The sequence below is a fragment of the Christiangramia marina genome, from assembly GCF_048285865.1.
In the GTDB taxonomy this organism is placed as follows: domain Bacteria; phylum Bacteroidota; class Bacteroidia; order Flavobacteriales; family Flavobacteriaceae; genus Christiangramia; species Christiangramia marina.
In genome coordinates this window covers 11,948-69,618 of record NZ_JBLVTK010000004.1, presented here as the reverse complement: position 1 = coordinate 69,618, position 57,671 = coordinate 11,948, and the positions used below count along the sequence as shown (strand labels likewise).

General features: G+C 38.8%; 52 protein-coding genes and 1 tRNA gene (1 of these 53 cut by a window edge). 23 read left to right on the top strand and 30 right to left on the bottom strand.

Going from position 1 to position 57,671, the window contains the following annotated elements; genetic code table 11:
• Together ACNKXS_RS13505 and ACNKXS_RS13500 are read right to left on the bottom strand one after the other, a co-directional pair.
• A protein-coding gene (locus tag ACNKXS_RS13505; RefSeq protein WP_417921310.1) for a DUF6443 domain-containing protein crosses the window boundary here: on the bottom strand, window positions 1–779 show its start. It extends 3,598 nt beyond the left edge of the window; 779 of the gene's 4,377 nt are visible here — the first part of the coding sequence; it begins with the start codon at window positions 777–779; the stop codon falls past the left edge of the window.
• A gap of 10 nt (window positions 780–789) precedes the next feature.
• Window positions 790–3,873 carry a hypothetical protein gene (locus tag ACNKXS_RS13500; protein ID WP_417921309.1) on the bottom strand — a complete coding sequence of 1,028 codons (3,084 nt, stop codon included), beginning with the start codon at window positions 3,871–3,873 and terminating at the stop codon, window positions 790–792.
• A gap of 822 nt (window positions 3,874–4,695) precedes the next feature.
• Here ACNKXS_RS13500 and ACNKXS_RS13495 point away from each other — a divergent pair.
• Window positions 4,696–5,445 (top strand): M57 family metalloprotease, encoded by a 750-nt coding sequence (locus ACNKXS_RS13495; RefSeq protein WP_417921308.1) that lies wholly within the window; start codon window positions 4,696–4,698, stop codon window positions 5,443–5,445.
• Window positions 5,446–5,883: 438 nt separating this feature from the next.
• Here ACNKXS_RS13495 and ACNKXS_RS13490 read toward each other — a convergent pair whose 3' ends face one another.
• Both ACNKXS_RS13490 and ACNKXS_RS13485 read right to left on the bottom strand, forming a co-directional pair.
• Window positions 5,884–7,101, bottom strand: coding sequence for a site-specific integrase (locus tag ACNKXS_RS13490; RefSeq protein WP_417921307.1), 1,218 nt, complete (start codon window positions 7,099–7,101; stop codon window positions 5,884–5,886).
• A gap of 237 nt (window positions 7,102–7,338) precedes the next feature.
• Window positions 7,339–7,423 (bottom strand) — tRNA-Ser (locus ACNKXS_RS13485).
• 218 nt (window positions 7,424–7,641) lie between these two features.
• Between ACNKXS_RS13485 and ACNKXS_RS13480 the strand changes: the two genes are divergently transcribed.
• On the top strand, window positions 7,642–8,268 hold the full coding sequence (locus tag ACNKXS_RS13480; RefSeq protein ID WP_417921306.1) for an SGNH/GDSL hydrolase family protein: 627 nt from the start codon (window positions 7,642–7,644) through the stop codon (window positions 8,266–8,268).
• A 195-nt stretch (window positions 8,269–8,463) separates the two neighbouring features.
• Window positions 8,464–9,486, top strand: coding sequence for a M28 family metallopeptidase (locus ACNKXS_RS13475; RefSeq protein ID WP_417921305.1), 1,023 nt, complete (start codon window positions 8,464–8,466; stop codon window positions 9,484–9,486).
• 79 nt (window positions 9,487–9,565) lie between these two features.
• Here ACNKXS_RS13475 and ACNKXS_RS13470 read toward each other — a convergent pair whose 3' ends face one another.
• On the bottom strand, window positions 9,566–10,207 hold the full coding sequence (locus tag ACNKXS_RS13470; RefSeq protein WP_295182500.1) for a protein-L-isoaspartate(D-aspartate) O-methyltransferase: 642 nt from the start codon (window positions 10,205–10,207) through the stop codon (window positions 9,566–9,568).
• A 136-nt stretch (window positions 10,208–10,343) separates the two neighbouring features.
• Here ACNKXS_RS13470 and ACNKXS_RS13465 point away from each other — a divergent pair, with 136 nt between their 5' ends.
• The 8 genes from ACNKXS_RS13465 to miaA all read left to right on the top strand — a co-directional run bounded on the left by ACNKXS_RS13465 (window position 10,344) and on the right by miaA (window position 19,413).
• Window positions 10,344–11,309, top strand: coding sequence for a Gfo/Idh/MocA family protein (locus ACNKXS_RS13465; protein ID WP_417921512.1), 966 nt, complete (start codon window positions 10,344–10,346; stop codon window positions 11,307–11,309).
• Between the two features lie 65 nt (window positions 11,310–11,374).
• Window positions 11,375–12,265 (top strand): 3-hydroxyacyl-CoA dehydrogenase family protein, encoded by an 891-nt coding sequence (locus ACNKXS_RS13460; protein ID WP_417921304.1) that lies wholly within the window; start codon window positions 11,375–11,377, stop codon window positions 12,263–12,265.
• A 75-nt stretch (window positions 12,266–12,340) separates the two neighbouring features.
• A complete protein-coding gene (locus ACNKXS_RS13455) occupies window positions 12,341–13,576 on the top strand; it encodes a DUF1015 domain-containing protein (RefSeq protein ID WP_417921303.1) in 1,236 nt (411 codons plus the stop codon).
• Between the two features lie 63 nt (window positions 13,577–13,639).
• Entirely contained in the window at window positions 13,640–14,299 is a 660-nt protein-coding gene (locus tag ACNKXS_RS13450; protein WP_417921302.1) for a YggS family pyridoxal phosphate-dependent enzyme, read from the top strand.
• A gap of 18 nt (window positions 14,300–14,317) precedes the next feature.
• The gene (locus ACNKXS_RS13445) at window positions 14,318–15,691 is read left to right on the top strand and encodes an exonuclease domain-containing protein (protein ID WP_417921301.1); all 1,374 of its coding nucleotides are present in this window, start codon (window positions 14,318–14,320) and stop codon (window positions 15,689–15,691) included.
• Window positions 15,684–17,663 (top strand): DUF3857 domain-containing protein, encoded by a 1,980-nt coding sequence (locus ACNKXS_RS13440; RefSeq protein ID WP_417921300.1) that lies wholly within the window; start codon window positions 15,684–15,686, stop codon window positions 17,661–17,663. The genes ACNKXS_RS13445 and ACNKXS_RS13440 overlap by 8 nt, the downstream gene beginning before the upstream one ends.
• A 24-nt stretch (window positions 17,664–17,687) precedes the next feature.
• A complete protein-coding gene (locus ACNKXS_RS13435; protein WP_417921299.1) occupies window positions 17,688–18,512 on the top strand; it encodes an ion transporter in 825 nt (274 codons plus the stop codon).
• On the top strand, window positions 18,505–19,413 hold the full coding sequence (gene miaA, locus ACNKXS_RS13430) for a tRNA (adenosine(37)-N6)-dimethylallyltransferase MiaA (protein WP_417921298.1): 909 nt from the start codon (window positions 18,505–18,507) through the stop codon (window positions 19,411–19,413). The genes ACNKXS_RS13435 and miaA overlap by 8 nt, the downstream gene beginning before the upstream one ends.
• Here miaA and ACNKXS_RS13425 read toward each other — a convergent pair.
• The 14 genes from ACNKXS_RS13425 to ACNKXS_RS13360 all read right to left on the bottom strand — a co-directional run bounded on the left by ACNKXS_RS13425 (window position 19,403) and on the right by ACNKXS_RS13360 (window position 36,932).
• Complete coding sequence (locus tag ACNKXS_RS13425; protein ID WP_417921297.1) at window positions 19,403–24,352, bottom strand: HYR domain-containing protein; 4,950 nt, start codon at window positions 24,350–24,352, stop codon at window positions 19,403–19,405. The genes miaA and ACNKXS_RS13425 overlap by 11 nt on opposite strands.
• Before the next feature lie 199 nt (window positions 24,353–24,551).
• Window positions 24,552–25,274 (bottom strand): response regulator transcription factor, encoded by a 723-nt coding sequence (locus ACNKXS_RS13420; RefSeq protein WP_026914972.1) that lies wholly within the window; start codon window positions 25,272–25,274, stop codon window positions 24,552–24,554.
• Window positions 25,275–25,277: 3 nt separating this feature from the next.
• Entirely contained in the window at window positions 25,278–26,855 is a 1,578-nt protein-coding gene (locus tag ACNKXS_RS13415) for a sensor histidine kinase (RefSeq protein ID WP_417921296.1), read from the bottom strand.
• A gap of 67 nt (window positions 26,856–26,922) precedes the next feature.
• Window positions 26,923–27,513 (bottom strand): dephospho-CoA kinase, encoded by a 591-nt coding sequence (gene coaE / locus ACNKXS_RS13410; RefSeq protein ID WP_417921295.1) that lies wholly within the window; start codon window positions 27,511–27,513, stop codon window positions 26,923–26,925.
• A complete protein-coding gene (locus tag ACNKXS_RS13405) occupies window positions 27,510–28,460 on the bottom strand; it encodes a YbbR-like domain-containing protein (RefSeq protein WP_417921294.1) in 951 nt (316 codons plus the stop codon). The genes coaE and ACNKXS_RS13405 overlap by 4 nt, the downstream gene beginning before the upstream one ends.
• Complete coding sequence (locus ACNKXS_RS13400; RefSeq protein WP_417921293.1) at window positions 28,444–29,463, bottom strand: glycosyltransferase family 2 protein; 1,020 nt, start codon at window positions 29,461–29,463, stop codon at window positions 28,444–28,446. The genes ACNKXS_RS13405 and ACNKXS_RS13400 overlap by 17 nt, the downstream gene beginning before the upstream one ends.
• A 75-nt stretch (window positions 29,464–29,538) precedes the next feature.
• Complete coding sequence (locus ACNKXS_RS13395) at window positions 29,539–30,360, bottom strand: enoyl-ACP reductase FabI (RefSeq protein ID WP_295181476.1); 822 nt, start codon at window positions 30,358–30,360, stop codon at window positions 29,539–29,541.
• 87 nt (window positions 30,361–30,447) lie between these two features.
• A complete protein-coding gene (recN, locus tag ACNKXS_RS13390) occupies window positions 30,448–32,100 on the bottom strand; it encodes a DNA repair protein RecN (RefSeq protein ID WP_417921292.1) in 1,653 nt (550 codons plus the stop codon).
• A gap of 58 nt (window positions 32,101–32,158) precedes the next feature.
• Window positions 32,159–33,049, bottom strand: a complete 891-nt coding sequence (porD, locus tag ACNKXS_RS13385; RefSeq protein WP_417921291.1) for a type IX secretion system protein PorD — start codon at window positions 33,047–33,049, stop codon at window positions 32,159–32,161.
• Window positions 33,042–34,250 carry a bifunctional phosphopantothenoylcysteine decarboxylase/phosphopantothenate--cysteine ligase CoaBC gene (coaBC, locus tag ACNKXS_RS13380; RefSeq protein ID WP_417921290.1) on the bottom strand — a complete coding sequence of 403 codons (1,209 nt, stop codon included), beginning with the start codon at window positions 34,248–34,250 and terminating at the stop codon, window positions 33,042–33,044. Before coaBC ends, porD begins: the two co-directional genes overlap by 8 nt.
• A 15-nt stretch (window positions 34,251–34,265) precedes the next feature.
• Window positions 34,266–34,592: a DNA-directed RNA polymerase subunit omega gene (locus tag ACNKXS_RS13375; protein ID WP_295181498.1), complete on the bottom strand. Its 327-nt coding sequence runs from the start codon at window positions 34,590–34,592 to the stop codon at window positions 34,266–34,268.
• Window positions 34,593–34,602: 10 nt separating this feature from the next.
• The gene (locus ACNKXS_RS13370; protein ID WP_417921289.1) at window positions 34,603–35,412 is read right to left on the bottom strand and encodes an outer membrane protein assembly factor BamD; all 810 of its coding nucleotides are present in this window, start codon (window positions 35,410–35,412) and stop codon (window positions 34,603–34,605) included.
• Window positions 35,413–35,550: 138 nt separating this feature from the next.
• Complete coding sequence (gene dapA / locus ACNKXS_RS13365; protein WP_417921288.1) at window positions 35,551–36,426, bottom strand: 4-hydroxy-tetrahydrodipicolinate synthase; 876 nt, start codon at window positions 36,424–36,426, stop codon at window positions 35,551–35,553.
• Window positions 36,426–36,932: a DUF6913 domain-containing protein gene (locus ACNKXS_RS13360; RefSeq protein ID WP_417921287.1), complete on the bottom strand. Its 507-nt coding sequence runs from the start codon at window positions 36,930–36,932 to the stop codon at window positions 36,426–36,428. Before ACNKXS_RS13360 ends, dapA begins: the two co-directional genes overlap by 1 nt.
• A gap of 352 nt (window positions 36,933–37,284) precedes the next feature.
• On the opposite strand from ACNKXS_RS13360, the gene ACNKXS_RS13355 reads away from it, so the two are divergent.
• Together ACNKXS_RS13355 and ACNKXS_RS13350 are read left to right on the top strand one after the other, a co-directional pair.
• The gene (locus ACNKXS_RS13355) at window positions 37,285–38,040 is read left to right on the top strand and encodes a 5'-nucleotidase C-terminal domain-containing protein (protein WP_417921286.1); all 756 of its coding nucleotides are present in this window, start codon (window positions 37,285–37,287) and stop codon (window positions 38,038–38,040) included.
• A gap of 1 nt (window position 38,041) precedes the next feature.
• Window positions 38,042–38,947 (top strand): metallophosphoesterase, encoded by a 906-nt coding sequence (locus ACNKXS_RS13350; RefSeq protein ID WP_417921285.1) that lies wholly within the window; start codon window positions 38,042–38,044, stop codon window positions 38,945–38,947.
• Here the strand turns inward: ACNKXS_RS13350 and ACNKXS_RS13345 are convergent, their stop codons facing one another.
• Genes ACNKXS_RS13345 through ACNKXS_RS13320 form a run of 6 tightly spaced genes read right to left on the bottom strand, consistent with a single transcriptional unit; the run spans window position 38,948 to window position 44,254 of the window.
• Entirely contained in the window at window positions 38,948–39,619 is a 672-nt protein-coding gene (locus ACNKXS_RS13345) for a M15 family metallopeptidase (protein WP_417921284.1), read from the bottom strand.
• 6 nt (window positions 39,620–39,625) lie between these two features.
• Complete coding sequence (gene ligA, locus ACNKXS_RS13340) at window positions 39,626–41,623, bottom strand: NAD-dependent DNA ligase LigA (RefSeq protein ID WP_417921283.1); 1,998 nt, start codon at window positions 41,621–41,623, stop codon at window positions 39,626–39,628.
• 12 nt (window positions 41,624–41,635) lie between these two features.
• Entirely contained in the window at window positions 41,636–42,304 is a 669-nt protein-coding gene (locus tag ACNKXS_RS13335; RefSeq protein WP_417921282.1) for a VOC family protein, read from the bottom strand.
• A 1-nt stretch (window position 42,305) separates the two neighbouring features.
• Window positions 42,306–42,908 (bottom strand): LOG family protein, encoded by a 603-nt coding sequence (locus ACNKXS_RS13330; protein WP_417921281.1) that lies wholly within the window; start codon window positions 42,906–42,908, stop codon window positions 42,306–42,308.
• Complete coding sequence (gene prmC, locus ACNKXS_RS13325; protein ID WP_417921511.1) at window positions 42,892–43,755, bottom strand: peptide chain release factor N(5)-glutamine methyltransferase; 864 nt, start codon at window positions 43,753–43,755, stop codon at window positions 42,892–42,894. Before prmC ends, ACNKXS_RS13330 begins: the two co-directional genes overlap by 17 nt.
• Before the next feature lie 13 nt (window positions 43,756–43,768).
• Window positions 43,769–44,254: a GNAT family N-acetyltransferase gene (locus ACNKXS_RS13320; protein ID WP_417921280.1), complete on the bottom strand. Its 486-nt coding sequence runs from the start codon at window positions 44,252–44,254 to the stop codon at window positions 43,769–43,771.
• A 28-nt stretch (window positions 44,255–44,282) separates the two neighbouring features.
• On the opposite strand from ACNKXS_RS13320, the gene ribD reads away from it, so the two are divergent.
• The 4 genes from ribD to ACNKXS_RS13300 are packed head-to-tail and all read left to right on the top strand — an operon-like array spanning window position 44,283 to window position 47,416.
• Window positions 44,283–45,332 carry a bifunctional diaminohydroxyphosphoribosylaminopyrimidine deaminase/5-amino-6-(5-phosphoribosylamino)uracil reductase RibD gene (gene ribD / locus ACNKXS_RS13315; protein ID WP_417921279.1) on the top strand — a complete coding sequence of 350 codons (1,050 nt, stop codon included), beginning with the start codon at window positions 44,283–44,285 and terminating at the stop codon, window positions 45,330–45,332.
• Entirely contained in the window at window positions 45,325–45,933 is a 609-nt protein-coding gene (locus ACNKXS_RS13310) for an HAD-IA family hydrolase (protein ID WP_417921278.1), read from the top strand. Before ribD ends, ACNKXS_RS13310 begins: the two co-directional genes overlap by 8 nt.
• Window positions 45,930–46,802 carry an EamA family transporter gene (locus ACNKXS_RS13305; RefSeq protein ID WP_417921277.1) on the top strand — a complete coding sequence of 291 codons (873 nt, stop codon included), beginning with the start codon at window positions 45,930–45,932 and terminating at the stop codon, window positions 46,800–46,802. Before ACNKXS_RS13310 ends, ACNKXS_RS13305 begins: the two co-directional genes overlap by 4 nt.
• On the top strand, window positions 46,799–47,416 hold the full coding sequence (locus ACNKXS_RS13300) for an IMPACT family protein (RefSeq protein WP_298528789.1): 618 nt from the start codon (window positions 46,799–46,801) through the stop codon (window positions 47,414–47,416). Before ACNKXS_RS13305 ends, ACNKXS_RS13300 begins: the two co-directional genes overlap by 4 nt.
• Here the strand turns inward: ACNKXS_RS13300 and ACNKXS_RS13295 are convergent.
• Window positions 47,410–47,808, bottom strand: coding sequence for an acyl-CoA thioesterase (locus tag ACNKXS_RS13295; protein ID WP_417921276.1), 399 nt, complete (start codon window positions 47,806–47,808; stop codon window positions 47,410–47,412). The genes ACNKXS_RS13300 and ACNKXS_RS13295 overlap by 7 nt on opposite strands.
• Before the next feature lie 205 nt (window positions 47,809–48,013).
• Here ACNKXS_RS13295 and dnaA point away from each other — a divergent pair, with 205 nt between their 5' ends.
• From dnaA to ACNKXS_RS13280, 3 genes are read left to right on the top strand one after another with little or no spacing between them, the layout of a single operon-like run.
• The gene (gene dnaA, locus ACNKXS_RS13290; protein ID WP_295180827.1) at window positions 48,014–49,441 is read left to right on the top strand and encodes a chromosomal replication initiator protein DnaA; all 1,428 of its coding nucleotides are present in this window, start codon (window positions 48,014–48,016) and stop codon (window positions 49,439–49,441) included.
• Between the two features lie 11 nt (window positions 49,442–49,452).
• Window positions 49,453–49,920 carry a low molecular weight protein-tyrosine-phosphatase gene (locus ACNKXS_RS13285; RefSeq protein ID WP_417921275.1) on the top strand — a complete coding sequence of 156 codons (468 nt, stop codon included), beginning with the start codon at window positions 49,453–49,455 and terminating at the stop codon, window positions 49,918–49,920.
• The gene (locus ACNKXS_RS13280; RefSeq protein WP_417921274.1) at window positions 49,917–50,645 is read left to right on the top strand and encodes an SAM-dependent methyltransferase; all 729 of its coding nucleotides are present in this window, start codon (window positions 49,917–49,919) and stop codon (window positions 50,643–50,645) included. Before ACNKXS_RS13285 ends, ACNKXS_RS13280 begins: the two co-directional genes overlap by 4 nt.
• Window positions 50,646–50,648: 3 nt before the next feature.
• On the opposite strand, the gene ACNKXS_RS13275 is transcribed toward ACNKXS_RS13280, so the two are convergent.
• The 4 genes from ACNKXS_RS13275 to dapF form a co-directional block, all read right to left on the bottom strand.
• Window positions 50,649–51,320, bottom strand: coding sequence for a peptidoglycan-binding protein LysM (locus tag ACNKXS_RS13275; RefSeq protein WP_298528783.1), 672 nt, complete (start codon window positions 51,318–51,320; stop codon window positions 50,649–50,651).
• A 196-nt stretch (window positions 51,321–51,516) separates the two neighbouring features.
• On the bottom strand, window positions 51,517–52,560 hold the full coding sequence (gene mltG / locus ACNKXS_RS13270) for an endolytic transglycosylase MltG (protein WP_417921273.1): 1,044 nt from the start codon (window positions 52,558–52,560) through the stop codon (window positions 51,517–51,519).
• Window positions 52,550–53,080: a GNAT family N-acetyltransferase gene (locus ACNKXS_RS13265; RefSeq protein ID WP_417921272.1), complete on the bottom strand. Its 531-nt coding sequence runs from the start codon at window positions 53,078–53,080 to the stop codon at window positions 52,550–52,552. Before ACNKXS_RS13265 ends, mltG begins: the two co-directional genes overlap by 11 nt.
• Window positions 53,074–53,862, bottom strand: a complete 789-nt coding sequence (dapF, locus tag ACNKXS_RS13260) for a diaminopimelate epimerase (protein ID WP_417921271.1) — start codon at window positions 53,860–53,862, stop codon at window positions 53,074–53,076. Before dapF ends, ACNKXS_RS13265 begins: the two co-directional genes overlap by 7 nt.
• 132 nt (window positions 53,863–53,994) lie before the next feature.
• Between dapF and ACNKXS_RS13255 the strand changes: the two genes are divergently transcribed.
• From ACNKXS_RS13255 to ACNKXS_RS13245, 3 genes are all read left to right on the top strand, one after another.
• A complete protein-coding gene (locus ACNKXS_RS13255; protein ID WP_417921270.1) occupies window positions 53,995–55,395 on the top strand; it encodes a trypsin-like peptidase domain-containing protein in 1,401 nt (466 codons plus the stop codon).
• 120 nt (window positions 55,396–55,515) lie between these two features.
• The gene (locus tag ACNKXS_RS13250; RefSeq protein WP_417921510.1) at window positions 55,516–56,964 is read left to right on the top strand and encodes a glyceraldehyde-3-phosphate dehydrogenase; all 1,449 of its coding nucleotides are present in this window, start codon (window positions 55,516–55,518) and stop codon (window positions 56,962–56,964) included.
• A gap of 204 nt (window positions 56,965–57,168) precedes the next feature.
• The coding region (locus ACNKXS_RS13245; protein WP_417921269.1) for a hypothetical protein at window positions 57,169–57,671 on the top strand (503 nt) is incomplete at its 3' end.

The window sequence follows — 57,671 nt, the reverse complement described above, 5'->3', positions numbered from 1 at the left end:
ATACTAGCTAATTTCCAGCTCGTACCTTGGTCGTCAAATTGGGTCCAAACTGTAGACCAACTTAACCCATCATCAGAACTTAACTCCAAATATAAGTCCCCCATACCCTGTCCAAACATTGAATAATGAAACGAAAACTGTGATGTATTTTTAGTAATAGCTAAAGGTTCCGATTCTAGGATAGCATTATACAAATAATCATTTGCTTCTGCATAAATATAATAATTCCCAGAATGAGCACTACTAGGACCTGTATAGGAGGTTGGAGTTCCTCCTGCATCCCGCCTCCAGGCTCCTACGTTTGAAGAACTATTCTTCCATTGCCCTAAATTCGATTCAAAACTTTCGTTTTCCGGTATATTAATCGTCTGTAGTGAAGATCCGGATGGTGCATTTGGATCGCAAACCTGTGAGGATGGTCCCTGATCTCCAGTCTGATTAACAGAAAATATAGGATATCCTTGACTTGGAGATAAAACGTCTAGTACAATATAATAACCTGAGTCTTGTCCAGCATCAAAGTAATAAACATGTCCTTCTTGAAGGATATCATACGTTTCTATATTGACAGTATATTCAACATTTGCAAATGAACCATCTTGACAATAATAGTCATCTAAGGAAAAACCAATGTAATTCAGCTTATAAAGTTGAAACTCCGTGATACTCGGTATAGTATAGTCATGATCGTTTAAAATTATAGATGAATAAGAGAAATTACTTAATAATAAAGCGAGGATAGCTATTAATTTTTTTTTCAATTTTATGGATGGATGCATGTTGAAGATTTTAATTTTTCAAGTTGTACTGAAAATATTGTAGAAGGTTTGAATCGGTATTTTTGACTGATCGTAATCTGTCAAACTGATCATAATCGTAATAAGAGGTGTTTCCTCTATCATCAGTAACTGAGGTGATCCCTATCATAGGATCATAAGTAAAAGTCTTTATAGTTGTACTGCCTGCAGATCTTGACTCTATCGAATTGCGGAGATTGTTCAACCATGATCTTAGTGCAGCTTCGGATGAAGTATTAGTATCTGCGTCAGAAAGCTGGCTCAAATATGAAATGGATTTATTGTAATCACTATTAAGCCATGAGTTAATAGAACTGTAGTTTTCACCATTGACCATGGCGATAATTTGGCTTTGTTGATATCCGTATATAATTGAAAGTATTTTGCCATTTTTTTGTAGAATTTCTGTTGGCATCCCATAATCATTTCTACTTAAAACTTCTGCTGTTTTTAGCGTTTCATTATCTCGAAGAATTGTTTGTACTTTCTTCATGGATACTACTCCCGATTGAAATTGATCATATTCAAAAAGTTGTTTGGAATAAGAACGACCGGTTATTTCTATCTCCATAGGAGTTGAAACCCGATTTTGATTAAAAAGATCCTGAGCGTGGGGATAACTATTTAAAGAAGGACTAGTTAAATCATTTCCTGTAACTGGATAAGTGATATCCTTACGAGACTGCCAGAGGGCATTTTTGGGATCTGCTGTAGTTCCTAACTGACTATCGCTCTCATAATTACTAATGAATTCTGTGGTTACTATTGGATATTCTTTGTCATAAAAAAACTTTTTCTCTACAAAAACCCCTTGAGTTAAATCTTGGATTATTGGATCTTCACCTTCAAGTCCATAGTCAGTATTACTAGAAGTTTTTAGAACAAAACGTGAAGGGACTAAATCAATGATTTCTTTGTATCCCCCACAATTTTGAAAATACTCAGAAGATGTTTGATAAGAACCTATATTTCTGGAACAGCTATTATTTACTACATTATAAAAAGTTAGACCTATTTGATTATTTTTCTGAGTTTCCTGCAGCTCATAGGTATTCCAAACTCTTGATACTACCTCACCTCCTTCATCGTACATAATTTTAGAAAGAAGAAGACCACGCATAAAATCATTATCTAAAAACAACATTCCATCGTTTAAAGTTCTCCAGTCGTCGCTGATTGTATTCAAACTAAAATTTGTAGGATTTGTCTTTGACGAAGGAGTATTATCTTCTTGATTGTACGAATACGTCGTATATGCTGAAGAATTCCTGCGATTGACGGTTACTTTGGAATAAGCAACAAAAGATCCATTATTGAACTCAATTTGGGTTTGAGGACTTGAAAAAGTTTCAATTCCCAATTGACTAGTAAGACTAGACAACGAAGATGGATTACTATAGTTTGAAGTCTTTAAATAAATTGCTGCATAACTTGGCATAAGACCAATTTTTCCAGCACTATATTCATAATCTATAGTCTGATCTTCTCCATCGCTGGCTTTTAGATACTGTGTTTTCACTCTCAGACCACCACCATAGATAGTCTGCCCTTTATACGAAAATTGATTTAATTCATATTCAAACTCTTTGCTCCCTCCAGTAGGAAGCTCTATTTTTCGAAGACTATAGGTCTTGGCATACGAAGAATTAGACAACATACTGTAGTTCCCAGGTAATGCAATCGAACCGCTACGATTTATCGGTGTAATCTTTCCCTGATAGAAATACATTTTTGGTTCAGGGTTAGATATACTTGCCGAATATGAGCCGTTGTTATAACCTAGGAAATCATATGCGTAACTATCCCGAGGAGGCATAGTATATCCAGTATTATAGTAAAATTGGTGTCCTGATTTTGGTATGCCATAGGCATCCACCTCATAAACTTCATTCAATTTTAATCTTTTTGATTCAGGCGTTCCAGATTCTAAACTAGATTGAAAATAAGAATGAGAAAGTTTAAAATGCTTAGTGATTTTCTCGTTCGCGTCTTTAATTCTAATTTCAGTAAGAACCTTTTCACCTGGGTAATCCTGTCGATCCATCCCGTAAATAAATTCGACTTTTCCGGTTCCAAACGTGATTGATTTTAATCTTTGACCTAATGGATAATAGGTATATTGATCTTTATCGGCGAAACCGTTATAAGTTCCACCTCCATAAGTGGTCACATATAATTCAGTATCATCATGGTAGTAATTACTAAATGATTCATACTCAAAGCTTATTGTTTGTCCAGTGTTAAGGTTGGTCATAGAGTCTAACCAATTCGTTGGGACATCGAAACCACCTCCCGCAATATTCGAAAATTCTGGAGTCTCAAAAATGTATCTTATACCTGCCATTGATGTTACAAGAAGACTTTTTAATGCAAAAACATTTGAAGTTACCGTAGAGCCATTAGAGTTTTTATGACTCCTATTAATAATGTCAAAACTAGGATCTATTATATTACCGGATCTCCGAAGATCTATTGCTTCACCATTACTTCTTGTTATGAATTCTGTTCCTAAACCAGCCGCATTAATGACATATTTATCAGGTAATGGATCGTTATGTGGATTTTCAGTTCCAGATTGCGTATTAGGATTCAAGGGAGCTAGCCAACCTGCAGGACTAAGCATATTCGCATCGTAACCTAAAAACTTGGGATAGGTGAAATCATCCATTCCTTGAATCACCCTTGAAACAACGCCACCAGCATTAAGACTCCAGTTCAAACCTACTCTAGAAGCCATGTCAGCTACTTTTACACCTGATGTATTATATGAAAGTGAAACAGGAACCTGCATTCCACCATACTCAATGGTGTATATTGGAACAGAGACTTCAGCCCTTCCGGTATAGTTATTTGTTGGTATAAAATTAGCTTTCTGAAATGCTGCAACATCCGGAGATTGAACAGTAGGCTTAATAATTTCATCGGCCAAGTCGAGTTTGTTGGAGCTTAGAAAATCTCCATAAGTAGTCTGAGCTTTTGATACACTTACACAGAATAATAGGGCCAAAATTAATACCTCAACTTTGTTTGAGGTTTTTGTAATAATTCTAGCTTGGTGAAGTTCGAAATTTTTCATGGAATAATATTATTCCAGCAAACCTATCTTATTAACATAATTTATTAAAAAAAGTAACCATACTCTGTTTACGGTTTGAATATTTTAAATAAATATTGACACTCGATATTCTTGAATGTGGTGTTAGGGATTTTTTTGAAAATTTTTCGTTTAGAAGTAGTATGATTATTCTTAGTGTGCAATACTTCATCGATTGACTATTAATATGGTTAATAAAGTGTAACTCTAAATCCAATTTTAATGTTTAGTTTATCTCGACAGATATATTCAGCGCGCTATCATAAAATGCTAGAAAAGCTTTATTCCATAACAAGACTATAGCAATTTTAAGCTCTTGAGTCATTCTAATAACCAAATCCTGAAAAAGATTTTAATTGAAAATCTAACTGAAATCAAGTACTTGGCTTGATTAAGATTGAGACTGTGAAATTATTAGACATGATTTATGATATGCATCGATAAAAATATAGTATAAAATAGTTCGAAAATGTTTTGGAATTCATTATGGACATTTATGTTATACTAGATTAAGGAACTTTTGATTAAGATTATCACATTATACCCCAATAATCTCTGAACTAGCCTTGTAGTATTTGCGATTTGACTAAAAAGATTTTGTAAGCAGGCATTCAAACCATAAATATTGTAAGGTTAAACATCTAATATCTAAATATTTAGTAATTAGTTTTAGAAAATTAATAACCCTAAACTATCAAAATTATGATTAGAAGATTTTTATTTTTATCCACGATTTTAGCTTCCATCAGTTTGACATCATGTCAGAAAGATGAAACTGAAAACCCAATGGAAGTTGCATCTGATATGGCTAATTATAGCCAAAAATTAGAAATAACGGATGCTGTTAGAAAAAAAGTGAAGGCATTAAATTTAAATTCTAAATTTATTGAAGTTGTTACCCAACAAAATTTGGAAGGTGATACTGAGTCTCTTTTCAAAATAGAAGGCGATATCTTAATGAGTCCTGAAGCACTATTTGACATGGAGCCGGGTAATATTACAGATAAGCAGTATCGTACCTACAACCTTGTTAGTAGTCCAAGCACGATAAACGTAATTGGTTATACTGGAGGATCGAATGCATTAACATCGAAGCAACGATCTGCTCTCCAACGTGCTATTAATAACTATAATGACCTAAATATAGGTCTAAGTTTTACCTTAACGTTCGGGACTAGCAACTATCAGTCTTATGATATAGTTGTATACCAGAACAAGAACGGCCAAGCGGGTGGTGTGGCTGGATTCCCAAGTAATGGTAATCCTTACCAATACATTCAGATATTCAGTGGTATGGAGAACTATAGCACCGCAACTAATGAGCATGTTATGACTCACGAAATAGGACACACTTTAGGTTTGAGACATACCGACTGGTTTAGCCGTCAAAGTTGTGGACAGAGCGGTGAAAGTGCTAATCCTGATGGAGCTGTACATATTCCTGGAACTCCTACAGGTTATGATTCCAATTCAGTGATGTTATCGTGCTTTAGTGCATCTGAAACTGGCAATTTTGGATTTTATGATGAAGTGGCCTTAGAATACTTATATTAGTATAAATCAACAAGGGATTTTTTAAAAAACCAAACAAAGGAAAAAGGATGCTATATTTAGTATCCTTTTTTTTAATATCTCAATATAAATATTTTGCAACTAGTAGTGATCATCTTATGCTCACTTGCGAAACCAGCCGAGCCCTACCTAGCTGGTTTTATTTAATTTTTATTTATGAAATTAGTAGGTATTGGAATACTAACAGGCATTTTAGCGACTTTATTAATATGGATTGTGGTGAAGTCTAAACTTAAAATTTTTCCTAAGTGCAGCTTGAGTATTTTACTCGCAGTTAGCATATTTCTTACTGTGTATCTTTTTATAGTTTGATAATTACATATAATCTTCGAGCTATACTATGTATATATTTCGTTCGTCTTAATTTATTGGTTCCTAAAATTTAGGAGCGATCATTGATTTTAGATTATTCAACAAATTCTAATTATTCACTAATCTGGATCGAAGTGCTTGCATATCTTCGCTTACCTTCTGATCTAAGATTTTAGCATAATGCTGTGTTGTTTTTAAATTTTTGTGTCCAAGCATTTTACTTACTGATTCTATAGGAACTCCATTTAAAAGTGTCACCGTGGTCGCAAAGGTGTGCCTGGCCAGGTGGAATGTTAGATTCTTATCAATTTCGCACAGATCTGCGATTTCTTTTAAGTAAGCATTCATCTTTTGATTCGTTAAGATGGGTAGTAAATGCTCCCTGCTCGACGCCACCAAATCAAAAGAATATTTTTTGATTATCTCTATTGCAGTTGGCAGCAACGGAATGTTACTCAATGAATCAGTTTTAGAGCGATTAATTTTAATCCATTTGTGACCATCAATACCAATAACAATATTTTGAACTGTAAGCTTCTTAACATCTGCGTACGCCAAACCAGTAAAACATGAAAAAATAAATATATCTCTTACGAGTTCTAGCCTATCTGTATGAAAGTCTTTCTCTATAAGTTTCTGAATTTCGCCTTCTGTGAGGAATTCACGGTCTACAATTTTCAGTTTAGCCTTCCAGTGAAGAAATGGATCATTCTGGATCCAATTATTCGCATAAGCAATTCTGATAATTTTTTTAAAATTGGTGATGTATTTCACGGCCGTATTGTGACCGCAATTTCTTTCAGTCTTCAAGTAGTATTCGAAACCTGTGATGAATTGATGATCTACGTCTTGTACCGGTATATCCTTTACTCTATATTCTTTCGTTATATACTCAGAGATGTGTTTTTTAGCGGTTCGATAGCGTTCTGCCGTTCCCGCAGCAAAATCTTTTCCTACTAGACGATCTACCTGATCATTATGATTTTGAAAAATTTCGAGTAACATTTTCTTTTTCTGATCTTTCCCAGAATAAATATTTCGAATTGTTTGTGCTGTAAAATGAATATCTTCCTTTGTTAATTGCTCAAATATCTTATCTACTCTGCTCCTAATATCATTCAGATATCTATTAAAATTTCCAGACTCTACACTTTTACCACGGAGCGAACCTGTGTCTGTATTCCAATTTTCAGGTCTTATCTTCCTCCTTATACTTATCTCGCTACGTTTACCGTTTACTGTAATCCTCAAGTAAATAGGGACTTTTCCTGATTTATCCTTATTGCTGTTCTTAGGATAAAATAATGTAGAGTAGGTTTCAAACATCGGTGCTGCTTTTTATTCTTCCTAAAGATAAATAAAAAAAATAGTTACAACCCCTACAACACACTAATTTTAAAGCCATTACGGAAGATTCGGTGCTGCTTTTTCATTACAAAAAACAGCACCGAATTAAGCTCTATTTCATTGATATAAGATGATATTATTTGAAATTAAAGAAAATCAAAAAAGCCCGTAAACATAGTGTTTACAGGCTTTTAGCAGAATTTAGTAAATTCTCAGCGGAGAAAGAGGGATTCGAACCCCCGGAGGTGTGACCCTCAACAGTTTTCAAGACTGCCGCATTCGACCGCTCTGCCATTTCTCCGGAGCGCCTCATCAGCTATTTGCTGAATGCGGGTGCAAATATAACAAGCTTTTTCAATTTATAACAACTAATTTCTAAACTTTTTCTACTTTTTTCGTAGCCACTTCTAAATCAGACAATTTCATATCAGGAATTTACTTTAAAAAATTCAGTAGAAGTATTGGCGTCTATTTTTATTTCCTTTTCTTTCAGTCATCATTAGATATTCTAAGAGAAAAATGGAGCAGGACTGGGCAACTTTAAATAAGTATCGCGTAGAGAACAAAATAATTTTACAAAGTTCAATATGGCCAGAAGTAGTTTTTATGGGCGATTCAATTACAGAAGCATGGGCGAATCTTCATCCAAATTTTTTTGACACCAACAATTATCTTGGTAGAGGTATTGGCGGCCAAACCACTCCACAAATGCTTATAAGATTCACTGCAGATGTACTGGATTTGAATCCAAAGGCAGTGGTAATTTTAGCAGGAACTAATGATATCGCCGAGAACACAGGTATTTATTCCCTCAAAATGATTACCGATAATATCCAAGCCATGGCCTACCTGGCAGAAAAGAAAAACATCAAAGTCATACTAAGTTCGGTGCTTCCTGTCCACGATTATCCATGGCGACCCGGCTTGAAACCTGTTTCCAAAATAGAAGAACTGAATGTCTGGCTTCAGGATTTTACGCAAAAAAATGGATATGTCTTTCTTAATTATTTTGACTCTTTGCGTGATGAAAACAAGGGAATGTCAAAAAGATTTTCCGAAGATGGTGTGCATCCCAATTCCATCGCATATGAAATCATGGAACCTTTAGCTATAGAAGCTATCAAAAAGGCGTTAAGCAACCAGTAGAAAACTTCGAAAATTCTTATCTAAAACAGTCTGCATTAGTATAGAAATTCTTCAGAATCTTGTCAATTATTTCAGCAAGTACGCAATTCAATTTAAACCTTTTCAAATCATCTTAGTCTATTCACTAAGGGACATTCATATCCTTTGCAAGGAAACCGCTATATTGGCGGCATTAACGAAAAACTAATTTACAATATGAAAAAAATTTGGTTTCTGGCCTTACCTGCACTTTTGGCCGCATGTAGCGCTCATAACAAAAAGATCGAAAATGCAGATCCTATGGAATATGCGAATACGATCACTTCTGAAGAGCTTAAAGAACATCTTTACACTTTTGCGAGTGATGAATTCGAAGGTCGTGAGACTGGAGAGCCTGGGCAGAAAATGGCTGCAGAATATCTTAAGAACGAATATAAAAGGCTTAACCTGCCTTCTCCCATTGGCGGTGATGACTATTACCAGGAAGTACCAGTAAGCTATTTTAGAAGAGGAAATGTAAAACCTACAGAAAATGTAGTAGCGTTTTTAAAAGGTTCTGAAAAGCCTGATGAAATTCTAGTCATTTCTTCTCACTATGATCATGTTGGGATGGACGATGAAGGAAATGTTTATAATGGTGCAGATGATGATGGTTCTGGAACCGTTGGCGTTCTTGAAATTGCTGAAGCTTTTGTTGAAGCCAGTAAAGATGGATACACTCCAAAACGTTCTATTCTGTTCCTGAATGTAACTGGTGAAGAAAAAGGACTGGTTGGTTCTAAGTTTTATACAGATGAACCAATTTTCCCGCTAGCGAATACCGTAGCAAACCTTAATATCGATATGATTGGTAGAATCGATCCTGATCATGAAGGGAAAGACGACTACGTTTATCTAATTGGAAGTGATAAGTTAAGCACAGATCTTCATGAATTGAGTGAGAACGTAAACACTAAATTTGTGAATATGGATCTTGACTATAAGTATAACGACGAGAATGATCCAAACAGATTTTATTACCGAAGTGACCACTATAACTTCGCGAAGAACAACATTCCGATCATTTTCTACTTTAACGGGACTCATGCCGATTATCATAAAATGACCGATACTCCAGATAAGATCGAATACGACCTCTTAGCTAAACGCGCTCAACTGGTATTCCTTACTGCCTGGGAGATCGCTAATCGTGATGAAAGACTTGTGGTGGATAAACCGATCGAAAAAGATTCAGAATAATTTCTGAATTACATAAAACTAAAAAGCTCCTTCGCAGGAGCTTTTTTTTATGCTTTGATCTCAACTTTCGAGATGTTATCTAATTTTTATTCTGAAGCAATGGAACAAATCTGAAGTTCCCATATTCGGTTTTATCAAATTCTTTTGGGGATTTCCGAATAAACAATGTCATGATCTGCACGTCTGTTCCTACCGGGATGACCAGGCGTCCCCCAACCTTTAACTGGCTCAGCAAATCCATTGGAACTTCTGGCGCACCGGCAGTAACAATGATCTTGTCATAAGGTGCATATTCAGGAATTCCTTTATAACCATCCCCAAAACTCAAATATTTGGGTCTGTAACCGATTTTCGACAAAAAGGTTTTAGTCTTTTTATATAATTCCCTTTGTCTTTCAATACTATAGACTTTGGCGCCAAGCAAGCAAAGTACTGCCGTTTGATAACCACTTCCAGTTCCAACTTCCAGCACCTTTTCTCCGGGTTTTAACTCCAGAAGTTCAGATTGAAATGCTACCGTATAAGGTTGTGAAATAGTTTGATCTGCCGCAATGGGGAATGCCTTGTCCTGGTATGCATGATCTTCAAAACTGCTATCCATGAACAGGTGTCGTGGGATCTTTCCAATGGCAGCCAGCACTTTCTTATCGGTGATTCCTTTTTTCTCTACCGTTCTTACTAATTGCTGTCTTTTTCCCTGATGTCTGTAAGTATCTTTCAAGTCCGGTTTGCTTTGTTGCGGGTATAAAATTAGGCAAAGAAGCCGACTATTCCCAAGTAATTTGCACTCCCAATTTGGGCAGTAATTGTAAAGTATTTAATATCAAAATGCTATTTTTGTGAAAAATGCAAAATATATGCTGAAAGCAGGAGTTCTGGGTGCAGGTCATCTCGGGAAAATTCATCTTAAATTATTACAGCAGTCAGATAAATATGATCTCATCGGGTTTTATGATGCGAATGCTGAAAATGCAAAAAAGATTTCAGAAGAATTTGGCTACAAAATGTATGAGAATCTGGATGAACTTATTGCAGATGCAGATGTAATCGATGTGGTCACTCCTACCCTCGCGCATTTTGATGTTGCAAAAAAAGTGATTACTGCCGGTAAACATTTGTTTATCGAAAAACCCATTACCAATACCTACGAGGAAGCAGAAGAACTAATCAAACTTGCTGAAGAGCATGGAGTAAAAGGGCAGGTTGGTCACGTAGAAAGATTCAACCCTGCATTTCAGGCGGTTTCAGATCGCATTGAAAACCCAATGTTCATTGAAGCACATCGTTTAGCTGAATTTAATCCGCGTGGGACAGATGTACCGGTAGTGCTAGACCTTATGATTCACGATATCGATGCGGTGATGAGCGTAGTAAAATCTGAAGTGGTAAAGATCAATGCCAGCGGAGTTTCAGTGATCAGCGACACTCCAGATATCGCGAATGCGCGTATAGAATTTGCAAATGGTTGTGTGGCAAATCTTACCGCGAGCAGGATCTCCATGAAGAATATGAGAAAATCGAGATTCTTCCAGCGTGATGCATATATTTCAGTAGATTTTCTGGAGAAAAAATGCGAGGTTGTAAAAATGAAGGATGCTCCTCAGGATCCAGATGATTTTGCGATGATCCTTCAGAATGCTGAAGGAGTGAAAAAGCAGATCTATTTTGATAATCCAGATGTTTCAGCCAACAACGCTATTCTTGAAGAACTGGAAAGTTTCGCTGAAGCAATCCAAAATGATACCGAACCGGTGGTGACCATGCAGCAGGCGGCAAATGCCCTTAAAGTTGCCAACCAGGTGATCGCCAATTTTAATATTTAAACTAAAATACCGTTCAGGATGTTTCCGAAGAGAAGCAAACCGGAACACTTAAAATCTATATTTCTATGAAAAATATCGCCGTAATAGGAGCCGGAACAATGGGAAATGGGATCGCTCATACCTTTGCCCAAAGCGGATATAAAGTACATTTGATCGATATTTCTGAAGATAGCCTGAAACGAGGAATGGATACTATTTCCAAGAACCTCGATCGCATGGTGTCCAAAGAAAAGATCACCGAAGATGACAAAAACAATACCTTATCAAACGTAAGCACTTTTACCAGCATTGCTGAAGGAGTTAACGGTGTAGACCTTGTTGTCGAAGCTGCTACAGAAAATACAGATCTTAAACTTAAGATCTTTAAAGATCTTGACAAAAATACTGAAGCCAGTACTATCCTGGCAACAAACACCAGTTCTATCTCGATCACCCAGATCGCTGCTGCGGTTTCTAATCCTGAAAGAGTGATTGGAATGCATTTTATGAATCCTGTACCTATCATGAAGCTGGTAGAGATCATTCGCGGTTACAATACCAGTGATGAAATTACCAATACGATCATGGAGCTTTCTAAGAAACTGAATAAAGTGCCGGTAGAAGTAAATGATTATCCAGGATTTGTGGCAAATAGAATCCTAATGCCGATGATCAACGAGGCGATTGAAACTCTTTACAATGGAGTCGCCGGAGTTTACGAGATCGATACTGTTATGAAACTTGGAATGGCACATCCTATGGGACCACTGCAACTGGCAGATTTTATTGGTCTTGATGTTTGTCAATCCATTCTGGAAGTAATGTATGATGGTTTTAAAAATCCTAAATACGCACCTTGCCCGCTACTTACTAACATGGTTCGTGCTGGAAAGATTGGAGTAAAATCTGGTGAAGGTTTCTATGATTATTCTGAAAGCAGAAAGGCAGAAAAAGTTTCAGAACAATTTAGCAGCTAGAACTGCTGAACTAGTATTTGGGCTTAATTTCAGCTTATACTGAAATATTTACAGCCTGGAAATAGCATTTAAAATTTGACAAAGATATTACCTTTTAAAGCGGTTCGCCCGGCAAGAGAATTTGCCGGGCTGGTCGCATCCCGTTCTTATGAGGACTATAATGAAGAGGAATTGAAGGCTCAGCTGGAATTCAATCCTTATTCATTTCTACACATCATAAATCCCGGATATAAATTTCAGCATGAGATTGGCGGTGAAAAGCGATTTGGAATGGTCAAGAACCGTTACCTCGAGTTTCGCGAAGACTGTACTTTTATACAGGATGAACTTCCCTCCTATTATATCTATAAGATACATACCCGCGATGGCGATTGCTGCGGAATCATTGCAGCGGCAAGTGTTGAAGATTACGAAAACAATGTCATCAAACGGCATGAAGATACCATCGCGCACCGGGAAGAATTATTTAAGGAATACCTGAAGGTCATTGGCTTTAATACAGAACCGGTACTGCTTACCTATCCAGATGATCCCGTGATCAATGAGTTGCTGGAAGAAAGAATGAGATCAAGACCGGAATATGAATTTGCCACGGCCAATAAAGAAATACATTCGCTATGGCTTATCGATGAACCTGAAAACATTGAAAGGATTAAGCAACAATTTGCTGCGATCGAACAATTATATATCGCAGATGGTCATCATCGTAGCGCATCCTCTTGGTTACTGGCGAAGGAAAGCAGGGATCAAAACCCCGATCATACAGGAAAGGAAGCCTATAATTTCTTTATGAGCTATCTTATCTCTGAAAGCAACCTTCGAATTTTTGAATTCAGCCGACTCATAAAAGACCTGAACGGACATTCAAAAGAAGAATTCCTGATCCTGCTGGATGAATGGTTCAGAATAGAAAATCGCGGGATCGATATTTACAAACCTTCCAAAAAACATCATTTTAATATGTATCTGGATGGCGAGTTCTATTCTTTATACCTTCGGAAGCATAACGCGAAGTTCACCGATGCGCTAAGTGAGCTGGATTCCTACATATTGTACGAGAAGATTCTGAAGCCTATTTTGGGAATCGAGGATCTTCGTTACGACAAACGTATCGCGTATATTCACGGTCGTAATGATCTAATAGAATTAAAAACAAGGGTAGATAGCGGGGAATTTGAAGTCGGATTTGGAATGTTACCTGCCGGTATCGAAGAAATCAAGCAAATTGCCGATGAAAATTTGACCATGCCGCCAAAAAGTACTTATATTGAGCCGAAATTGCGAAGTGGTCTTACCATTTATGAATTTTGACTTCAGCGCAATAACCAACCTGCCCTACCAGGGATTTTATATCTTTAATTAAAGTTATAAAGGATGAGTATTTCAGAAAATATAAAAAAATACAGAAGTGAACTTCCTGAGGATGTGAAGCTGGTCGCTATTTCAAAGACCAAGCCTAACGAGGATCTTATGGAAGCTTACGAAGCTGGTCAACGAATTTTTGGAGAGAACAAGATCCAGGAGATGACCGATAAGTGGGAAGAACTTCCCAAGGATATTGAATGGCATATGGTTGGTCACGTACAGCGCAATAAAGTGAAGTACATGGCACCCTATGTGAACCTGATTCACGCGGTGGATAGCCTGAAATTATTGAAGGAAATCAACAAACGCGCGAAACAGAATGAACGTTCCATCGATTGTTTATTACAGATAAAGATCGCTGAAGAGGATTCAAAATTCGGGATAAGCAGGCAGGAAGCTCGTGAGATCCTGGAATCTGAAGCTTATGCTGAAATGAAACATGTTAATATTGTTGGATTGATGGGAATGGCAACATTTACTGAAGATAAGAAACAGGTTCGCGAAGAATTTGATCGTTTAAAGTCGGCTTTTGATGATTTCAGCCAGGATTTCCCTGAACTCAAAGAGATCTCTATGGGCATGAGTGGCGATTACAAAATTGCCGTGGAATGTGGTTCTACTATAGTGAGAATTGGCAGCAGCATCTTTGGTGAACGCAACTATAATTAAAACTAGAGGAGAGAGTATTTGTACGCTATACTAGACATAGAAACCACCGGTGGGAAATACAACGAGGAAGGCATCACCGAAATAGCAATTTATAAGTTCGATGGCTTTAAGGTCGTGGATCAATTCATTAGCCTGGTAAATCCAGAACAGCCTATTCAGCCGTTCGTGGTTAATCTAACCGGGATCAATAATGATATGCTTCGGAATGCTCCTAAGTTTTATGAAGTAGCTAAACGAATCGTAGAAATTACCAAAGACTGTATCCTGGTCGCGCATAATGCCAAATTTGACTACCGAATTTTAAGAACTGAATTTAGAAGACTCGGTTTCGAATACGAACGCAAAAGTCTTTGTACCGTGGAGCTTTCTCAAAAATTAATTCCCGGTCAGCCTTCTTATAGCCTAGGTAAGCTGGTAAGATCGCTGGGGATTCCTTTGAGTGATCGTCACAGAGCTTCAGGCGATGCACAGGCGACTATCAAATTGTTTAAGATGCTACTTGCGAAAGATGTTGAAAAAAACATTATGAAGGAGCATGTTCGAAAAGAACCTAAAAAGAACCTCGATACAAAGCTGGTTTTTATCCTGGAAGAACTTCCTTCAGAAACCGGTGTTTATTATTTCCATAATGAGAATGGAGATATCATTTACGTTGGGAAGTCGAGAAATATCAGAAAAAGAGTAAATCAACATTTTACCAATGACAATCCAAAGTCGCGGGAAATGCAGAAAAAGGTAGCTTCAGTATCCTTTGAACTTACCGGCAATGAGCTCATTGCGCTATTAAAAGAGAACCAGGAAATAAAACAGATCAAACCTAAATATAACCGGGCTCTAAAAAGAGATATTTTCAGCCATGCTTTATATCATTCAGTAGACGAAAAGGGTTATATTAATTTAAAGATTGGCAAGGCAGTAAGTTCCAGGGATCGCATCACCACCTTCAGTTCTTTGCGTTCTGCGAAGAACTCTTTAACCAAATGGGTTGAGGAATATGAATTGTGTGAAAGATTATCTGGATTACACGGGGGCAAAGGAAATTGCTTTGCCTATACTATCAAGAGTTGCCACGGTGCCTGCGTGGAAGAAGAACAACCGGAAACCTATAATGAACGAGTGCGTGAACTTATTGATCGCTATTCTTATAAAAATAAGGATATGCTCTTGGTTGGTCGTGGAAGAGAAGTAGATGAAAAGAGCGCTTTATTGATCGAGGATGGCGAATTTAAAGGCGTAGGTTATTTCAATTTAAATCACCAGATCAACAATCTGGACATCATCAGGTCCATTATTACACCCATGAATAATAACCGTGATGCTGAACATATTATCCAAAGCTTTTTAAGAAAAAAGCATCAATTTAAAATCATCCAATTATCCATTCATGAGTAAATTTTTTACGCTGGTATTTTTATTATGTATCAGCTTTGTTCCTGCACAGAATTCTAACTATTCTACTGAAGAATTTGAAGTATCAAGAGAAGACCTATTAGCAACTAATTACACGCTGGATACCACTGCCCATGCTGTTTATATCTACGAGTCAGGTTTTACTGAATTTGATCCAGACGAAGATTACGAGGTGGTGACAGATTATAAGGCGAAGATCAAGATCCTGGATAAGCAGGGAATTGATTATGCTACTATTAAAGTGCCATTAGGTAAGAACAGAGATAGCGACAAGGTTATGGAATTAAAAGATTTCAAAGCCCATACCTTCAAATTAGTTGACGGTCGTATCGTTAAGAGAAAAGTAGAAACATCGGCTACTTTCGAAAGCGAGCACAAGTTCTACAACGAATTTTCCTTTGCGTTTCCAGATGTAGAACCGGGAGATGTCATTCAGTTTTCATATAAGATCGTTTCTCCTTTTACTTTTGATTTCAGAACATGGGAATTTCAGGAGGATATTCCGAAGATGCATTCACAGTTCACGTCGAAGATCCCGGGAAATTACGAATATCACACCACGCTTACCGGAGGAAGGAAGCTTCATAAACATGAAGATAAAGTGATCGAACATTGTATAAGTTTCGGTATTACTTCTTCCATGGCAGGTTGCGTAGAGACTTTGTATGTGATGAAAGATATTCCTGCGTTTATCCAGGAAGACTACATGACCAGCGAAGACAATTATATTGCCAAGATTGAGTACGAATTGAAGCAGGTTACCAGAACCGATGGTTTTGAACGCAAATACACGCTAACCTGGGATGATGCAGATAAAGAGATTAGAACTTCCAGCAATTGGGGAAAACAATGGAAAAAAGACAATGCCGTAGAAGACGTTCTTCCTGATGCAATTAGCAGTCTTCCAAATACCTTGGAAAAGGCAAAAAAGATCTACTATTTTATTCAGGAAAATTATAAATGGAATGGCGAATATGATATCCATGGTGATATGAACATCAAGGATATCGTAGACAGTAAATCTGGAAGCGTTCTTGCGATCAATAGCCTGTTGCATAATGTCTATGCTTCCGAAGAATTTAATGTGTCTCCTGTCCTGGCTTCTACCCGAAGAAACGGTTTCGCTCCAAGAGTTCATCCTGCGATTTCAGAATATAATTATTTCTTCATTCAGCTAAATCTGGATGGAACGGAATACAATCTTGATGTAACTGATGAGCAGCTGGATTTTGGCCGACTTCCATTTCGCGCTCTGAATACTTATGCGCGCAAAGTAAACCTGGATGGTTCCAGTGACTGGATGGCGATCGAACCAAACGACTTCAGCAATTACGCATTTAGAGATTCTTTAAAAGTGCATAAGGATGGGACGGCTTCAGGAACATCTAATCAGCATTTAAGCGGATACCATGCAGTGAATTTCAGAAATAAGATCAAGGAAAACGGTAAAGAGAAGATATTCCAGGACCTTTCTAAAGCACAGCAATTCACAAGATCTACAGATATCGAGGTAGAAAACCTTGATGACGTTGAAAACGGACTCCAGATCGAATACACGCTTGAAAATGTGAGTCAGAAGATCAATGATCTTATCTATCTGAACCCCTTCAGCTTTCAGTTTTTCGAAAAGAATCCTTTCAACCTGGATGAACGCAGCTATCCTATCGACTTCGGATATAAAAATGCTTTTAGCTATTCCGCAGAAATTCATATTCCCGAAGGCTATTCAGTAAAAGAACTTCCGGAGCAAAAGGCCATCAGGTTACCGGGGAACGGAGGAGCTTTGATCTTTAATGCCGTTAGTTTTTCAGAAAATGTAGTGATGGTTCAATGCCGTATGACGCTTTCTCAAACGCTCTATACGCCGGAATACTACGACGGACTCAAAAAATTCTTTAATGAATTATTGACAGTTCAAAGTCAGTCGCTCATTGTACTCGAGGAAAATAGTTAAATTAGAACCTATGAATCTTAGATTTTGAGTAATAAAGAGACACTTCCAGATTGGAAACGCAAACTGCATGAGGTAATTTACGAAGCCGATACTCCGGCTGGTAAAACCTTCGATGTGGCTATTTTGCTGGTTATTCTTATTAGCGTCGCGTTAGTAATGATGGAAAGCGTCTCATGGATGCTGGCTAAATATGCAACCGAATTCTATATTGCGGAATGGGTGATCACAGTGATTTTTACTATCGAGTATATTTTAAGAATCATTACGATCAATAAACCGAAGCGATATATTTTTAGTTTCTTCGGAATTGTAGATCTGCTCTCTACTTTACCCAGTTATATCGGGTTCCTGTTTGGAGGCGCCAATCTATTGTTTGCCATTAGAGCATTACGATTGCTAAGGGTTTTCAGGGTGCTAAAAATTACCCGTTATGTTGGAGAGTCTCAGAAACTTATCTCTGCGCTGAATAATTCCAAGGCTAAAATTCTTGTTTTTTTATTCGCGGTCTTAATCATATGCATCATCGCTGGAACTTTGATGCACCTCGTTGAAGGAGAGAACGGCGGATTTAACAATATTCCTCTTTCCATCTACTGGTGTATCGTAACTCTAACTACGGTTGGATTTGGTGATATAGCGCCGGTCACTCCGGTGGGCAGATTGATCGCTTCACTAATCATGATCACGGGTTACGGAATTATTGCCGTTCCTACAGGTATCGTAAGTGCAGAATATAGCAAGGCAACTGATGCTCCAAAAAATACACAGGCTTGCCGAAATTGCAATGAAACAAAGCATCTGGACAATGCTGAATACTGCCATCGTTGTGGATACGAATTGAATGACTAAGAAACTTATCAATATTGTTGGTCCAACTGCCATAGGAAAAACTGCGCTCTCAATTCAAGTTGCGAATCTTTACAAAACTGAAATTCTATCGGCAGATTCTCGGCAATTTTATAAAGAAATGGCGATTGGAACGGCAGTACCCGAACCGGAAGAGCTCGAGGCAGCTAATCACCATTTTATTCAGCACAAATCAATTACAGAAGATTACAATGTTGGAGATTTCGAGAAAGAAGCCCTGGCAAAACTGGATGAACTTTTCGAAGAACATGATGTCGTGGTAATGGTAGGCGGTAGCGGACTCTACACCAAAGCTGTGGTGGAAGGTCTCGATCATTTTCCCGAAATAGATGGCAATATTCGCATGGAACTGAATGAAGAACTGTCACAACACGGTCTGCAATCACTTCAGCAAAAATTACAGCAGATGGATCCGGAATATTATGCGGTAGCCGATGTTCAAAATCCACATCGCCTTATTCGTGCTCTGGAAATATGTATAGGCACCGGAAAAGCCTTTTCATCCTTTCTGAAAAAGAAAAAAAATGCCAGGAATTTCGAAACAGTCTCTATAGGTCTTACTGCGGAAAGGGAAGAAATATATGACCGCATCAACCGAAGGGTAGATCTAATGATCGAAAACGGACTATTAGAAGAAGCCCGCCAATTATATTCTTTCAGGAAATACAATGCGTTGAATACGGTTGGCTACAAAGAGCTGTTTGCCTACTTTGATGAGCAATGGGATATGGAAACTGCTATTGCTGAGATCAAGAAAAATACGCGAAGGTTTGCCAAAAGACAATCAACCTGGTTTAGAAAAGATGAAACTATTACCTGGTTTGATCGCACTACAAATTTTGAATTGATTGCCGCACACCTGCAGGAAAAGATCAATTCTTAATAATAAATCGCTTAGTTTTTTCACCCTCGTTGGTAATCATTTTGACCACGTACACCGCTTCCTGCAATGGCCCAGTGCTAATTGCGTATTCCCCAACGTTTGAAGCAAAATCTTTCCCGGTGATAAATCTTCCACGGTGATCGAAAACTTCGATCCTGGAAATAGTCACATCGGCTGGGGTTGCTACTTTGAAACTACCTTGGTTTGGATTGGGATAAATAAAGATATATTCTGAACCTTCAACAGTACCATTGCAAATTCCGCTTTCAGCAAAAACCTGTACTTCTACAGAAGTTGTAGTGGAGTTTCCGCTGGTATCGGTTGCAATCACGTTGATCTCGTTCCACCCTAGATCCTTGCAGCTAAAAGTACTTCGGCTTAGTTCATAGCTAAGATCGTTGTCACAGTTATCACTAAAACTCACGATCACATCCTGCGGAGCAATAGTTGCATTCCCTGAAAGATCAAGATCGACTCCAATGTTCTGAACTTCAATTTTGGGTCTAATTCGGTCAACCACTTCGATACTTATCTCACAGGAACCATTTTCCACTCCTGTATAGCTTAAAGTAACTTGATTAGCTCCAAGGTCATCACAGTCGAAAAACTCCTGATCAAGGCTGAAAGTGACTTCTGAAGCGTCACCAGTGTACAAATCAGTAATCTGGAGCTGTGCTGTACCATTTTCATCCAGTTCGAGAACATAAGCCTCTACACACTGAAATCCTCCAGTGTCAACTGGCACTACACTAATGGTAACCGTCGTTTCAACTTCAGTAAAACCATCAAAAACATAGTACTTAAAAAAGTCATCACCAATGAATCCGTCATTTGGAGTATAGACAAAAGACCCATCAGATTCGAACTCAAGAGTTCCATTGGTAACATTTTCAACAAGCGTGGCGGTTAGTTCATCACCATCTGCATCCATATCATTGGCCAGAACTCCTTCTTCCACAGAAATATTCAAGGTTGTATTAACGGGTGTGGAATAGAAATCTTCATTCGCAATAGGAATATCGTTTCCTTCTGTATCGACAGCTAAGGTCAGCATGAAACTACATTCTGAAGCATTGTTAGTGTTAGAGGTATCGAAGGCTATAAAACTCACCTCGGTATCTTCTGAAATTAGCGTACCAGGTGCCGGATCCTGAATGATCTCTGCCAGTCCGCAATTGTCACTTACCTCCAATTCCCCTCGAAAGTCCTGGATTTCAACACTTTCACCCTCTGCAACTACTATCATTCGATCATCAGGACAACTAAGCACGGGTGATGTATTGTCTTTTAAAACGAGTTCGAAAGTACAGGAGTCTGATTCTCCATCAAAACTTGCGGTAATTACAATATTAGTTGATTGTTCTATTCTCGTTCCTGCTGGTATAGATTGGGAGAAATTCGCATTAGCAGGTGAGAAAATGATAGTATTTGAAAAATCAGGTACTATATATTCACAGTTATCATCAGCTCTAAGAACACTTTCATTCTGCGGACAATTGAGCGCAAATTCTTCGGACTCTTCATCCAGGGTCAATCTGTAAGTTACCTGGCACTCTTCAGTATTTCCAGCAGAATCGGTAGCCGTAATTATCACTATATAATCCCCTGCTTCTGAATATGCAGTACCCGCCTGTGGATTCTGAATGATTTCCAGATCTTCAAAAGCGTCACAATTATCGGTAACAGTAAAGCGATCGGTTACCTGAGGTAACACGAAATCACCTCCTGCAGGTATTTGCCGTTGCTGAATATCTGCCGGACAAATAATAAGTGGTGCGCCAACATCCTTGACGGTTACTTCTACAGTACATGAAAAATTTTCTCCCGTCTCCCTATCTGTAGCTCGAATAGGCAGGTCAAAAGTTCCAATATCCTCGCAGGTGAACTGCTGAACATTTAGTTCAAAATCAAGATTTGAGCTATCTGAAAGAATAAATTCTGAGGTTGGTATTTCTGTGACCGAAGAATTCTGAGCGTCTTCTCCAAGATTTACGGTAATAGATTCGATGCATTGAAAGGTTGCTGTCTGGCGGACTAGATTAACTGAAAAGGAGCACTGATCTACCACCGTATTATTCACCCGCAACTCAAATCGGACTTCAGTTTCACCAAGCCCAAAAAACTCTCCAGATGCAGGACCTGCAGTTTGAAATAATTCTGCTTCTGAACAGTTATCCGCAAATTGCGGAAGATCAAATGGGACGATCTTCCCGGATTCTGATGCGTCCAGCAATTCTGTTATATCACCTGGACAGGTAGTGAAATTAGGTTGTTCTGTATTTTCAACAGTTATAGTGAAGTTACAGGAGACAGGATCATTAATTCCGTCGGAAACCTCATAAGAAAGCGTGGTGATTCCTACCGGAAATATATCGCCAGAGTTTAGATCTAAATCATCGGTCCGGATAATTGTAAGATCATCGCCTTCAGGATCGTTCACAGTTGGATCAGCAAATTCTACCATGGCGCCGCAAATTCCGCTGTCATTGGTAACAGAAATGTTTTGAGGGCAGGTTATGGAAGGTGCAAAATTGGGAGGAAGAATATTGACATTTAAAGTACAGAATCCAACATTACCGTTGGAATCGGTTGCCTCAAAAACTACATCAGTAGAACCAATAGGGAAATTGCTTCCAGATATCAAGCTTCCCTCAGAAACCCTGGATTGTAGAACCCCATCACATAAATCTCGAGCTGTAGGCAGCGAGAAATTTATTGATTTTGAATCATTTCCTGGTGATGCCTGAGCAGTTATGTCCGGTACGCAAGTTAATATTGGAGCTTCAGTATCCTGAACTACGATATCAAAACTGCATGTAACCGGATCGTTTGTTCCATCATTTGCCTGGAAAGTGATTGTTGTCCTTCCAACGGGAAATAAATCTCCGGAATTCAATCCAGAATTATCGATCCTTATTACGGTCAAAGATCCACTTTCATCAGTTGCCGTTGGATTATCAAATGTTACTATGGCTCCACATTTCCCGGGATCGTTTTCTTCAGTAATATTTGGTGAGCAATTATCGAAAACTGGTGGTAATTTGGGAGCCAAAACTGTAATCTGAAGTGTACAATATCCAGTATTATTTGCTTGATCGGTAGCTTCAAACACAATATTGGTAGTTCCTATTGGGAACCTGGACCCTGATGCCATACTTCCCTCAGAAATACGAGTCGGTAATATTCCATCACAACCATCGCGTGCGGGTGGTAATACAAAATTGACCACTGCTGAAGTTTCGCCTGGTTCCGCCTCCACTATTCTGGTTTCCTCACAGGTTAACACTGGATATTCAGTATCCTGAACAATAACTTCAAAGCTACATTGAACCGGCTCGTTTGTTTCATCATCTGCCTGAAAAATAATCGTTGTAGTTCCAACGGGGAATAAACTTCCTGAAATCAGATCAGTATTTGCGTCTATTCTAGTGACCTGAACACTTCCATTTTCATTAGTAGCCGCTGGGGTATTAAATGTTACTACGGCTCCGCATTCTCCGGGATCGCTGTCTTTGATTATAGTTGTCGTCGAGCAATCATCAAATTCTGGTGGTGTGTCTACTTCTTCATTTGAAGCTTTTACGGTTATTATAAAAGTACAGGTAGATGTATTACCAGATTCGTCGGTCGCGGTAAATTCTATTTGGTGAATACCTATGGAAAACTCACTTCCTGAATCCTGACCTTCCGTTTTCTCTATTTCTACATCATTATCACAATTATCTACTGCGGTAGCATCATCATAACTAACAAACGCAAAATCGTCACCTGTTTTAGCAATTACTACAATATCTTCAGGGCAATCAATTTCAGGCTTTTCCTGATCATACGATGGAGTGCGTTGATAAATTTCTAAATTGGATTCCAGGCGTGGTGAAAAAAATGAACCGGAAATGGTAGCATCATTTAAAAATAATTTTCCACAGGTCTCATCCAAGGTTACATCTAAAGGAAATTGAATATGATCATCCTTCGAATTGGCGGGAAAGTCACTTATTGTAGAACTATAGGTTAAATCCGAATTATAAACTTGAATTTTAAAATCGCCAGAAGCTATTCCATTATTAATTTGAGATCGCAGGGTTAGACCTACAAAAACATCTCCACTTAATAATCTAAAAACGTCATTAAAATCAACCCTATCTGCATAATCCACAGCATATATATACCCAGATTTATCTACAAACAAGCTACCTGGCGATCCAACATTATTCAGTGTACGGTTAAAATTCAAATCCTTATCAAAGACTAAAACCTCTCCATTATTTTCAGCATTACTTATTAAAATATAATCATCCGTAGCAGCAACTCGATAAGGATTATTTAGGGGGTGATCATTTGTACCTGTAAAACTTCTAAAATCACCGTTAGCATAATAAATTTTCAGAAAATATTTTTCCTCAACCTCATCATTATTCCCTCGGTAAGAATCAACAATATATAAGTTATTTTCATTGTCAAATTCCAAACCTGTAGGCTCTAAGAATTCATTTTCTCCTGTCCCAAAAAATCCTCCAATTTGCTCTAGTTCATCTCCATCCGTTGTAAACCTTTTTATAGATTTTGAACCACTATCGGCAATATGTATAATATCATTATTATCTATTGCAAGATCTAAAGGACCATTTAAATCCTCGCTTTCTGCAAGTTGATCTGGAATAATTAAATCGTATTCTTCAGTATAAGGATCATATTTGTAAACACCAATCCCAAAAGTCAACACATACACATTCCCTTCTGAATCTGTGTCAATTGAAATTACAATACCACCTTCGTTCCCTGGACCACCAGATCCCAAGGAATAGTCGTCGAGCCAATTAAAAGATGGTTCTGCTTGCCCAAAACTATTAGCACTAAAAAATAAAATTAAGAATAAGCTAATGCAGACTTTTCTTAGAAAAGAACTCCTGTAGGTAGGTATATCTGCTGCATTTATCAATCTAGGGCATTTTATGGAATGCCGTAAAGATACATATTGTAAGAAAACCGCTCTTATTTTCGTGTTAAGAATGCGGCAGCAGGTAAAATTTGATGGTAGGTACAGCTAAATTATAGCCATGAATTATGGATCACGAGAAATGATACCGCATCATAACGAGTGTTATGATGCAGCACCTCCCGGAAACTGAATGATTTTGTTATGCTTCGGTCTCTTCCTTGTTTTTAATAACAAGTCTAAAACCTTCACCGTGGATATTCAGAATTTCCACATTTTCGTCTTTCTTAAGATACTTTCTTAATTTGGCGATATACACATCCATACTTCTTGAAGTAAAGTAGTTATCGTCTCTCCATATCTTAGTTAAGGCTAGCTCTCTAGGCATCAAATCATTTTCATGCAAAGCAAGTAGTCTTAATAATTCGTTTTCTTTTGGAGAAAGCTTCTGAGGCTCTTCATCTCTAAAAGTTAAAAATCTAAGTTTGGAATTCAGGTGGAAACCACCAATTTCGAATTCAAATTGCTTAGAATCTGCAACGCTATCTGTAGCTTTACGCTGCATGATCGCTTTAATCTTCATTAAAAGTACTTCAGAATCAAAAGGTTTGTTCAGGTAATCATCTGCTCCAACCTTGTAACCTTTCAATACATCTTCCTTCATGGCTTTAGCCGTTAAAAAGATGATTGGCACTTCTTCATTTTTCTCACGAATCTCCTTAGCAAGAGTAAAACCATCTTTATAAGGCATCATCACATCCAGGATACAAAGATCGAAATCATCTTTTTTGAATTTTTCGAATCCTTCCATACCATTTTTGGCGTGAGTCACCTCGTAATCGTTCATCGCAAGGTAATCTTTAAGGACAGTTCCAAAATTTGGATCATCCTCTACTAATAGAATTTTTTTGTTTTCAGTTTCCATATTTTAAGATATTAGTGGTAATTTAATGATGAAGGTACTACCCTTCCCTTTTTCGCTGGTTACGGTGATCTGTCCATGATGATCATCCACGATCTGTCTGGCATAAGCCAATCCAAGTCCGTGACCTTTTACATTATGGATATCCCCGGTATGTTCACGATAAAATTTTTCAAATATTTTCTTTTGAACCAGTTTCGTCATCCCGACTCCCTGATCTCTTATTTCACAATAGATATAATTCTTAACGTTCGTTGTATAGATATCGATCTTCGGCGCTTCTTCTGAATATTTGATCGCATTATCAAGAATATTTACAATAACATTCGTAAAGTGATCTTGGTTTGCAAGAACCGACGAACGTAAAGCTCCAAAATGAGTCTGTACATAACCTCCACGGTCTTCTATAATCAATTCCACGTGTGTAATAGCATCAAGAATAATATCATGCAACTGGTGTCTTTCCTTTTTAAGGTCCAGCTCGTTTTTCTCCAGTTTTGAGATCCTTAGAACGTTTTCAACCTGGGCGTGCATTCTCTTATTCTCATCCCTGATCATCTGCAAGTATCTATTTACCTTGGAACGATCTTCAATTACTTTAGGATTCTTGATCGCGTCAAGGGCCAGGTTTATCGTCGCAATAGGAGTCTTGAACTCATGCGTCATATTGTTGATAAAGTCCGTCTTGATCTGCGAAATCTGTCTCTGTTTTATCAACTGTGATAATGCACTTGAATAGGCGATCACAATAATCAGTGTAAAAATAATCGACAAACAAGCCATCAATATAACCGAAGAAAGAACTGCTTCTTTTCTGTTCGTAAGGTTTACCAGTAACTGATAGCCGCTTCTTCCTGCAGAGTCTACAAAAAGTGGAACTGCATAAGTTGCAGGGTGATCCAGACTGAAATTCTCTGAATGTACCGTAGTAGCTATGGAATTATTAAAGATCCCAAATTCAAATGCGGTCTTTAAATTTCTCTCTGCAAGCTGCTCTTCCAGTAATTCCCTGATCTTCTCTTCTGAAACCCTGTTATGAATAGGAATTCTAACTACCAGTTCTGAAATCGCAGATCGAAGAATATCCTTCTCCACCTCTTCCATCCTGGAAAGCCTCTCGATATGTTCAATTCTCTGCCTTGCACTCAAATTCCCACCTTCAAGATTATTCTCCTGAACAATATCTGTCACCTTTTTATTGATCATTTTGGTGAACTTGATACTATCTTCAGCAAACTGTAAAAAACCTGAGGAAACCTTATAATCTTCTTCTAAAATGGTTTCAGAATTAAAATAAGTCTCGTTCCTGTTTTCGTCCTTGTTCGTGTAGAAATATTCAGTGAGCGTTCGATCACTTAAGGTGCTATTGATACTATCCGGATTCTTGAACTGAAAGTAATAACGCTCAAATTCGGAATTCTGAATTTCTTCGGAAACCTTTATTAGTGCCTGTTTCGCGTTGTAGGAGAATTGCTCTTCCCTGTCATCGATCGTACTTTTTATCCAATATCCCTGAACGAATATGATGCCTGTTAAAGACAAGCTCATTAGCGCTACGAGAAGGACAAAAAGCTTCTTATTCATGCGGTCAAAAGTAATATTTTAACATTTAGAGGTTAAGCTGTTTAACCAAATGTTAACAGAACTTCCTTCAATTTTCGCGTGCTTTTAAGATTTGGATATGGATATCTCTAACCTGTAGTTTGGTTTGCTGCAAATCCTTGTTTTCAATAAGAAAATCGGCAAGTTCAGCTTTCTTTTCATCAGGCCACTGGTGACCCATTCTGGCTTCGATTTCTTCTACTGTACTATCATCTCTTTTCTGAAGTCTTCCAATTTTTAACTTATGTGGAGCTGTCACCAGAATGCTGAGATCGCATTTCTTATAACCCCCGGCTTCAAAAAGAATAGCTGCCTCGTAAATAATATATTCTGAAGTTTGCTTCGAGAACCAATCCTGAAAGTCGCTAGCAACGGCTGGATGTATAATTGCGTTCAGTTTTGCAAGCTGGTCCTTATCATTAAAAACCTTATTTGCAATATACTTTCTATCAGGTACTTGACCATTGTATGCAGCTGCACCTAACAATTTGCTAACTTTTTCTCTGATATCTGGACTTTCTGCCAGCAATCTTTTCCCTGCATCATCTGCGATATAGACCGGGATGCCCAGATCTTTAAAGAAGCCCGCCACCGTGGTTTTCCCACTTCCAATACCTCCGGTAAGTCCTACTATTTTCATCGTTTGATCACAAATTGAATTCTACGTTCATTCAACCGAATGTTGTTTACGAATTTCGGCTTGGTTTTGATCTGTGCGATCATATAATCATCACCTTCCTTCACACTTTTATAATCGCAAACTATGGAAAAGTCGGAAGCTCCAACTTTTTCAAATTCTTCAAGATTTACCTGGTAATACACTACAACCGACTTCGGAAAATATGCCAGGTTGAGATTATCTGGAACATTAATAACTTCTACCGGGATTTCAGCTTTTCCTTCAGTGAATTTTTCAACTTCCTGCGTATACCGTATGCTATTTTCGTAAAAACTTAACTCACCATAGCCCGTAGTGTCCAGTTGAACACTCCCGTCAAGATCTGAATTTACATTTTCCAGTTTTTTCTTTAAAGTCGGTATCGAACTCAATTTGGCGATCACTTCCTCGGGACCACTAACTTTTACGGAATCGGGAACCAGTTGAAGGGGCTCGTCTGCCGAATAACCTACGGCATAACTCACCTCCACATTTGAGATGATCTTTAGCATTTTTTCTTTCTTAAATTGAAACGGGATCACGATCTCATCCTGGATGATCCTTGAGTCTTCCAGGGTCACCTTCAGTTGCTGTTCAATCACCGTGATATGATTTTCAATAGAATAGATCAGGTTCTTATCACTTTCAGTAGCTTCGGAAAGATCTATATCAAGCTTCGGATTGAAGATTTTATAGTAATAAATACTGAAACCATTATCCTGAAGCTGAAGATCCACATGATCCGGACGTTCTTCAGAAATACTTTTATCCAGGGGAACATTGAGATAGTTTACCGGAACTTCGATCACCTGAGTATAGGTTTTAGAAAACTGTACCAGTACCCACACGATCGCAGAAAAGATCAGGAAAAAACCGAATGTCTTTATGCTTGATTTCTTGAACCTTCTTCTTCTATTCCTGGTTGCCATGCTTTTTGAAAAATAATTGTGGAAATGCCACTTCCGGTTGTTTCTTCTGAATATTTATATGATAATTGGACACTATAAAACCATAGCCATATCCTGAAAACTGCATGATCACCGCTTTTACAGCCAACAATCCAATATATAGAGTTTTATTTCGTATCGCTGCATCCACAGCAATAATTAGGAAATAAATAAGATAACAGCTTATAAAAAAACTAAATCCTGCAAATAAAAGAATTATGGAAAGTATGAGTCCGGTCATGAATAAAGAAGGAAACCAATAAGTGATCTTCGCAGATCCAGGATGCCATTTGTTCAAAACTGGCCGTACCATCCCGAACTTCTTAACCTGTACAAAGAACTTTTTCCAGTCTATACGTCGTTTATGAAAAACCCGAGCCTTCGGAATCAAACAACTTTTAATCCCCAATTTCTTTAATCTCAAACTCAAATCTGGATCTTCCCCGGGATGTATCCTGCCAAACCCTTTACTAAGTTCAAATGCTTTTTTGCTTAAGCCCATATTAAAACTACGGGGCTGGAATTCATCAACTGCTTTCTTACCTCCACGTATTCCACCAGTGGTAAAAAAAGAGGTCATACTGTAATCTATGGCCTTCTGTGTATTCGAAAAGGATTCATGGGCAGCGTCTGGCCCTCCAAAACAATCGTAAAAATTGCCAGACAAATACTGATGAACCTCTTCGAGGTAATCTTCAGGCATTAGGACATCTGAATCCAGAATTAAGAAATACGGAGCCTGGGCTTTTCTCATTCCGTAGTTCCTGCTATCGCCTGGTCCAGAATTTTTCTTAAAATAATAACTAATAAATAATCGATCCTGAAATTCAGCCACAATAGCTTCAGAAGAATTTGTAGAGCCATCTTCGACGATCACCACTTCAAATGGAACGGGCGCTCGCATCTTAAGCAAGCTCTGCAATAACTCCCTGATCTCATCAGGTCTGTTATAAACAGGGATCACAAATGAATATTCTGGATGCATCTTGATTATTTAAAATAGAACTGCCGGAAGCCGAACATAGTGTTCAGGTTCCGGCAGTTTATATTTAGAGTTTTATTATTCTGAATCCTTAACAAAAGTCTCCATTACTTCCTGGCTAACTCCCGTGTTCGAGAATCCACCATCGTGAAATAGATTTTGAAGAGTTACCTTTCTGGTTAGATCTGAGAATAATGTCAGGGTGTAATCTGCACACTCCAAAGCGGTAGCATTTCCAAGCGGAGACATTTTTTCTGCAAATGCAATAAAACCATCGAAGCCTTTAACTCCAGTTCCTGCTGTAGTTGGAGTTGGAGATTGTGAAATGGTATTCACTCTCACTTTTTTATCCTTTCCGAAGAAATAACCGAAACTACGCGCAATAGACTCCAGATATGCCTTATTATCTGCCATATCATTATAGTCTGGGAATACACGTTGAGCCGCCATATAACTTAAAGCTACGATACTTCCCCATTCGTTCATTGCATCTTTCTTATACAATACCTGCATGGTTTTATGGAAAGAAACTGCTGAAACATCCCAACCTTTGGTTGTGAAGTCGTAGTTCATATCTGTATAATGTTTTCCTTTTCGAACATTTACAGACATCCCGATGGAATGAAGCACGAAATCGATCTTCCCTCCAAGGATCTCCATAGACTTCTCTACAAGGTTTTCAAGATCTTCTACTTTGGTAGCATCTGCAGGAATGATCTCAGAACCGGTTTTTTCAGCCAGCTGATTGATACTTCCCATTCTCATCGCGATTGGAGCATTCGTTAGTACAAAAGTTCCACCTTCTTCGTGAACTCTCTCCGCTGTTTTCCAGGCAATTGAATTTTCGTCCAATGCACCAAATATGATTCCTCTTTTACCTTTTAGCAGGTTATATGACATGTGATTTATTTTTTGTGGTTGTTAAGCCTGTAAATATAGCAAAGTTGAAATAAATCCGCCGCCTTTTGGGCTTCAGATGATAGGGTATTAATTCAACAGGGCTTTTGCATGCGCACGTGCAGAATCACTTCCGCCAGTACCTCCAAGCATCATCGCTAATTCATCGATTCTTTGATCCTGTTCCAGCTTTATGATCTTGGTTTGAGTTGCAACCTCGCTATCTTCTTTAAATATCTTAAAATGCGAACTTCCCTTTCCGGCTATTTGCGGCAAATGAGTGATCGCGATCACCTGCATGTTAGCACCCATTCTGGCAAGAATCTCACCCATTTTATGGGCAATATCTCCAGAAACACCAGTATCAATTTCATCAAAAATGATCGTTGGCAGTTTACTTTGTGCTGCAAGTATGCTTTTTACCGCGAGCATGATTCTGGAAAGTTCTCCACCCGATGCTGCTTTCTTGATCTCTTTAAAACTACCGCCTTTATTCGCCGCCAGGAACCATTCCAGCTTATCGCTCCCATTACTCAGGAATTCTGTGGTGGTACTAAGTTCAATGTTAAGCCTCGCATTGGGCATTCCAAGGTCTTTGAGTATGATTTCCGTTTGCTCAATAAAAGCCGGGATGATTTTTAAACGATTCTTATGCAGTTTAGCGGCAGTTTCAGATATAACGATAAATTGTTTTTTGATCGCTCTTTCAGCTTCTTCCAAAGCGGCTTCCGCATTTTCTGTTACCGAAACTTTTTCCTGAAGAGCTTCCGCTATCTGTAAAAGTTCTTCTACACTTTCAGCATTATGCTTCTTTTGTAAATTATAGATCACCTGCAATTGCTGATTCACCTTTTCCAGCTCTTCGGGATTTGCTTCCACAGCTTCCAGGGCATCTGTCATTTCAGCTTCAAGATCATCTAATTCTATGATCGCACTCTGTAATCTTTCATGGAAATTATCATAAATTCCGGAGAATTTGGCAATTCTGGAAATATGAGATCTAGCCGACTTCAATGTCTCCAGGCTCCCTATTTCTTCTTGTTGTATTGAGCCTAATGCCGCACTAAGATTTTCAGTAAGTTCCTCGACATTATTCAAAGACTCATATCGTTCTTCGAGATCTTCCAGCATTCCTGATTTGAGCCCAGCCTCCTGCAGTTCATTCAGAAGAAAAAGATTGTAATCGTATTCCTTTGATGCCTGTGCCTGTTCTTCTTTTAGCTCTTCAAATCTCTTCTGAAATTTACGATACTCCTTTAATTCTGCTTTATACTGAAGAATACTTCCTTCATTCTTCGCTATAGTATCAATGACATTGAATTGATAATCTGCATTTCCCAGGCTAAGGGTTTCATGCTGACTATGAATATCGATCAGGGAAGTTCCCAGCTTTTGCAAAGAAGTGATCTTCACCGGTGTATCGTTAATAAATGCACGGGATTTTCCAGAAGGTAAAATTTCACGCCGAATGATACTGGTCTGCTCATAATCCAGATCTTCTTTATCAAAGAATTGCTGTAACGCGTAATCTTTGATACTAAAATGACCTTCAATAACGCACTTCTTTTCAGTATTTCTAATACTACTGAAGTCTGCGCGATCTCCCAGTAACAAACCCAATGCACCCAGCATGATAGATTTCCCGGCACCGGTTTCCCCGGTAATGATCGTAAAACCAGATTGAAGATCCATCGTAATATCTTCAATAAGCGCGTAATTCTTTATGGAAAGAGATGTAAGCAATTCGGTTAAAATTTGTGCTAAATATACGAGAGAAAATACTCGTAATCAACCAAAAATCCTACTGAATATTTCGCCAGCTACGGGCGTACCTCGCAGCGATATTATTCAGTGTTTGGATAAGTTCATTCTTGGCAGGATAAGCAGGACCTCCGGTATAGACAGAAGCTATTTCATCTGCCTTGGAGTCAAAGAAAGCACGAAGCAGCAGGGAATTATTTCTGCGATTGTTCATTACTTCCAGCTTATTCAAAGATTGAGCAATGGCGGTTTTCCCGGCTATTACATCAGCATGCATGACATCAAGCCCTAACCTGTGATAATCGTAAAGTGCTTCTCGGTATTCAGCATAGGTGTTCGCCAGTAGATCTGCGTTCAATCTAAAACGCGAACGTTGACCGTCTGATCCTCTCCAACCCTGCGAGTTTCCCTGCTGGGCAGTTGTAACGATCCTGTTGGCTTCCTCGAAAAAAGCTGTTCCACCTTCCCGAGCAAAGGTATCTGCATCAAGTCCAAGAATAGTGTATACGTAAAAGGAAATTACAGATACGAGATTATTAGTGTAGGTATTATGACTATAATTCAACGGCTGATACTCCCGGTAACTAAAACTGAATTGTTCGTCGTTAAAATTAAAAACCGGGGTAATCATACTGGTTCCATATACTGGTCTGGAAGATTGGATCTGTATAGTTCCATTAAAGCTCTCTCCTTCAAAACTATTAATCGTAATGAACATGCTACAATTAATACGTTCATGATCCTGTAAGCGTCTGTCTGTCCAGGTGGTTTGGTTGATAAACTCATTCAGTGATCTTTCCAGCGTTTTAAAAACAGAAAGATTTGCCTGTCCTGTTTGTTCTGCGTTTACCACTACCTCGCAGCTTAATTGCTGCGCGATTCCTGAATAGGAAAATATAGTGAACAGTACTAGAAAGGCAATTCTACGCATGATACATTTTTATAACTTCGGTAATGATATCCTGGGCAACTTCGGTTTTACTTTTAAGGTCAAATTCCAGTTTTCTGTCTGGATAAATGATCCTGATCTTATTGGTATCTCCTTTAAAACCTGCACCGGCATCCTGAAGGGAATTTAAGACAATAAAATCTAGATTTTTCTTTTCCAGCTTCTTTCTTGCATTCTCTTCCTCATTGTTGGTTTCCAAAGCGAAACCTATCAACTTCTGCTCTTTCTTAATAGCACCCAGAGAAGCAAGAATATCTTCAGTTTTGGTTAATTCCAGATTTAAGGAGGGATCGTTCTTTTTGATCTTTTGATCTGCAACCGTCTTAGGTCTGTAATCGGCTACAGCTGCCGCAGCTATAAAAACATCGGTGTTTTCAAATTCAGCATGAGCAGCTTCGTACATATCCCGGGTGCTTACCACTCTCTTGAGTTCAATATTATCATGTGAGATATCAAGATGGGTAGGACCGGAAATTAACACAACTTCAGCGCCAGCTTCTGCCGCCTTTAAGGCAATTGCGAAGCCCATCTTTCCGCTGGAATGATTTCCAATAAATCGTACCGGGTCTATGGCTTCATAAGTTGGTCCCGCAGTAATCACAATTTTTTTGTTCCGAAGTGGAAGATCTTTAGACAGATGATCTTCAATAAAACTGATGATCTCTTCAGGCTCTGCCATTCTCCCTTTTCCTGAAAGTCCGCTCGCTAGCTCACCGGTTCCCGAAGGAATCATGATATTTCCATACCCCTGGAGCGTTTCAAAACTTTTGGTAGTAGATGGATGTTTATACATGTCCAGATCCATTGCCGGGGCAAAGAAAACTTCACATTTAGCTGAAAGATAAGTAGCAAGCAATATGTTATCGCTATTGCCTGAAGCCATTTTAGAGAGAGTACTCGCTGTGGCTGGGGCTAAAAGCATGAAATCGGCCCAAAGGCCGAGTTCCACGTGATTGTTCCATTGTCCATTTTCATCCTCTTCGCTCGTAAATGAAGAATAGACTTCATTCTTTGAAAGAGTTGAAAGTGTAAGCGGAGTGATAAATTCTTTTGCAGCCTGGGTCATAACAACCCTCACTTCTGCACCAGACTTCACAAATAGCCGTACCAGTGAAGCAGTTTTGTAGGCAGCAATACCTCCGGTAATGCCGAGTAAAACTTTTTTGCCTTGAAGTACAGACATATCAGTTAACCGATTCTATTCTTCGGTATCCATAGTGTTTCTCCAGTAGATCTTGTCATCAAGCCACTCCTGGATCGCAAGTGATTGCGGTTTTGGAAGTTTTTCGTAGAATTTTGAAACCTCGATCTGCTCTTTGTTTTCAAAAATCTCGTCCAGAGAATCGTTATAAGTAGCGAACTCATCAAGCTTTTCCAGAAGCTCTTTTTTGATCTCACCATTTATCTGTCCAGCTCTTTTCGCTACGATAGATATCGCCTCGTAAATGTTTCCGGTAGGTGCATCTACTTCATTCTTGTTGATAGTAGTTGTGTTAACCGGGGCATCAATTTTTTTAAAATCCATCATTCCTTTATTAAAAATTCTCTAACCTTTTATCAATTTCCATCTTGGAAGCCTCAGAATCCTGAGTAAACTCTCCTTCCGGATAATATTTATTGTAGGAATTATAAAATTCCCTGGCATTTTCAAGTCTTTCTTGCATCAAAACTTCAAAACTATTGATCGCCAGCTGGTATGCTGAATCGTATCTATAGTAATAAGCAGCTTCTCTAAACGGAGATCCCGGATAATCTGCAATGAAGTTATTGAAAGAAGCGATTGCCGCCTTATAGTATCTGGTCTTATGATACTGCTTTGCGATCTCGTATGCTTTTTTCTCCAGCTTCACTCGCAACTCTGTCGCGTAATCATTTGCTGAATCTACAAATTCTCCTTCCGGATATTTATTTAGATAAACCTGAAGTTCCTCGATCGCTTTTCTGGTATCGGTTTGATCCAGGTTAAAGCGCGGAGAACGATTGTAATAACTAACCGCCGTTTTATATTCTGCTTCTTCTACCTTCTGGCTATTTGGATACAATTGTACAAAACGTTCAAAATTGAAAGGAGCATTGTAATAATCACCTAACTGGTAATACGTATCTCCAAGAATATAAACAAGGCGTTCACCCTGAGGTTTTCCTCGATACTCAGGCTCTATCTGTTCCAATAATCGTAAAGCCTTACGTAGCTTTCCATTATCGTCTTCTTCTTTACCTTCGGTATATAATTCTTCTGCAGCTGTATATTTAGGCGCAGTTTCCTCATTTTTAAGCAATGACTGATATTCACTACAGGATATAGTGGCCATCAGCAGGCCTAGAGCGAGAATTCCTTTTTTCATGATACGTAAAAACATCTGGCAAAAATACATTTTTTGTTAGTATAAAAAAAACTTTCCTAATCTACTCAAATAACCCTGTTTACGGGCATTTATTGTATCAGGAAAGTCTTATAAAATTTATTTTTACTGCAGCAAGGACTAGAAACTTTCAACAAAGGCTGAAATTCTAGTATAAAGACCATCGGTCGCTTCTACTAAAGGCAGCCGCAAATTATTCTTGATTAGAGATCTTTTATGTAGCATAGCTTTGATTCCAGCTGGATTCCCTTCAGCAAAGATCATGTCTATGGAAGGTGCAATGCGGTAGTGTAATTTGTAAGCTTCTCTAACTTCTCCTTTTAATCCCAGACGTACCATTTCTGAAAACTCTTTGGGTAAGCCCTGACCAATTACAGAGATCACACCTTTCCCGCCAGCCAGTGTCATTGGCAAGGTGATCATATCATCTCCTGAAATAACCAGGAAATCTTCAGGAACAAGTGAGATCAACTTCATAGCCTGCACTATCTCTCCAGCGGCTTCCTTTACACCGATTACGTTCTTAAAATCCCTGGCGATCCTGTTGATGGTTTCCGGCAGGATGTTACTCGCAGTTCTACCCGGTACATTATATAAAATGACCGGAAGCGGCGAAGCTTCAGCTACTGCCTTGAAATGACGGTATATACCTTCCTGCGTTGGTTTATTGTAAAACGGAGAAACTGAAAGTATGGCATCAAAACCTTCCAGATCTTCTGATATCAGTTCTTCCACCAGCCCAGCCGTATCATTACCTCCCATTCCAAGCACTAATGGTAATTTCCCCTGGTTTGCCTCTTTGATCACAGTTTTTACAAGCTCCTTCTCTTTCTTACTAAGGGTAGCACTTTCTGCAGTGGTCCCTAAAACCACCAGGTATTCGATCCCGTTTTCTATCTGATCCTTCACTAATGCTGAAAGGGCATTTGTATCTACACTAAGATCATCATTAAAAGGAGTAACCAGCGCTACTCCGGTACCAATAAAAGCTTCCATTACTTTTTATGTTTTAATATTTTATAATATCTGATCAATTCTGCTTCAAGAAGAGAAGGATCATTTTCAAAAATTTCTACATCCAGGATCGAAAAAGGATCCGGAGACTTACCTATCAAAATTGCTGCGCCAGATCTTAAAGCTACATAATTTGAAAGCAAAGCTTCTGCTCCGCTTACAAGGATCGCTGATCCAAATTCATTTTCCAGCAGCGCCGAGAGATCCTTGTTTTTGAATTCGCCATCAAGACTTAAATCTTTAAAACTAATTTGCAACAGATCTTTATCATCTATATCGCGAATATTTCCGCAGATCACCACATCAAAAAGATTTGCAGACAGACCCAAACTTTTCCAGAGATACTGAAGACTTCCATAGATTTCAACATTTTCTTCAGAAATAACCAGTAATACCCGGTTTGAAATATTCGTGCCGAATTGTCTCTTCCGCTTCAGTTTCTCAATAGCTTTTTTTAGCTGAACCGATTTAATTTTATTCGTGATCATTCAATGATTTCGGAGGGCAAATGTAAATAATTTCTATTAGCAAACTATGTCTTGAGGTGGCTTCCGAAGAGAAGATTTCACAGATTAAACAGCTTTCTAAAATTTGTAAAATTTTAGACGCATCCTGGTAAACTAGAGAAGCTATTTTCCATCTCATTATAAAAAAAAGCAATGAATTATGATGAGTAATTTTACGCACACGTTGAAAGAGGTCAAAAATTTAAGAATTAAGGTCTTGTAAATTAACAGCATCACTACTAACCAAACCATTAGATTTTTTTTGCTGTTGAATAAGCTGAACACATTGCTAACGAGCTATTCTTGTTATATTTGAAAAGTAATGCGAAATGGAATGAAAAACCTTACCACGATCATATGTGCTTCAGTACTATTGCTGAGCTCCTGTAAAACTGAATTCAAACATTTAGAGCAGGTAGATGGAAAAAGAATTGCTGTAGACAGTAGTATCGAAGAAGATTCGGAAATTGCTGAATTTATCGCTCCGTACAAGCAACACCTTAACGAAACTCTTGATTCACCTCTTAGCTACAATCCTTCATTTCTTTCCAAAAGCGACGGAGACCTGAATACGGCTATTGGCAACCTGATGGCAGATGCGCTGATGGAACAGGTAAACCCTGTATTCAGAAAAAATACCGGAAACAGAATAGATATGGTGTTATTGAATCATGGTGGAATACGTGCAGAAATACCAGTGGGAAATGTTAGCACGCGGACTGCATACCAGATAATGCCCTTTGAAAATGAAGTGGTCATTGCTGAGCTGAAAGGTGAAAAAATGCTGGAGATGCTGGATTACCTGAGCAAAGCCAAAACTGCTCATCCCGTAAGCGGGATCAAAATCATTGCGGACGGCAGTTATATGATCAAAAATGCGACGATCAAACAACAGCAGATCTCCAGAGATAGCACCTATTTTGTTGCGACTTCAGATTACCTTGTGGGTGGTGGTGATAACATGAAATTCTTCGCCGATCCTGTAAGTATTCATTCCAGTGATTACAAGATCCGCAATGTGATGATAGACTACTTTCGTAAAACCGATACCATTAGAAGTGTGATCGATGATCGTTATATAAGACAGTAACATGAAAAGAAGAGATTTTATTCAGAATACGGCGGCCGCTACAGCTTTAGTGAGCCTAGGCGGACTATCAGCTTTATCATTTAAACCTGAAAGACAACAGATCACGATCCTGCACACGAATGATGTACATAGCCATATCGAGGCATTTGGTCCAGAGGCAGGTAGAAATGCAAATCTTGGAGGCGTTGCCAGAAGAGCTACCCTGGTAGAGAAAATACGCAGAGAAAATCCTAATACCCTGTTGCTGGATGCCGGAGATATTTTCCAGGGCACGCCTTACTTCAATTTTTACGGTGGCGAACTGGAATTCAAGTTAATGAGCATGCTAAAGTATGATGCGGCAACGCTTGGAAACCATGATTTTGATAATGGTATCGATGGATTATATGCCCAGCTACCACATGCGGAGTTTCCATTTGTAATATCAAATTACGACTTCAGCAATACCATCATGGATGGAAAAACTGATAAGTTCCGCACTTTCACTAAAGATGGTATAAAGATCGGCGTATTTGGTGTTGGGATCGAATTGCAGGGATTGGTAAGCAACAAACTGCACAAGGAGACTGAATATTTAGACCCAATCGAGATCGCTACCGATATGAGCCGGATTCTTAAGGAAGAAGAAAATTGTGACCTGGTAATTTGTCTGTCACATCTTGGATATAAATATTCATCTCAAAAGATCGGGGATATTAAACTGGCAAAATCTACAGAAAATATTGACCTCATCATTGGAGGACATACGCATACGTTTCTTGACAAACCAACGGTGGAAACCAACAAGGCAGGAAATCCTGTACTGGTGAACCAGGTTGGCTGCTATGGTGTCTATCTGGGCAGAGTAGATTTCTTTTTTCAAAATGGGAAAAAATCTTCCGCAGACGGTGTAAAGCTTGCGGTATAACTATTTTATCGGGAAGTCGAAATATTGATACGGAAATGGTTCGGCATTCAAGGTATAATGCCACCATTCTTCAGAATAACTTCGGAAACCATTTTTAAGCATAACTGTTCTTAAAAGTTCCCTGTTTTCCTTTTGTTCTGAAGTGACCGAAGTTGAACGATGATGAGATATTTCTCCGAAAAAATCGTAGGCTCCACCCATATCCAGTTCCTTACAGGTGTTCACGTTTACCAAAGTAAGATCTACAGTACCACCTCTGGAATGCCCCGATTTTGAAGCGATATAACCCAGTTCAAACAACCTGCTTTTTTCGACATCAGGATAAAATTCATTTTTCGCCAGGGTATCCCCGGGTTTTCGAGCCCATGCTACAAATTCACTAACGGCAGTCTGAGGTCGGTAAGCATCGAAAACCTTTATCATCAAATCCTTCTGAATAAGTTCTTGCTGTACTTTTTTTAAGGCTTCCGCAGCTTTTTTAGTCAGAATGATCTGCTCCGACTCATATCCGGGAACTGGTCTGCCTGTAAAATTATGCTCCCCTGCATAGCGAACTTCCTCGATCGCAAATGGCACCACATCTTTCAGGTACACAAAATCTTCAGGAATGGCCTGTGCTCTGGACAAGAAACCAGTTTGCATAATAATCAGAAGAAAGAAAAACTTTTTCACAGCATTCTATTTATCCAACATAGCCAGAAATTCGTCTTCGCTCAACATTTGAGTACCCAGCTTTTCTGCCTTGGCAAGCTTACTTGGGCCCATGTTTTCACCGGCTACCAGATAGTTAGTTTTGGAAGAGATCGAACTGGAAACTTTTCCGCCGTTATCTTCAATGAGTTTTTTTAGATCATTTCTGGAAACCTTGTTGAATACTCCGGAAATCACGAATGTTTTTCCATCCAGGATACTGGTTTGATTCGCCAGTTTCTCTGCGGAAATTTCCATTTGTATTCCATATTCCCGAAGCCGCTCCACATTCTTCCTGTTTTCAGCGTTACTGAAGAAATCACCAACGCTCCAGGCAATACGTTCTCCAATTTCATCAATATTCTCCAGCTCTTCTTTGCTGGCCGCCATCAATGCTTCGACCGATTTGATGTGTTTAGCCAGTTTCTTGGCAACCGTTTCTCCTACATATCTAATCCCTAATCCGAATAAGACTCTTTCAAATGGAATCTCTCTGGATCTTTCTATACCGGAAATGAGATTCTCTGCCGACTTTTCTGCCATTCTTTCCAGGGGAAGGATGTCCGCTTTAGTGAGCGTATAAAGATCGGCATAATTATGAATGAGCCCGGCGGTAACAAGCAATGCAACGGTTTCTCCTCCAAGACCTTCTATATCCATTGCCTTTCGCGATATATAATGCTGAATTCTACCTATGATTTGTGGAGGACATCCGTTGGTATTTGGACAATAATGCTGCGCTTCCCCTTCATTCCGTATAAGTTCTGTATCGCACTCAGGGCAATGAGAAGCATATACTGTAGGACTGGAATCAGGATCACGCTGAGTAAAATCAACACCTACGATCTTCGGAATAATTTCTCCGCCTTTTTCAACATAAACGGTATCTCCTTCCCTGATGTCCAGCTTTTCAATTTGATCTGCATTATGTAAGGATGCACGACGTACTACTGTACCGGCGAGTTGTACAGGCTGGAGGTTTGCTACAGGCGTGATCGCGCCGGTTCTTCCAACCTGATAAGTAATTTTATCCAGCGTGGTAGATTCCTGCTCTGCCTTGAATTTGTAAGCAATTGCCCAACGCGGAGATTTAGCCGTATGGCCAAGCTCATCCTGTTGATGGAGATCATTTACTTTAATCACCACACCATCGGTTTCATAAGGAAGATCGTGACGATGCTTATCCCAGTAATTTATGTATTCAAAAACTTCCTCAATAGATGATTTTAATTCTGATTCTGCCGGAGCTTTGAAACCCCATTTCCTGGCCATTTCAAGACCTTCGTATTGTGTTTTGATATTCAGGTTATTTCCAACAATACTATAAAGCAAACATTCGAGCGGGCGACGAGCCACCTCAGCGCTATCCTGTAATTTTAAACTTCCGGAAGCTGTATTTCTTGGATTTGCATATGGTTCTTCCCCGGCTTCCACACGCTCTGCATTCATTTTCGCAAAACCTTCATAAGGCAAAACGATCTCTCCCCGAATATCGAAACGTTCCGGGAAATCACCCTTCAGTTTTAATGGAACCGAGCGAATCGTTCGAACATTACTGGTTACCTCATCACCCTGAAATCCATCACCACGTGTTACTGCACGGGATAACCTACCATTTTCATAAGTAAGACTTATAGAGGCACCATCATATTTTAACTCGCAGACATAAGAAATTTCACCATCCACGCTTTTACGAATACGTTTCTCCCAATCTTCCAGCTCTTCTTTTGAATAGGAATTTGAAAGCGAATACATACGCTGATCATGCACAATGGTTTCAAAATTTTTAGTAACCGTACCACCTACACGCTGAGTGGGTGAATTTTCATCGAACAGATCTGGATTTTGATCTTCCAGCTGCTGCAATTCCTTCAGCTTCATGTCAAAATCATAGTCACTAATTTGAGGTTTGTCCAGCACATAGTAATTGTAATTATGCTGTTGTAATTCTTCTCTTAAAGCCTTTATCTTTTTTTCCGCGTCCATATTCTCCTTTTCTTATTCGGAAATTTTTATTGTATCATTCTCGAACTTCAGCTGAAATTGCTTGTTTTCGTGCTCGAAGTTTAACTTAAAATCTGAAGGATCTGCATTATCGTTTGTGGGAAACCATTCCTTATTGTGCTTGTTTACAACAATAAATAAACCTGAATCTTCTCCAATTGCGCAAAAATGTTCGTAATCTCCATCATATTTATGCAGATTACTCTCGACATTCAATTGCTTGAAAGTTTCTTCAATATTAGATGTTGCCAGACCTATTTCTGCAATTCCTACGATATTTTCCGCAGTAAAAATGCCTAGCTCAGGTTTGCTAAAATTTCTGCGAGAAATAAACTCCACGATATTTCGATCTTTATCATAAAAATAAACCGACTTCGCCTTCCAGTTACTAAAGTCGATGATCTGCTCATCGTTATACTTTAGAACCGGAACTACAGTTTTCAACCAGTTAAGCGCCTCCTGCTCCTGCTCATCAGGTATGTGAAAAGCAAAATGCGTTGGCACGCTATTTTCCTTAAATTCGAATCGTAAAATTGAAAATCCGCATTGCACTTCAAAACTATCTTCTTCATAGTTGATGATTTCCATTCCTAGATCATCTTTATAAAATGAGTATTGCCGTCTAACATCTGAAGTGTACAGACAAAGTTTATGGATCTTCATATCAGGTTTGGTTTTTATTCATCCATTTTGGGACTGGTCTGGCTTTATAATTATGCATCAGCTTCAGTAATTCTTCCATATTATCTGCCACCAGTAAGATCTCAAGATTCAGCTCTTTAATCAGACCCTTGGCGGTCATTTTTTTCAACATATTAAGAAGGTCGTCGTAGAATCCGTTAGTATTCAGCAAGCCAATTGGCTTACGATGCAAACCAAGCTGAGCCCAGGTAACAATCTCGAATAACTCCTCCAGCGTACCAAAACCACCGGGCAAGGTGATAAAAGCGTCACTAAGTTCGTTCATGGTCAATTTACGCTCGTGCATATCCTTGGTAGTGATTAGCCGGTTCAGCCCTGTATGCACGACCTCTTTGGTTTTTAGAAACTCGGGAATAACACCGGTCGCGAACCCTCCATTTTCCATAACTCCATCGGCAACCTGACCCATTAATCCTAATTTACTACCGCCATAGATAAGCCGAATATTCCTCTTTGCGAGCTCTTCACCTACAACGCGGGCGGTTTTGAAAATTCCAGGATCTACTCCGTCACTGCTTGCGCAAAAAACCGCTACATTTTCAATAATATTATAATTCTCCTCCATTAATTCTAATTGCTTTTAGCATTCGGTCGTTCCCAAAAATATCCTTTTTTAATTCTGCTTCAAAACCAAATCCTTGCACTAGCCTTAAAGTCTCTTTACCCAGATACTGGTTGATCTCAAAATATAAACTCCCACCAGTTTTCAGGTTTTTAGCAGCCAATTCGCTAATTTTCCGGTAAAATATAAGTGCATCTTCATCGTCCACATATAATGCAAGTTCGGGTTCGTGATCAAGCACATTGGAATGCATCTCTTTCTTCTCCAGATTACGCACATAGGGCGGGTTGGAAACGATGAGATCATATTGCTGCTCCAGATCTACAGTTTTCATAATATCCTTCAGTTGAAAATCAACGTTTACGTTATTAATCTTAGCATTGAAAATAGCAATTTTTAAAGCTTCTTCTGAAACGTCCCAGGAATGTACTTCCGCAGTATTTAAATTTTTAGCCAGGCTTACCGGGATACAACCACTACCCGATCCAATATCCAGGATCCTGATGGATTTCTCTTCCGAAGCAAGGTCCTCAAGAATCCATGACACCAGCTCTTCAGTTTCCGGCCTGGGTATTAGTACTTCCTTACTTACCTTGAACCTAAGTCCGTAGAATTCTGTCTCTTCCAGAATATGCTGAACAGGCTCATATTTCTTTAGCCTCAACAATGCCTTCTGAAATTGTTCTCTTTGCTCCTCTGAAAGCTCATACTTGGGTTCGAGCGCCAGGTCCAATCTTGTTTTTCCCAGGTAATGCTGCGTTAATAAAAAATAAAAGGACTGCACTTCAGTTTCAGGATAGAAATCTGAAAGTTTTTCAAAGAAAACTTTTTTAAAATCTGATAAATGCATCAATTTTCCGGCTTTACAGATTTCTAAGCATATAAACTGTACAATTGTAATGACCGGTATCACCTACAGGCTTTTCTACAGTTTCGAATCCGCTTTTATGGTAAAGTTTACGGGCACTTTCCATGTAAGGAAGTGTTTCTATGTAACATTTTTCAAAAGAATGCTGCCTGCCAAAATCCATACAGGTATTGATCATTTTCGTCCCAATACCTCTACCTCGCGCTTCAGGCAGAAAATACATTTTCTGAAGCTCACAAATGGGCTCTTCAGTTCCTTTTAAAGCAGCAATGCCAGCTCCTCCAATAACCTTATTGTTCTCCTCGACGATAAAATATGTCTTCCTATCCCCGTCATATTCCGCAGTCATATCGTCCAGGGCTTTGTCCTCATACGCCGTTCCAACCTTAGGAACTCCCATTTCCACCAACACACTTTGGATTAAATGCTTAACCTGCTGATTATCTTCGGCTTTGATTTCACGAATTTTCCATGTATCCATTCTGCCTAATTAATTCTATTTTTGTGCTGTGAATATACACGAAAAATACATTAAACGCTGTATAGAACTAGCCGAAAACGGGCTTGGAAGCACCTATCCTAATCCAATGGTAGGCAGTGTGATCGTTCATAAAAACAGGATCATTGGAGAAGGATGGCACCAGAAAGCGGGACAGGCTCATGCCGAGGTAAATGCTATTAATTCGGTTCAGGATCAGGAGCTGTTAAAAGATTCCACTATTTACGTAAGCCTGGAACCTTGCAGCCATTTTGGAAAAACCCCACCCTGCAGTGATCTTATCATTGATCGGGGAATCCCGAAGGTTGTGATAGGTACAATGGATCCATTTGCAAAAGTTGCCGGCCGCGGAATCAAGAAATTACTGGAGGCAGGAAAAGAAGTTCAGGTTGGGATTCTTGAAGAGGAGTGTAATGCGCTCAACAAGAGGTTTTTCACTTTCCACAAAAAACATAGACCTTATATTATTCTGAAATGGGCCCAAACCCGTGACCTGTTCTTAGCTCCAGAAACTAAGGACACCAATCGACCGGTATGGATTTCAAATCGGTACAGCAAACAGCTGGTTCATAAATGGCGTAGTGAAGAAAGTGGAATCCTGGTGGGTACAGGAACTGCAAAGGCCGACAATCCTCGTTTAGATGTTAGAAACTGGTCTGGAAATCCGCCTGTTCGACTGGTTATTGACATGGAATTAAAACTTCCCCAAGAGCTGGCACTTTTCGATCTGTCAAATAGAACGATCGTTCTAAACGAAAAACTGACTGAGAAGAAGCACGAAAACCTTGTTTACCAGAAAATTGAATTTTCAGAAAATATCGCTAAGGAAATTTGCAGGATCTGCTTCGAACAGGAGCTTCAATCACTTATCGTGGAAGGTGGAGCTAATATTTTAAAGCAATTCATTACTTCAAACCTTTGGGATGAGGCACGGGTTTTTACGGGTGACAACTACTTTGGTGATGGAGTTGAAGCTCCGAAACTAGATTTGAAACCAGCTTCGGCATATCAAATTGAAGCAGATCTTTTAGAAATCTTTAGAAATAACGACAATGATTAAGACCATAATATTTGATTTTGGGGATGTGTTTATCAATCTCGATAAAGCCGCAACTCAGCAAAACCTAGAGAAGATACAGATAAAAGAATTACCTGAACATATCCATAGTCGCAACCGGGATTACGAGCAAGGATTTGTAACTTCAGATGAAATATCAGACATCTACCGAACTGAATTTCCGCAATTACAGCATAGAGATTTTCTAGATTCCTGGAATTCAATTTTGCTGGATTTCCCTGAATACCGACTTCAGTTTCTTCAGAAATTAGCAGAAAAAAAGAAATTCGAACTCATTTTACTAAGCAACACCAATGAAAACCATATTGAAAATATAAAGTCAAGGGTTGCATTTTACGAGGACTTTAAAGAATGTTTTGATGCATTTTATCTTTCACACGAAATAGGAATGCGCAAGCCCAATCCCGAGATTTTTGAGTTTGTGTTCGAGCAACATAAGCTTAAAGCAGAAGAATGCCTGTTTATAGATGATACTGCAGAAAATACTGAGGCTGCGGCCGCATTGGGAATGCACGTTTGGAATCTCGAACCAACCCGCGAGGACGTGATCGATCTATTCACCACTAAAAAAGAATTATTTTGATCTACCTGCTTCTAAGCGTTCTTTCTTCCACGATCATTTTTATCGTTTTCAGGCTTTACAAAAAATACGAGGTAAATACTTTGCAGGCAATTGTGATCAATTATTTTATCGCCTGTACTGTAGGATTTTTTGGATTTATTGAAGGCTCAGATTTTACTGCTGTTCCTTCTGAAAAATGGTTTCCCGGCGCTTTAATGCTGGGAGTGCTATTTATCACTGTTTTCAACCTGGCAGCGATCACCACCCAGAAAAGCGGACTTTCAGTTGTTGCAGTAGCCACAAAGATGTCTGTCGCTATTCCTGTTTTCTGCGGAATCTTTCTCTACAATGAAAGTACCGGAGTACTGAAGATTGCCGGAATATTACTTGCATTAGTGGCAGTGTACCTGACCTCAATAAAAACCAAAGATGGAATAAGCATAAAATGGCAAAATCTTATTTTTCCACTGCTCGTATTTCTGGGGAGCGGAATTATTGATACCAGTTTAAAATTCCTCGAAACCAGCTATGTTTCGAAAACCGATGTAGGCCTGTTTAGTTCGACCATCTTCGCAACGGCTGGACTGCTTGGGGTGCTGGTGATGATCTACCAGGCGGTTCGGGGCGAGTTAAAACTTCAGTTTAAAAATTTACTTGGCGGCATAGCTTTGGGAGTACCAAATTACTTCTCGATTTACTTCCTTGTTCTGGCATTGCGCAGTGAAGGATACGAGAGCTCAACTATATTTACGATCAATCACGTGAGTATAGTAGCGCTTTCAACGATCGTAGGAATCGTGCTTTTTAAAGAAAAACTTATTCGGAAAAACTGGATAGGCCTTATTCTAGCTATGATTAGTATAATTCTAGTAGCGAATTCAGCCATATGAAAGACACGTATCAAACTATTACTGAAGCCTCCCCGGAAGTATTGTTCAAGGATCGTAATTCTAAATTCTACGGATATGCATTTCCAATTAAAACTGAAGAAGAGGCGGCCAAACATCTGGAAGAATTACGTGCATCCCACCACAAAGCGAGACACTGGTGTTACGCCTGGCAAACAGGTAAGGCCGAAGAAGACCATCACTATCGTGCAAATGATGACGGAGAGCCTTCAAACTCGGCAGGAATGCCAATCTATGGACAAATACAAAGCTTTGATGTTACCAATATACTTATAGTCGTAGTTCGATATTTTGGCGGAGTAAAGTTAGGAGTTGGCGGACTTATTAATGCCTATAAAACCGCCGCGCAAATGGCTCTGGAAGCTTCAAATATCCTGAAGCGAACAATCGATGAGGTTTTCGTAATAAAATTTGATTATCCTGAAATGAACAAAGTCATGCAGGTGATCAAAAAGAACAATTTAAACGTGATCGATCAAAAACTTGAACTGGATTGCAGAATCTACATTGCAGTTCGAAAAAGTGACGTCGAAAGCATTTATACTAAGTTCGATAACACCTATAAAGTTGAGATTTCAGGATTGGAAGATCAATAACCTAATGCCTCTAACATATATTTTGGACACCTAACCGGCTTCCTCGTTTTGGCATCCATAAACACGAGTACAGTGTAACCGGTAGTTACCAGATTTCCCTGTTCATTATAGAGAGAATAATCAAAAATAATTTTAACATTTGGCTGTTCCCGAAGGCGCGTTTCTATCCTGATTTTTTCATCAAAAGTAACCGGTTTGTGATATTTTAAATTTAATTCGAATACCGGCAACATTATCCCTTCCTCTTCCATACTTTTGTAAGAGATACCAAGTGTATCTAGCCAGTTAAGTCTAGCAATTTCAAGGTATTGCGGATAAATACTATGATGTACCACTCCCATTTGATCGGTTTCGGCATATCGTACTTTAACAGAAGTTTCGTGTGATTTCATGTGATTTTTGTCGCCTTTCACAGAAAGGTTTTTTATATTCAGGCTCAGAATCAAGTATGCGATAATTTTTCTTAAAATTCAACCCTTATATGGTTTTTTTATTAGATAATTTGTTCACATATTTGCTCTGCTCAAGTTGAAGATCTGTATGCTTCAAAAGCCACTTTAGAACTTTCTAGTAACCAAAAATAACGTCTAACTAATAATGTCAAAAACTGCGCAATCGGTTTGGAATAACTGTCTGTCTTTTATTCAGGATAATATTACACCTCAAGCTTATAAAACATGGTTTGAACCTATCCAAGCAGTGAAACTAACAGATTGTGCCCTGAGCATTCAGGTGCCGTCCAAATTTTTCTACGAATGGTTGGAAGAACATTATGTGAAGTTATTAAAAGTATCCCTTACACGTGAACTGGGAGATAAGGCAAAATTGGTTTATGTGATCAAAATGGAGAATACCTACGGTAATAAACTCCCATTTACAGAGAAGATCCCAAGTACCCAAAGGTCACATATGGCTTCTCAGGAGGTAGATGTACCAGTAAAGAACAAAAGCCCGGAACTTAAGAATCCTTTTATTATTCCTGGAATTCGAAATGTAAAGATCGAGTCCCAGCTGAATCCTAATTATAATTTTGATAATTTTCTTGAAGGTGAGTCAAATAGGCTTGCCCGTTCCGCTGGACTCGCTGTAGCGAATAAGCCTGGAGGAACCTCCTTCAACCCATTATTGATATTTGGTGGTGTAGGATTGGGTAAAACGCATTTAGCGCATGCTATTGGCGTTGAGATCAAAGATAAATACCCGGAGAAAACAGTTCTATATATTTCTGCAGAAAAATTTACCCAGCAATACATTGAATCTGTTAAGAAAAATAATCGTAATGATTTCATTCACTTCTACCAGATCATAGATGTACTGGTGGTCGATGATATCCAGTTATTATCCGGGAAAGCAGGAACGCAGGATGTATTCTTCCATATTTTCAATCATTTACACCAAAACGGGAAACAGGTCATTTTAACCAGTGACAAGGCTCCGGTAGATATGCAGGATATTGAACAACGCCTGCTGTCAAGATTTAAATGGGGACTATCTGCTGAACTTCAAAATCCAGATTTTGAAACTCGCGTTTCCATTATTAAAAATAAACTTTATCGTGATGGTGTAGAGATGCCTGAAGATATCGTGGAATTCCTGGCAAATAATATCAAAACCAATATCAGAGAACTGGAAGGTGCAATCATTTCATTAATTGCTCACTCTTCTTTCAACAAGAAAGACATCACTCTGGAACTGGCGAAAAAGATCGTAGATAACTACGTGAAAAACACTAAGCGCGAAGTTTCCATAGATTATATTCAGAAGGTTGTAAGTGATTACTTCCAAATGGATGTAGATACTCTACAATCTAAAACGAGAAAACGCCATATTGTACAAGCCAGACAACTGGCAATGTTCTTTGCAAAGAAATTCACCAAAGCATCACTGGCGAGTATAGGTTCTCAAATTGGAAGCAGGGATCATGCTACCGTCTTACACGCGTGTAAGACTGTAGATAATCTAGCCGCTACAGATAAGCAATTCAAGAAATTTGTTGAAGACCTCAACAAAAAGCTCACCCTATAAATTACATCTTTATGAAAACCAGGGTATTGATGGTGTGTCTCGGGAATATCTGCAGATCGCCGCTGGCCGAGGGTATTCTTAAATCCAAAGTTGATCCTGAAAAAGTTTTTGTGGATTCTGCAGGAACCGGGGACTGGCATGTTGATTCTGAACCAGACAAAAGATCGATCGCCATTGCTAGCAAAAATGGTCTCGATATTTCTCAGCAAAGAGGAAGACAATTCAGCAAAAAAGATTTCCAGGACTTCGATCATATTTTCGTAATGGATAATAGAAATTTTAAGGATGTGATCGCGATGGCAGAAACTGACGAAGAACGCCAGAAAGTACATTTGATACTTGAGGAAATATTCCCTTCAGAAAATGTGGACGTTCCAGATCCATATCATGGAGGCGATCAGGGTTTTGAAAATGTATATATGATGCTTGATGAAGCAACAGATGAACTAAAAAGAAAACTTGAATCTGGAGAATTATGAGATCTGAAGCTCCAAATTCCGGTAAACTCTACCTGATACCCGTTGGTCTGGGCGCTTCAGACGCAAAAAAAGTTTTCCCGGGTATCAATGCTGAAATCATTTCGAATATCGATGATTTTATTGTTGAGAATGAAAAGACTGCCAGAAGATTCATCAAAGAGATCCTTCCTGAAAAACCGCAAGCCTCACTTAAACTTTCAGCTTTAAATAAATTTACGGAAGCCACAGAAATTCCTACGTTTCTTGATGCTGCGAAAGCCGGAAGAGACATGGGATTAATGAGTGAAGCGGGTTGTCCCGGCGTGGCAGATCCAGGCGCCGAGATCGTAAAACTGGCCCATGACGCCAACATTCAAGTGATTCCTATGGTAGGCCCCAGTTCTATTCTACTTGCGATGATGGCTAGCGGAATGAATGGTCAAAGCTTTACATTTCACGGCTATCTTCCTATTGATAAAAAAGAAAAGAAGAACGAACTCAAAAACCTGGAAAGAGTATCAGCTGAAAAAAAACAGGCTCAAATATTTATAGAAACGCCCTACAGGAATAATAAGTTTCTGGAAGATCTAGTTCAAACACTACATCCAACTACCAGGATCTGCGTTGCCTGCGATCTCACCCTAAGCACTGAATTCATTAAAACTGCAACAGCAGCAGATTGGAAAAAAATAAAAGCCGATCTCCATAAAAGACCGGCTATTTTTATTATCCAAAAGGATCTGTAATTTTTAAGCTTCGTTCAAATTGTCGAAATCTACCCTGGCATTTTTCGTAGTTGTCACAAAAGATGTATCGTAACCACCAAACCGCTTCATGTAAGTTTTGATCGTAGTACCGAATGCATCACTGAAAGCCTGTGCTCCCCAGCTACGCAAATACTTTTTGACACTTCCAGGTCCCGCTAAATGCGCTGCCGCAAGAATCCCAGATTCAGTTACTATTACACCATTGATATTCTTACCTACAAATCGTTTGATATCACGCTGCAAGATCCATTTATTTCTGGATGCGTTGGCATAGAAGGCAGCTTCCTGCAACGCTGGTGAATTCAAAAACCCTACGGTATCGTAGACACCAACCAATTCTAAGGTTCCTTTACCAAACTGATACTTTCCCAGATAACCAAACTCATTAATGGATTTGTAATCACCACGTGATTCTTTGAAAGCCAGAGCTTCCTTAAAACCAACATAGGATTTTCCAAGAAACGGAGAAGTCGTTGAAAGTTGAAATTCGGGTTCGATCTCTTCACGTACATCTGGGACTGTATAATCAAGTTCCAGATCATAAGTTGAGTAATCTTCCAAATCAAGATTTGCAGCTTTTTTCGTTGAAAAACTAAAAAAAATAGAGCCTGCTGCAAGAGGCAAGATTGAAAATTTTGCAATTTTCTTTCTCATTACATGTGTTTTTGAGAAGTTAGTGGTGATTCAATTATTTGAAATTCACCCTCCTCATATTCGCGGCGCAAATGTACAACATTTTTTAATAAACTGACTTACAGTATGTTAAAGCTTATTTAAAGTATAGATGGAATTAACTTTTAGATAACTTATTGAAGCTCAATAGGTTAAATATTCCGTAAGAAATTAGCTACTACCGCCTTATTCCCTGCTTGTTGATCCAACGCACATATTCCTGCTTATTTCGGTTATGCTGCGCTAAATTTTTAGCAAATTTATGGTAACCGAAATTTTCAACATTTGCCACGAAATAGAAATAATCATGATCCTCGTAATTTAGTACCGCATTAATAGATGAGATATCCGGCATCCAGATTGGTCCCGGCGGCAGCGTAGAATATTTATACGTATTGTAAGGTGAATCTATTTCAAGATCTTTATAAAGAACCCGTTTTATGATCGTGTCGAAATTCTGAGTTTGTCTCTTGATAGCATAAATGACCGTTGGATCAGCATCGAGCTTCCATCCATTTTTGAAACGGTTCATATAAACTCCGGCCACCCTGGGACGCTCATCAACCTTTGCTGTTTCTTTTTGAACGATTGAAGCAATGGTGATCACTTCAGATGGAGTTAAACCAATTTGTTTAGCCTTTTCCAACTTTTCAGCAGTCCAGAACCTGTCATATTCCTTTTTCATTCGTTGCTGAAATTCTTCCGCAGAAGTATTCCAGTAGAACTCATACTGGTTAGGTATATACATTCCTAAAGCTGTATTCTGATCTAAATCATTTTCTGCCAGAAATTCAGGATCTTTAAAGGCTTTCAGCAACTCCACACTATCTGCTTCAATTTGCTGAGATATCCTGCCCGCCAGATTTTCCAGACGTTCCTGGTTATTGAAAATTACCTTTACCGGATCGTTTCCAACTCTCAACCTGTTGACCAGATCATTATTATTCATCCCCTTTTCTATAGTGTATCTTCCAGGTCTGACTTTCGTAGCGTAACCTTTCTTCTCTGCCACCAGTCTAAACGACTCTTTGTCTTTTATATAAGGATCCAGTGTGTCAAGAACCGATTGGAATGTAGCGCCCGTTGGAATATAAACTACTTTCTCTGAGTCCTCCATTGAAATATTTGAGGTGAAAATGCTATTGTATATATAGTAACTAAAAATACCTGCGCCAATTAAACCCAGAATGGCAATTGCCAGAATAATTTTCTTAATGTACATCGTTGATCAATTGATAAAGTAATTCATCTTTATATTCCCCATTATGCAAGCTCCATTCTTTCTTTAAGCCTACTTTTCTGAAGCCATTCTTTTCGAAGACTTTCTTACTGTCCTCATTGCCTTCGGTTACATTTGCGTAAACCTGGTGTAATCCCAGGTGCGTAAAACAGAAATCGCATAACAACGAAAGACTTTCTCTTCCGTAGCCTTTTTTGCGATCTTTAGGATCTGCAATCAGGATACCAAGTGCAGCACGCTGATCCTTAATATCAAGATCGAAAACGTCAATAAGGCCAACAGCTCTACCCCTTTTAGTACATATAACAAGTCTTAATTGTTTGATATCATAGATATCGCGGTGTGCGTTCTCGATATATTGTCGAATCAAGAATTTCGAATATGGAGTTTGCGTTGAACTTACTTCCCAGAAATTCTCATTATTTTCGATTATATGAACAAAATCCAGATCTTCCGGCTCCAGCGCTCTCAGGAATATTTTCTTTCCATTTAATGTTAACATACAATTTCTCCTTTAAAAACCTGAACAGCCGGCCCTGTTAGCCAGATATTTTCAAATCCTGAACCTGTTTTTTCAAACTTTACTTCCAAGGAACCTCCAGGGGTTTCTAGCTTTATTTGCTTATTCTGGATCTTACCAGTTTGGTAGGCCACAATCGCCACTGCCGTCACCCCTGTACCACAGGAAAAAGTCTCATCCTCTACTCCGCGTTCATATGTCCGCACCTTCAAAACCTCATCATTGATTTGCTGCACAAAATTTACGTTTGTACCATTATTATCTTTATACAATTCAGAATATCGAATTTCTGAACCCTTCTGCTGAACGTCTTCAGATTGGACATCTTCCACAAAGATCACGTGATGTGGCGAACCGGTATCCAGGAAACTATATTCTTCCTTAAGCTTGACATCTGCGACATTCTGCATTTTCAAACTGACAATACCCCCACTAATCGTAGCTTCATGTGGTCCATCTATCGCTGTAAACCGGGCGGTTTTTTCAACAATTCCCAGATAATTTGCAAAGGCTACCAGGCAGCGTCCTCCATTACCGCACATGCTACTTGGATTACCGTCTGCATTGAAATAGACCATCTTAAAATCATCTTCAGCAACATCAGGATTCTCGAGTAGGATGAGTCCGTCACCCCCAATCCCGAATCTTCTGTCACACAATTGTTTGATCAATTTGGTATTATTTTTGGATACTTTAAGATCACGGTTATCGATCATGACAAAATCGTTCCCGGTGCCTTGGTATTTATAGAATTCTAGATTCATTTCTTCATTTTCAAGAGGCGCGAATATACGATTTTGAACAGAAATCATAGCCTGTTAAATGGTCGTTAAAAATCGCAATTTGAGTACTAAGTTGGAAAAATTAAAGGTTAAATAATCAAATAACATCCGAAAATGAAAAAAATAGCAAATCTAATTCTGGCCTCTGCCCTTGGTGGCGCCATGACCCTGGGAAGTTATAAGTTATTGGTAGAAGATGACAATACTGCTTCCTACGAAAATAAGAGTGAATCTGCGGAAAGTTTTCTTCCTGTTAGCAATACGCCAAATTACGGGACGAATGTTGATTTTACAGATGCTGCTGAAAAAACCATCCATGCTGTGGTTCATGTAAAGAACGTAGCGGTATTTAAAGGAGGACCAAGAAGTATCTGGGAATATAATCCTTATGGCACTGAAGGTGGTCGTGCCTTACAGGGTGCGGGCTCTGGAGTTATTATAACTCCAGATGGATATATCGTTACGAACAACCATGTTATTAAGGGAGCAAGTGAAATCGAGGTTACTCTGAATAATAATAAGACTTACACTGCTGAAGTGATTGGTAGTGATCCTGCTTTTGATATCGCACTTATAAAAGTTGAGCCGGAAGGTGAACTGGATTATATTCCGTTTGGAGACTCTGATAATGCTGAAATTGGAGAATGGGTACTTGCAGTTGGAAACCCTTTCAATCTAAAGTCAACAGTTACTGCAGGAATCGTAAGTGCAAAAGCAAGAGATCTGAATGTTAATGACAGCTCGCCTCAATCGTTTATACAAACCGACGCAGCCATTAACCCTGGCAATAGCGGTGGAGCTCTCGTTAATATTAACGGTGAATTAATTGGTATTAATACAGCGATCACCTCTCCTAGCGGCAGCTACATTGGATACGCTTTTGCGGTGCCTTCCAATAATGCCAGAAAGATCGTTGAAGACATTATGGAATACGGAGACGTTCAAAAAGGAATCCTCGGAATTAGAGGCGGGACCATAAATGAACAAATTTCTAATGACCGTAATCTCAATATCTCCCAGGGTGTAATCGTTGGAGCAGTTACTCCTGGAAGTGGTGCAGAAAAATCTGGTATCCAGGAATTCGACGTTATTAGAAAGATCGATGATATTAACATTGCAAAGTTCTCAGATCTTACCGGTTACATTAATTCGAAGAGACCCGGAGATATTGTAAAGGTACAATTGATACGAAATGGAGAATCTAAAACCGTTGATATCGAGCTTACCAAACTTGAAACTTATTCGCTTCCTACTCTTGGCTTTGAAGTTGCAAATACTACCAAAGAAGAGTTGGAAAGGTATAATGCACCCAACGGTGTTCGTATTAGTAGAATGATCACCGATGATCTTCCTTCATCCGAATTAATTGGCGGGATCATTTCTGAAATCAATAATAAGAAAGTCAATTCTATTGGAGATGTGGAACAAATCATGGAAAATCGAAAAAAGTCAAATCCTATCGTGATTACGTATCATAATTTAAAAGGTGAAAAGCAACGTATGATCTGGAGATAATCGATATTCCAAAACAGTCAAAAAGCCCTTCAGAATTGAAGGGTTTTTTTATGTCAAAAACCTTTACGAAAACGTTTGAAATATATACTTTTGCCGAAAATTATAACATCACAACACAAAATGGACTTTAATAAAGTTTACGAAAAAGAACTTTCATTCCAGGCAGATCGTCGCAAAGCAACGGTTGAATTTATTAATATCGTTAGCGACCTGTGGTATGACAAATCAATCGAACTCGTTTTATTCAGAAATCAGTTAATAAACAAAAATGTTAGCGATATTCTGGACCTCCATGAATATGCAGGAGAATTTGTAGGTAAACCTATATCTATTTTTGATTCGGTAGAGATCGCAAAGGCAATTCAGGGATTGAACCTTCCACCAGCAAAACTGGATATTGGAAAACTTACCTACGAATATCATCTTGACGGTCAAACTCATAATAATGCGATGGCATTTGTGAGCAGCAAACTGAGTGATGCTAAACTGAACGAGGTGGTTACTCCAAAAGATGTCGTATTATATGGCTTCGGAAGAATTGGAAGACTGGTTGCTCGTGAGTTAATGACCAGAACCGGGAAAGGAAACCAGCTTAGACTTAGAGCGATCGTAACCCGGGGCAATGTAGACCAGAGTGTTCTGGAAAAACGTGCTTCACTCCTGAAGAGCGATTCTGTTCATGGACCATTCAGTGGAACTGTAAATGTAGACGTCGAAAATTCAGCATTGATCATCAACGGGACTACCGTTCATATGATCTCAGCTAACCAGCCGGAAGATATAGATTATACTCAATATGGTATCAATCATGCTCTGGTGATCGATAATACCGGTGCTTTTAGAGATAAGGAAGCGCTTACGAGACATTTGAGTTCTAAAGGAGCTGCAAAAGTTCTATTAACTGCACCTGGTAAAGGAATTCCAAATATTGTCCATGGTGTAAACCAGAAGGAACACGATCCAGATAGCGTTGATATCTTCTCTGCTGCATCCTGTACCACTAATGCTATTACTCCCGTTCTAAAAGCTGTTCAGGATTCATTTGGAGTTGTTCATGGTCATTTGGAGACCATTCATGCTTATACCAATGACCAGAACCTGGTAGATAATATGCACAATAAATACCGCCGTGGAAGAGCTGCAGGGCTTAACATGGTGATTACTGAAACTGGCGCTGGAAAAGCAGTATCCAAAGCACTGCCTGTTTTTGAAGGAAAACTGACTTCAAATGCGATAAGAGTGCCTGTACCTAATGGTTCACTTGCGATCCTGAATCTTGAAGTTGAAAAAGAAACCAGCCTTGATGAAGTTAATTCGATCTTGAAAAAATACGCACTGGAAGGTGAACTTGTAGAGCAAATCCAATATTCTGTAGACAATGAACTGGTGTCTTCAGACATTATAGGATCTTCTGCCCCGGCGATCTATGATAGCAATGCTACCATTGTATCTGCAGATGGTAAAAATGTGATCCTATATATATGGTATGATAACGAATACGGATACAGCCACCAGGTTATCAGACTGGCAAAATACATTGCAAAAGTTAGAAGATTCACCTATTACTAGAATCTCAAAATTTTTAAACAATTAGACCCTGCCATTGGCAGGGTTTTTTTATTTTTGCGGCGGTTTAATTCAAATAATAAACTGACTCAAAAGAATTTAAAATCACGAATAGGCGAATTTCTGTCCGAAAATCTGAAATATACTAACTCTATTTTTCGCCCGTTGAAGTGTATTAACCCAAACAATTTCAATTACCAAAAAGAGATGAGTAACAAAATTTACATTGTAGCTGCTTTTGTTATTGCTAGTGTATTTCAGATGAATGCCCAGACAGACAGCCTTAAAACAGACACGCCAATACAGGACGAGTTTACAAGCCTAATCAAGGAGTCCAACAATTATCAAGGTTACAAGGTTGTGGATTACGATAAGCTTATAGAACTTAGAAATACGACCCGGAGTTATATCACCGAGCTAAAAGAAGAGATCGTAGTTCAGAAGAATACAGTAGATCAACAAAACGATGAGATCCAGCAGCTAAAAGCAGATCTGGATTCTACCCAGCAGGACTTGCAAAGAGTAACTGAAGAAAAGGATGCCTTAATGTTTTTGGGAATGCCATTTTCCAAAGGTGGATACAAGGCTATGATGTGGGGAATCGTAGGTGCGTTGGTTGTAATCCTACTTATTATATTCTTTAGATATAAGAGCTCACATGCGGCCACAAAGGATGCTCAGCAAAAGCTGGATGAAACTGAAAAGGAATT

Bases quoted from the DNA above. Each gene is read 5' to 3' on its own strand.
- ACNKXS_RS13500 (WP_417921309.1), bottom strand. From the start codon at position 3,873: ATGAAAAATTTCGAACTTCACCAAGCTAGAATTATTACAAAAACCTCA.
- ACNKXS_RS13495 (WP_417921308.1), top strand. From the start codon at position 4,696: ATGGCTAATTATAGCCAAAAATTAGAAATAACGGATGCTGTTAGAAAA.
- ACNKXS_RS13490 (WP_417921307.1), bottom strand. From the start codon at position 7,101: ATGTTTGAAACCTACTCTACATTATTTTATCCTAAGAACAGCAATAAG.
- ACNKXS_RS13480 (WP_417921306.1), top strand. From the start codon at position 7,642: ATGGAGCAGGACTGGGCAACTTTAAATAAGTATCGCGTAGAGAACAAA.
- ACNKXS_RS13475 (WP_417921305.1), top strand. From the start codon at position 8,464: ATGAAAAAAATTTGGTTTCTGGCCTTACCTGCACTTTTGGCCGCATGT.
- ACNKXS_RS13465 (WP_417921512.1), top strand. From the start codon at position 10,344: ATGCTGAAAGCAGGAGTTCTGGGTGCAGGTCATCTCGGGAAAATTCAT.
- ACNKXS_RS13460 (WP_417921304.1), top strand. From the start codon at position 11,375: ATGAAAAATATCGCCGTAATAGGAGCCGGAACAATGGGAAATGGGATC.
- ACNKXS_RS13450 (WP_417921302.1), top strand. From the start codon at position 13,640: ATGAGTATTTCAGAAAATATAAAAAAATACAGAAGTGAACTTCCTGAG.
- ACNKXS_RS13440 (WP_417921300.1), top strand. From the start codon at position 15,684: ATGAGTAAATTTTTTACGCTGGTATTTTTATTATGTATCAGCTTTGTT.
- miaA (WP_417921298.1), top strand. From the start codon at position 18,505: ATGACTAAGAAACTTATCAATATTGTTGGTCCAACTGCCATAGGAAAA.
- ACNKXS_RS13420 (WP_026914972.1), bottom strand. From the start codon at position 25,274: ATGGAAACTGAAAACAAAAAAATTCTATTAGTAGAGGATGATCCAAAT.
- ACNKXS_RS13415 (WP_417921296.1), bottom strand. From the start codon at position 26,855: ATGAATAAGAAGCTTTTTGTCCTTCTCGTAGCGCTAATGAGCTTGTCT.
- coaE (WP_417921295.1), bottom strand. From the start codon at position 27,513: ATGAAAATAGTAGGACTTACCGGAGGTATTGGAAGTGGGAAAACCACG.
- ACNKXS_RS13405 (WP_417921294.1), bottom strand. From the start codon at position 28,460: ATGGCAACCAGGAATAGAAGAAGAAGGTTCAAGAAATCAAGCATAAAG.
- ACNKXS_RS13400 (WP_417921293.1), bottom strand. From the start codon at position 29,463: ATGCATCCAGAATATTCATTTGTGATCCCTGTTTATAACAGACCTGAT.
- ACNKXS_RS13395 (WP_295181476.1), bottom strand. From the start codon at position 30,360: ATGTCATATAACCTGCTAAAAGGTAAAAGAGGAATCATATTTGGTGCA.
- porD (WP_417921291.1), bottom strand. From the start codon at position 33,049: ATGCGTAGAATTGCCTTTCTAGTACTGTTCACTATATTTTCCTATTCA.
- coaBC (WP_417921290.1), bottom strand. From the start codon at position 34,250: ATGTCTGTACTTCAAGGCAAAAAAGTTTTACTCGGCATTACCGGAGGT.
- ACNKXS_RS13375 (WP_295181498.1), bottom strand. From the start codon at position 34,592: ATGGATTTTAAAAAAATTGATGCCCCGGTTAACACAACTACTATCAAC.
- ACNKXS_RS13370 (WP_417921289.1), bottom strand. From the start codon at position 35,412: ATGAAAAAAGGAATTCTCGCTCTAGGCCTGCTGATGGCCACTATATCC.
- dapA (WP_417921288.1), bottom strand. From the start codon at position 36,426: ATGGAAGCTTTTATTGGTACCGGAGTAGCGCTGGTTACTCCTTTTAAT.
- ACNKXS_RS13360 (WP_417921287.1), bottom strand. From the start codon at position 36,932: ATGATCACGAATAAAATTAAATCGGTTCAGCTAAAAAAAGCTATTGAG.
- ACNKXS_RS13355 (WP_417921286.1), top strand. From the start codon at position 37,285: ATGAAAAACCTTACCACGATCATATGTGCTTCAGTACTATTGCTGAGC.
- ACNKXS_RS13350 (WP_417921285.1), top strand. From the start codon at position 38,042: ATGAAAAGAAGAGATTTTATTCAGAATACGGCGGCCGCTACAGCTTTA.
- ligA (WP_417921283.1), bottom strand. From the start codon at position 41,623: ATGGACGCGGAAAAAAAGATAAAGGCTTTAAGAGAAGAATTACAACAG.
- ACNKXS_RS13335 (WP_417921282.1), bottom strand. From the start codon at position 42,304: ATGAAGATCCATAAACTTTGTCTGTACACTTCAGATGTTAGACGGCAA.
- ACNKXS_RS13330 (WP_417921281.1), bottom strand. From the start codon at position 42,908: ATGGAGGAGAATTATAATATTATTGAAAATGTAGCGGTTTTTTGCGCA.
- prmC (WP_417921511.1), bottom strand. From the start codon at position 43,755: ATGCATTTATCAGATTTTAAAAAAGTTTTCTTTGAAAAACTTTCAGAT.
- ACNKXS_RS13320 (WP_417921280.1), bottom strand. From the start codon at position 44,254: ATGGATACATGGAAAATTCGTGAAATCAAAGCCGAAGATAATCAGCAG.
- ACNKXS_RS13310 (WP_417921278.1), top strand. From the start codon at position 45,325: ATGATTAAGACCATAATATTTGATTTTGGGGATGTGTTTATCAATCTC.
- ACNKXS_RS13300 (WP_298528789.1), top strand. From the start codon at position 46,799: ATGAAAGACACGTATCAAACTATTACTGAAGCCTCCCCGGAAGTATTG.
- ACNKXS_RS13295 (WP_417921276.1), bottom strand. From the start codon at position 47,808: ATGAAATCACACGAAACTTCTGTTAAAGTACGATATGCCGAAACCGAT.
- dnaA (WP_295180827.1), top strand. From the start codon at position 48,014: ATGTCAAAAACTGCGCAATCGGTTTGGAATAACTGTCTGTCTTTTATT.
- ACNKXS_RS13285 (WP_417921275.1), top strand. From the start codon at position 49,453: ATGAAAACCAGGGTATTGATGGTGTGTCTCGGGAATATCTGCAGATCG.
- ACNKXS_RS13280 (WP_417921274.1), top strand. From the start codon at position 49,917: ATGAGATCTGAAGCTCCAAATTCCGGTAAACTCTACCTGATACCCGTT.
- ACNKXS_RS13275 (WP_298528783.1), bottom strand. From the start codon at position 51,320: ATGAGAAAGAAAATTGCAAAATTTTCAATCTTGCCTCTTGCAGCAGGC.
- mltG (WP_417921273.1), bottom strand. From the start codon at position 52,560: ATGTACATTAAGAAAATTATTCTGGCAATTGCCATTCTGGGTTTAATT.
- ACNKXS_RS13265 (WP_417921272.1), bottom strand. From the start codon at position 53,080: ATGTTAACATTAAATGGAAAGAAAATATTCCTGAGAGCGCTGGAGCCG.
- dapF (WP_417921271.1), bottom strand. From the start codon at position 53,862: ATGAATCTAGAATTCTATAAATACCAAGGCACCGGGAACGATTTTGTC.
- ACNKXS_RS13255 (WP_417921270.1), top strand. From the start codon at position 53,995: ATGAAAAAAATAGCAAATCTAATTCTGGCCTCTGCCCTTGGTGGCGCC.
- ACNKXS_RS13250 (WP_417921510.1), top strand. From the start codon at position 55,516: ATGGACTTTAATAAAGTTTACGAAAAAGAACTTTCATTCCAGGCAGAT.